Source organism: Streptomyces sp. NPDC059861 (assembly GCF_042731435.1).
Lineage (GTDB): Bacteria > Actinomycetota > Actinomycetes > Streptomycetales > Streptomycetaceae > Streptomyces.
Genome location: NZ_JBHWJQ010000045.1, coordinates 1 through 56,090, shown reverse-complemented (window position 1 = coordinate 56,090; position 56,090 = coordinate 1). Strand labels below are relative to the sequence as shown.

Sequence of the window (56,090 nt, the reverse complement as noted above, 5' to 3'; positions counted from 1 at the left end):
CCTCTGGGCGGAGATCGCCCGCACGGACGAGGCCCCATGGAAAACCGCCATGGCCCGCCATGCCGCCGCCTTCGATACCTATATGCGCGATGCGCCGGAAACCAGACGAGAGGTGTAACAGAACACGGCCGTTAACATTCGGGCAGCAAAGGGGGTTGCGCTTTACGCCGACCTTGCAGCGCCGGCGCCAGCGCGGGCTGCTACCCGCGCCCGCAGAGGGGTTGCCCAGCCTTTCTGACTTGGCCGCGAGCTCGTGCTCCTGCCCCCGCATCGGCGGGGCCCGGTCCGCTTGAGCAAGGGCTTCTTCGCAGTTCATTCCGGCACCGTGGTCGCGTGCTCCCTTGGGGCCCGCTCTGTCGTCGGTTCCTGAGGTGAGGGCTTTTGGTGACACGCTGCACAAGGCGATCAGTGCGTGATCCGCATCGCCTTGTCGGTGCCGCGCCGTAGGGTGCCGGGCATGGCCGCGAGGTCGGCCAGGGGTCGTCGTCGTGGACGGCTTCACTGACTTCCCTCTTACGTCCGCCACTCGGACGCGACCGCACGACAGAGAGCAGACCCCGCCGTGTTCCAGGAGACGCCCATCTTCAGCCGCCTGGTTGCCGAGCGCGGCGATGTCCCCGCCCAGGTACGCGGCGAAGCCGAACGCATACGCCGCGACCTGGCCCGGGTACTTCGCCACGCGCCCGCGCCCCACCTGAGCACAGCGCGGAACGCCGGTGGACTGACGGCTCCTCCCGCCCTCCCGTAAGGCAAGGACCGGTGAACGGCCGTCCGGCGCGGGCGGCCCGGCCGTTCAGATGCGCCAGGAGCGGAGTGTGTCAGCGATCTCGTAGATGCTCAGCCGGGTCTCGCGGGCTTTTCTGATCAGGTCGGGCAGGGCCCCGTAGGGTGGGTCGATGCCTTCCCCGGACTGGTCCAGGTACTGGCTGGTGACGAAGGCAGCGAAGAGGCTGTTGCGGTGGGGGAGCGGTTCGAGCCGCACGATGGTGTGCAGGAGCGCGGCCGCGCGCCACGCGGCGTCGGGGTTGGATGAGGCGAGGGTTGGCATGCGGGTCTTGTGGCGGGCGACAGCCGCGACGAGGGCCGAGTAGTCGGTGACGGACACGTCGTCGTGGCCGAGGGCGATGTCCTGGACGTCCAGGAGCCAGGAGACATCGACGTGCAGGATCTCGCTCATCAGGCGGCAGAGACTCCCCGGTCGCGCTCGGAGGGGGGAATCTCGTCCGGGAACGCCTCGTCGAACTCCTCGCGCAGCCTGTCCGACCATGACGCGGCGCCGGCCACGAACCGCTTGCGCTGCATCTCGCGGACTCCCAGGTCGTGCAGGTACTGCTTGAGGCTCTTGCCCTCGGCGGCGGCAGCAGCACGCACGCCTTCCATCTCTTCCTCGGTGAAGGGCACATTCAGTGACGGCATACCGGCATGGTACCTACTTGGTACCTGCCGTGGAAGCTGGATAAAGAGATGTGAGCCGGGCTGCTCCCGGGCCCGACCCAGGACCGGCCCTGGCGCCCGGCGGCCCCGCCAGCCTGCGCTGCTTCAATGCTGCGTTGTTGCCGCCGGTATGCAGCAGCCCGGTGAGCGGCGCCATGGCAGTCAGAGATGCCCTGGGCTGTGACGCCGGCCTGCAAGTAGGCGACGCGCAGGAAGGTGGAACGCTTCGTGGTCGGGTTGAAGGAGTGCGACGTGCAGGGGGTGCGGGTGGCGGCTTGGACGCGGGCGAGCCAGGTTGGCTGTGCACCAGGATCGTCAGGTCGGACGGCCACTGGGCGAGTGCTTGGGGGTCGGGACACACCACACCGGCGAGCCTGAACTCACAGCCCTCGCGGGGCCGGCTGTAGATGAGCAGTCCGTTGCGGACTGCCCAGTTTCTGCATGCTGGACGTGTGCGGCCGCTGTGGCTTCGCTCTCAACAAAGCTGTTCCCCGCACCCGCGGGGATGGTCCCCCTTCGAGACCGGCGGCGCCGACGATGAGTACTGCTCCCCGCACCCGCGGGGATGGTCTTACGCCGGGCACCGTGGAGATCATCACCGACGTCTGCTCCCCCGTTTCCGCGGGGATGTTCCTCACGTCCCTGCCGGCCGACCGCGCTGGGTTCGGCCTCGTGGCAGTGTTTCGGCGGAAAGTGTCAAACGTGAGATGGGATACGGGTACGTACCCGTATCCTGATGGGGTGGGAAGGAGGATGACGATGACTGATGCCAACGTTCGTATCCCTGAGGAAGCCAAAGAGAGGCTCGCTGCGATTGCGGCTGCGGAGGGTTTGTCGCTACGCGCCTATCTGGCGCGTCTCGCGCAGACCCTGCTGACGCCGGCCGAGCGGGCCGAGCGGGCCGAGCGCGCGCGGGCAGCACTGAAGGCGTGGAATGGTTACGCTCCCACTGCGTCCGAGGAGTACGACCTCGACAGTGAGCTGGACCACCGCCTGGCCCGGGTGACCGCCCGGTGAGTGACGCCATGCACATCGTCCTGGACGACAGCGCGATGGCCGCGGCCGGCCAGGGCCACGTCCTTGCCTCCCGCCTCATCCACCGCGCCCACGCCGAGGCCGACTGGTTTCTTTATGCCCCGGCGTGCGCACTGGTGGAAGCCGACCGGGCCCGGCCCGGCACCGCGGGGCATCTGGCCTCCCTGCCCGGCGTCACCGTCCTCGACCTGGACCTCGCCGCAGTCCTGGCCGTGGCCCGGCAGGAGACCTGGGCGGCCGCGCACAGTCTGCACGCCTCACAGCCCACGCCGGACCGGCCCGACGGGGCAATCATCGCCACCACAAACCCGGACACGTGGAGGGGCGAAGCGGTCCGCGTCCTGGACCTCACCTGACCGGCAATGCAGCGTCGCCCCCCGGCCAGCTGCTCCCTGCACCCGCGGGGATGGTCCCGACGCTTGCTGAAGGCACCAGCGATTCCGTGGCCATTGGGATCGACCCGTTCCTGCCGGTCGACCGATGGACTGGGCGGAGCGGTCCGATGCCGTGTTCTGGCGCGCTCAGGTAGTCGCGTTCCTGCCGAAAGTCGAGGCAGGGTGAGCTGGTCCTCCTACCGGGGGCACGGCTTTGTTCAGTCACCCCGATCCAGCGCCCCCGCGATCTCAACGTCAGCAGGCCACGGGCGGTTGAATCAGAGCGGGGGGATCACCGCCGGGTATCTGCTGTACACCTGGCGGGTGAAGCTACTGACTTCGGCTCGTCAAGGTGAGACTGTTTCGTCGAGGGTCAGGCCGGTGCCCGCTATGAAGCCGTCGAGGGTCTGGGGCCGGTACTGAAGGCGCTTGAGCCGGTTGCGTACGAGGGCTTCGAGCCGGTCGAGCGCGACCACGGCGAGGTTGGCCAGGCTGCGCTTGACGTGCGCCCACACCCACTCGACGGGGTTGAGGTCAGGTGAGTAGGCGGGCAGCAGGAACACCGTCAGCCACTCGCGCTCGTTGATCAGCTCACACATGACGCGGGAGACGTGGGTGTTCAGGCGGTCCCAGACCAGCACGATCGGTGCCTTCAGGAGCTGGTGGACGCCGTCGACGAGTGCGATGAAGTCCCGCTCGCCCATGCTGCGGCGCGCGCCTTTGACCGCTCGGTGGGTGCGCAGGCGGTGGCACAGCCGGGTCCTCGAGCCGGGCCGCATCGCGATCAGCCCCGCCACGGACAGGCGTCCCGAACGTCGCCCGCTGACGGTCACTACCGGGGTGTGCCCGCGCCGGCCCCAGGTTCGTCCTCGGGGCGGCTTTCGGGTGAAGCCTGCTTCGTCTTGGAAGCAGATGTAACCCCCGCAGGCCGCCCGGGCTCTTTTACCTCGGCCCAGGTCGCCACCTTCCACGCGGTCACGGCCCGCTCGTCGCGCTCGGCGACCCTGCGTGCGGGGACCTGCGGACTGAAGCCGAGCCGGTGCATCAGCCTCGTCGCACCGGAGACGCTGTAGGAGACGTGGAACTTCCTGCCGATCAGCGTGGCCACCCTCGCCGCGGTCCACACCTGGTCCTCCACCCAGCCGTGCGCGGCCGGACCCTGCTCCAGATACGCGGCAAGTTTCTCCAGACTGCGCGGGGACAGCCGACAGCGCGATCCACTCGGGCCGCGGGACGCCAGAGCCTCAACGCCACCGTCCCGCCACAAGTGATGCCAGTGGTAGGCCGACTTCCGGCTCACCCGCAGGCGCCGCGCGACCTCCAATGCCTTGATCTTCTGCTCGAACAGCTCGGCCGCCTGCATCCGCACCGACTCCCGGCGCCGACGTCCCGAAGCGGTCAGCCCGCCCCCATCGCCATATCTCACACACCACGGGATACAGCCACCGCTCTGAACCCATCGAGCACCTCGCCAAGATTCACCCTAACGAGCCGAAGATGCTCCTATGACTGTCAAGCCGCTGGAGGCAGGTCGGTTTGGGTGATTTGCCCCGTCGGTGTCCTGGTCAGAGCGCGGTAGACCTCGCGGGCGACGAATCGCTTGAGGCAGCGCATGATGTCCTTCTTGTTCAGCCCCTCTTTGGTTCGGCGGTCGACGTAGTCGCGGGTGCGTGCGTCGAAGCGCATGCGGGTGAGCACGATGGTGTGCAGTGCGTTGTTCGCGGCCCGGTCGCCGCCTCGGTTGAGGCGGTGGCGGTGGGTGCGGCCGGACGATGCCGGGATCGGAGCGACCCCGGCCAGGTGCGCGAACGCTCCCTCGGAACGCATGCGTTCGGGGTTGTCCCCGGCCGAGGCCAGCAGTTGGCCGGCGGTCTCGGGCCCGACACCGAACAGCTCAAGCAGCGCGGGAGCGGCCTGCCTGACCAACGGGCCGATCTCAGCGTCCAGCTCGGCGATCTCAGCGTCGAGTGTCTGGTGGCGTCGGGCGAGCCGCCGCAGCGAGGCTCTGGTCGCCGCCAGCGGGCGCGACAGGTCCTCGCCGGGCCGCAGCCGGGCGAGGGTCCGTATCAACATGGCCCGGTCCAGTACAGCGACCTGCTCACGCAGCAACGCGGGCGCCGAGACCAGCAGGGCTCGGATCTGGTTCATCGCCTGGGTACGGGCCTTGACCGCGCTGCGGCGGGCGACCCTCAGCACGCGGACCGCCTCGACCAGGCCGTCCCGGCTTTTGGGGATGCCAGTGGCGCGTCCGGACAGCACGGCTGTCGCGGCTGCATAGGCATCGATCGAGTCGGACTTGCCCTTCGTGCGCCGTGTCTTACGGTCGGGGCGGTCCACGTCGACGACGGCAATGCCAGCTGCGGTCAGCACCCGGGCGAGTTCGGCTCCGTAGGCGCCGGTGCCCTCCACTCCCACCGCGACGAGCGCGCCGTGTGAGCGCATCCACTCCAGCAGATCCCGGTAGCCGCGGATGGTGGCCGGGAACTCCCGGTCGGCCAGGTGCCGACCGACTGTGTCGATCACTGCGGCATGGTGGGTGAGGCCGTGAGTGTCGACTCCTCCGGTGATCTGCGGGCTGTCGTGCGTCATGCTGGTCATGTCCGTCCTTGTGGCGTGTCCGTTTCCGAGGGCGGCACGCGCCGGTCGGGCGGGTGGACAAGACAGTGACGGGGCTTCTGGACCAAGCTCCTATAAGGTCACAAACGCCCGTCCGGCCGCGTGCGCGGCGGCCCTGCCGACGAGCCGACAAATCTTAAACAGGACAGTCGATGACCTCAGTCCAGTAAGTGAGTCAGACCCACCGGCAGAACCACCAGTCACATTCTCACTGTCAGTAAGTGACCTCAGCCCGCTGATGGCGCGCCGCGAAGACGGCGGCCTCAGCTATGGCCGTTTCCGCGTCGACCCCGCGTTGGCCTTGCTGCGGTGGCCGGACGACGTCGTGGAACAGTTCCTGTTCGACCACGGCGACAATCTTGCCTTCGTGTACGACTACAGCGGCATCGACTTGCGCGACGTCACGTGGCGGCTGGAGACGATCCCGGCCGCGGACTTCAGCCGGATGCCGACGGGAGCGTCCGATGCCGGCTGTATCGAGAGCTTCGCCGAGAACCCGGTGCACTGGGTCATGGTTCGCCCTCCAGAGGTCGGTCGGCACTGGGAGGAGCAGGGGACGTGGCTGCGACCGCCGATCTTGATCGACCGCCGCTTCCTGGACCCGTCAGCCAGCGGGCTGCAGGTCATGGAGGGCAGAACGCGCGTTGGTGTCCTGCGCGGACGCTTGCGTGAGGGACTGCGCGTCGCGTCCCACCATCAGGCCTGGGTCGGACACCCGTGAGAACACTTCGTGCACCACCGTGCGTACCTTGCCGGTGGCGCAGCTGATCTCCGCGGTGGTCGACCTCGGCTACGCCGTTTACCGGCACCCGGTGCTGGCTCAGCCGGTCGGCAATCCTCCGGGTGCGGTGCTCTCCGTGATGGAGCAACCGACCCCCGCACCGCCCGGCGCCGGCTGTGGAGGGCGAGACTCTGACGACGGAGGGGGGTACTCCGAAAGTGCTCTAAGAAACCATGATCGTTATTACTGCTGAGGCGATGGCTACCAGAAGACCCAGGACAGCGCATACGGCTCCGATCGCCCCGGACCGGCCAGGGTCCGCCGTCAGCCTCTGCCACCACTGACCGTCGGTCGGCACGACACGCACGCGTGTTCTGGCAAGCCACTCCGCGAACATTTGCCAGCCGATCATCATGGCCGCACCCATGACCACGCCGCTGAACAGTGACCTAGGGTCACCCTCCCGATACAGGCCCTCGAATGCTACGGCGACAGAGGCCCACAAGAAGAGGGTCTGCGCAAGCAGATGGACCGCAAACGGCAAGAAACCACCGCCAAAACGACGCAGTCCCTGCGACCGAACGAGCACCTTCTCCATCGCGCTCATCCGGTCGCGGACTGCTGACAAGTCACCAGATACACGCAACTCAGTGATCCATGACGAGTCGCCGATGACCAGCACGACCATAAACAGAGGCAGCAACTTCCCCTTGGGACGTTCAAGATCACCCATCGTGACTTCCACACGCGGCTCATCAGGAGCGCTGCTGAGACACACAGTCAGCTTCAACGCTGCCAACGTCCTGAGCCCTACATCTGCCTCAAGCGCTTGCAAGGAACTCGCTCTGACGTGGAAGTGATCGCGGCTAGAGAACCACGATTCGTCAGAGGACCATCCAACGCCCTCCCAAGAGACAACGACAGGCTCCGCGAAACCGGTTGTCGCCCGGTCCTGTAGATCCTCCAAAAGTGTCCGCTTTAGGCGGCAGCCAGTGAACTGCTTGCGTCGAGACCACATCAGCATGGCCGTTACCGTAGCGACTACGTGCCAGACACGTGACGACCTCAAGCCCGCCTGATACGCAATCAGTTGCGCCTAGCATGATCTGAGTGAGTCTCTTCAGCATGGTGGCAAGATCTGCTGCGATGTCCTGCCTGTCAATCTCGGCGGACGGGATCGAGCTGTTCCGGACCGTATCGGTCACGGTCAGCCGTTACCGATACCGAGCCAGTCGGCCGTGCGTCGTCTCAGATAGCGGCCGATGCCGGCGCCGGTGCCCGGTCGGCGAGGTGTACGAGCCCGCCCCCGTTTGACGATACTCCCGCCGCCCGATGCAGCGTCCGCCGGAAAATACCTGGTCAGAACGGTCATAGTCCGTCGAACAGGCGTACAGTGAAAGCACCGGAGGTACTTCGCACACCGGCTTTCACGCGGGTGTCATTTCCGGCGACCACGAAAAACCGGGCTGTCGACGGACAGCCCGGGGGCAGGTCCGCATCATGACCACGACCCTCGACCGGACCACGCCCCGCGACCTCGCCGCAGAGCTTCCGGCACGCTTGTCCCTCACCCCGAAGACCATGCTCGCCGGCCAGCTGGACGGGGCCTGGTGGCCCTACTCCCGCGACCTCGAAGCCGAGCTCCCACCGCTCGCCGCCGCCCTGGAGGAACACTGGGGGCGCATCACACGCGTCACTGTGAACCCCACCCGCTGGCCCGTCGTCCCGCACACGGTTGCCGTGGACGGGCGCAGGCTGCACGTGGGCTGGTTCACCGAACAGGACCCCGACAAGCTCATCCTGCTCTCCTACACCGTCGGGCGCTGGGACCTCCTCGTCATCCCGCCCGAGACCGCACCCACCGCCGCGGCCCGCCTGATGGACGCCGCAGCGATCCCCGGCAGCATCCTCACCGCGGGCGCCCTGATGACCAACGAAGCCGTCATCGGGCGCGGTATCCGTGACGCCGTGCGCCAGGAAGCCACCTGGGAGGGCGAAGGCGGCGCCTGCATGTCCCCCTTCGGGAACCCGGTGAGGCGAAGTGCCCTCCCGCTGCCCGGAAACAGCTGGAGGTGAGTTCCGTGGAGACCCTCGTCACCATCGCGGTGATCGTCCTCGCGATCGGCATCGGAATGCGCCTGATCCACCTGCTCAACGCCCAGCACGACGCACGGATCGCGGCCTACCACTTCAGCGCCCCCCTGCCGAGACCTCCCGGCCTGCCGGCCGACAACAGTCGTCGAGCCCACCGCACGGATACCGACCGGTGAAGAACGGACCTTCCTCCGACCGGGGGCAGCGGTCGGGGCGCCACGGCGCCCCGACCCGCCGACTGCTCGCCCACCCCGAAGGGAGCACGCCCACGTGAAGTACATCGAGGCCCAGACACTGGCCTCGCACGGGCACGCCGAGGTACGGATCATCGCGCACACGCCCGAAGCCGCCCGAGCGGTCGCGGAGGCGCTTCGCCACTGCTTCGCCGGAGCGGAACAGCGCAGCTATCCCAGTCTCGACGGCGACACCCGCCTCCACCTCACCGTGGACACGGCAACACCCGCCGGCCCCGCCCGCTCCTGGCTGGCCGTCAGCCGGAGCCCCGTCGGCACCGGCGCCCACTCCGACGAGACCTCAGAGCCCCCGCGGGCCCCGGAACCCACCCCTGCACACGGAAGGACGCGGTCATGGCCACACTGCGCGAACGCAAGACCTACCGCGAACAGGTGCTCCGGGTCCTGTACGAAGCCGTCGAAGGCAACCGCCTCCTCGGCATCACCGGAGCACAGCTGCGACGCGACCTCCACATACCGGAACAAGACCTCGCCGCCGCCTGCACCTACCTGGCGGGCGAAAGCCTGATCACCGTCGACTGGGAACCGGGCAACACCCCCGCAATGGTCACCCTCACCCACGAGGGAATCCGGCGCATGGAGTCCGAAGAAGAAGAGCACAGCTGAATCCCCTTGCACACGCGAAGGGCCTGGCACACGGGTAGCCAATGCTTCAGTTCCGCCTTCGGTCCGGTGTCGGCAGCAAACCTGCCGGGGCCGTGGTGCGGCGAAGGCGAACGATCTGCGGCGTCATGGTCTGTCCGTCGACGGCGCCCGTACGCGCCGCGCCGAAGAGGTTCGGCTGCTCACCAAGGAAGGGCTGGCCGTCGCCGCGATCGATGTGGACCGTGAGCCGGAGGAGATGGGTGGCATGCCCAAGAGCGGGGGCCGTTCCGAGGCCTCGCTCCCGATGACGGTGAATGAGACGGTCATCGGGTTGATCCACCCGAAGCCAGACCTGGACCTGGTCGCGGGGGAGCCGGCCGAAGCGGTCGCGGCCGCGCAGGCCGCAGTCGACGCACCCGATGGGATCGGAACCTCACCTCCTACGCCACCAAGGTCGCCCTCCCGGTGAAGGGCACCTGGAAGAACCTCGCGATCGGCAGCGCCCGCGCCGACGTCGTCCTGACCGCGGCGGAGGCCGGGGTGCCGCTGCTGTTCATCGAGGCCGACAACTGCACCGAGGAAGCCGTCCTCATCACCCGGAAGTACGGCCGGTTCTTCCAGCGGCAGGAGAAAGGACACTGATGTCATCGAGAAGCCGCTGCGATGCACCCGATGGTTCGCACCCTCGTCTGAGGAGTACGAGCGGGTGCACCCGCCAGTTAGGCTCGTCTTCCACCTGGTCGGCAAGCGCTCCGCCAGGAAGCAGATGCAAGGGTCCCTGACCTCCCGCCACCACTGGCAGGGCGTCTGGCACCGTGAGGGGGCTTTCACTCCTACGACGGCTGCATCCCGATCGTGGCGACCACGCTGGAGCACATCGCCGCTCACGGCCACGCGCCGACGATCCAGCAGATCGGCACGGCCGTCGGCATGCGCAGCAGAGCCTCGGTGCACTACCAACTGGCCGAGCTGGAAGCGAAGTCCGCGATCGTGCGCGAACCGGGCCGGTGGAGAGGAATCCGCCTCGCATGACCAGCCCCGGCCGCTATTACCTGGTGCTTGCCGCCGGTAGCCCGCCGGTGCAGCACGGCTGCATGACCGGCGCTCGAACCCTCGCCGACGACACCGACCACGTGCTGGTCGCCTGGCCATAAGTGGTCTTCACCTGTTCCGGGTGAGGCTCGAAGGGGCGGATAACGCCATGGTGGCAAGGGTCAGGACAGGTCCGGGGTGGCGTACCCGGACGCGGTGGGAACGGGCAAGCTGATGCGATTTGAGATGCGTATCGACGGTGGAACGTCGCAGACTCTCGCGAAGGCATTCCCCGAGCTGGATCATGTGGTCATGGGTGGGCAGAGCGTGCTGTTCGGCTCGGTGGGGGAGCCGTTCGAGCTGTACCGGCTGATGCTGCGCTGTCAGTCGCTCGGGCTGCACGTGATCGAGATGCGGCACCTGCCGGATGCGGGAGTGTGAGCTGGCCTGGTAAGGGCGACTTGTCGGGGGAGAGGTTGGGGAGACAGCCTCTCGGGTTCTTCGCCGGCCATGGCCGGCGAAGAACCTTTCCCCAGCGTGTGATCTTCGCGTCGCACGCGGGGTGTCTTGCGGCTCTGGTATCGGGCAGGCGTACTGCAAATGTCACCTGGAGGGAGAGCCGGTCATGTCGACATCCCGTGTGCAGCCGTCCCTGCCCGAGGACAGCCAGGACGGCACTACGGCCCGCCTGGAGAGGGAGAACGCCCAGCTGCGGCACGCGGTCGGCTCTCACGCGATGGTCGACCAGGCCATCGGGGTTTTGATCGCGATCCACGGGATCCCGCCGGCGGCCGGGTTCGAGGTGCTGCGCGAGGTCTCCCGGCACACCAACGTAAAGCTGCACACGGTTGCCGAGTCGTTGATCGGCTGGGCTGTGGGCGAGCAGCTGCCAGAACACGTGGGCCGCGCGCTTCAGGAGGCCGTGCTCCGTCGTTCGGGCCCGACCGGCGCTGAGCGGGCTGGCTGACGAGGTCAGTCGGCCAGGGCCTGCTGGACGGTGGGACGGCAGGGGATGATGGCGTCGATGCCGACCAGCTGCAGTACCCGCAGTACGGATTCGTGAGCGCCGGCGATGCGCACCCGGCCGCCCGCGGCATTCGCCTGCTGGTGAGTGGCGCCGAAGACGTTGATGCCGCTGGAGTCCAGGAAGGTGACGTCGCTGAGGTCCGCCACGATCCGCGGCCGCTGAGTGTCGTTCCCGACTTGCAGGGCTTCGCTGAGCACGGCCTTGACGTCGTGGTCTCTTTCGCCCTGCAGAGCCACGACATGGATGCCGTCGACCATGCGGTGCTCGGCAAAAAGCCGGGCCGGCTGGCTGGCGTTCTCGATGTCGGTCACCGTCCCCTCGGCTGCGCTTACTGGCCCTAGCAAAGCCTCTGTACGTGGCGATGGGTGATCAGGCAGACGGCGAGTCCGAGGAAGGCCTCGTGGATGTCGTCGCGTCGTTCCCGCCGGATGCGAAGGCGTCGGAAGCCGTGCAGCCAGGAGATCGTGCGCTCGACGACCCATCGGAAGGTGCCCAGGCCGGTGCCGTGGGGCTGGCCACGTTCGGCGATCACCGGTCGGATCCCGCGCTGCCGCAGGAGCCGGCGGTACTTGTCGTGGTCGTAGCCGCGGTCTGCGAAGAGCATGTCGGGCCGCCTGCGTGGCCGGCCGACGAGCCCGGCCACGGCCGGGATCTTGTCCAGCAGGGGCAGGAGTTGGGTGACGTCGTTGCGGTTGCCGCCGGTCAGCGGGACCGCGAGCGGGATGCCCTGGCCGTCGGTGATGACGTGGTGCTGGCTGCCCGGGCGTGCGCGGTCGACCGGGCAGCGCCCGCTTTTGGGCCTCGCCGGGCCGCGCGGACGTGCGAGGAGTCGATCACCGCCCGCGACCAGTCCAGCCGGTTCTTCGACCGCAGCTTCTCCAGTAGCAGCGCGTGCAGCTGGTCCCAGACACCGGCCTCGTTCCAGGCCGCCAGGCGCCGCCAGCAGGTCATCCCTGAGCCGAAGCCCAACTCTTGGGGCAAGTACTCCCACTGGATCCCGGTATGCAGGACGAACAGAATCCCGCACAGGGCCTGCCGGTCCGGCACTCGAGGTCTGCCCTCGACCAGCTTCGGACCCGGCTCGGGCAGCAACGGCTCGATAAGTGACCAGAGTTCATCCGACACGATCCACGGTCGCGACTGACGTTTCCCCACGACGAGACCAACGAGCAGACAAGCTAACAGTCACATGATCAACAGCTTTTGTTAGAGCCAGTAAGCGACGGCGCGGTTGATTCATCACCCCCAGTCAGGGTGTCATATCATCTGCGTCGCCGCTCCCGGTGTGGTTCACGAGCTCTGCATGCACTTGCGTCGGACCGTCACCAGCGGGGGTAGTCGTCGAACCCGCGGCACGCCGCGACATCCACCGACGCCGCGAAGTGGGCTGCCACTTGCGCTCAATAGGAGCAGGTGGCAGCCCACCTTGGGTATGTATGCGCCGCCGGACGGATCACTGGACCGGCATATTCCGACACCATACCTGCGCAGCCTGACCGGCCGCGGGATCGGCCGTGTTCCACGTCAACCGTTCTCATGGGAGACTCATCACCCAGGTACAGGTTGACGCATCATCTTCGTTGGCTATCCTTAGGACGTGCCCGCGCACTGCGGGACACATGACCTACCGCTATAACCGACCCCCCGATACTGCCTGATTCCATCCAACGCCCTTCCCCATACCACCTGTTATTGCATGGAGGTGCAAATCGTGCGTTTTCGCAAGGCAGGAATCTCTGCAGCCGTTGTGGTGACGGCGACCGCGGCCCTGGCTGTCGGCCTGTTCGCGAGCCCAGCGTCGGCCACCACGGAGACCGGGCCCAGCGTACGCAACCCGGGTGACGCCTACTGCGCGGCGGACACGATCTGCTTCTATGAGATGACCTGGCCACCTACCGGTGGTGGGGACATCCGGGACAGCGCCTTCTCCGGCAGGACGGCTTGGTACACAGATCTCAGCAAGGGGGAGTGCACCACTCTTCCGTTCGGGGCCCACGGATTGTTCGCCCAGACACAGCGCTTTGCGATGTACACGGGCGAGGGCTGCTCGGGTACATCCCAGCTGTCAGTGGGCGGTATGGTTCTCGGCTGGTCGTGGATCGGCAGTGACGCGGTACACAGCTTCAGGGTCCTGTAACAGGGTTGCCCGGCGCGGAGTCGTCCCAGCGGGACAAACAAGAGCGAACTTCGCAGATTGATCAATGCCGCGAAGTCAAGGACCCGATGACGGTGTCAAGGCGGTCATGAGATGTGGAAGGGCCTCTGCTATCCAGGGGATCGACTCAGATCTTCCTGAGACGCTGTTGCCATACCGAATTCAGGCGTCGCTGATCGAACGGGAGTCCTGATCGGGTGATCTCGGGCTGTGGGTGCATGAGGGCAGGGCCTCCTCTGCAGCTCGTGGGTGTCGAATCCAGCCGAGCAACGGGAGGCCCTGTTGTCTTGGTCTTGCGTGCCGGAGCCCGTGGGGTCCAACTCGGTTTCTCTGTCGCGGGATCAAGTGGCGGCCGATGCCGGCCGACTTCCCCGTCTACCCTGCGAGTATCGATTGTGCGCCGAGGGCATCCCTACAGTGCAGGTACGTCCCCTGACAGCTACGGGCTCCACCCAGCACCAGGGCGATCGTGTGTCCACGTTGTCGCGTAAGACCCACAGCAAGGGCCGGTACCCGCACAGCGGGGAGCCGGCCTCTTTGCTGTACGCCCGCGCTCCCTCGGACCAGCTTCTCCCTCATGCCCCCTCCGGCCTCGGGACTGCGGAACAGCCATTGGCGCCGAGAACGATCATGTCCGATCGGCGCGAGCGTGTTGACCGGGTTCTCGTATTCGCGGCGGGCCTTGCGCTGGGCCGGACCACAGGAGCGCTGTGACCGCCGTCGAGGGGCTGGCAGCGGGCGAGGAGTCCGAGGTGCACGGCTCACTCGCCGTCGGCCACAGCCCGCCAGAGCCGACTCATCCGGCTGACTCGTTGAGGTAACTGGCCCGTTCCTCCTGGGTCAGTTCACGGGTGATGCCGTCCCGGGAACGCCGCAGGACCTCGTCAATCGGTTCGCAGGGCAGGCATGTCCAGACGCGTACGGTGCCGTCGTCGTGCGAGCTGACGAACCGATTGCCGGGCAGGACGTTCGTGTTCTCTACAGAGGCACCGAATCCGTGCAGGACCACGGGCGGGCTGTTGTCAGTGGTGCTCCAGATCCGGGTGGTCGCGTCGTTGCCGCTGGTCACCGCCCGACGGCCGTCGGAACCGAACGACACACTCCACACAACTCCCTGATGTCCGTTCAGTACCCGCGGTCGGCCGGGCTTGGTGAGATCCCACAGCCTGGCCGATCCATCGTTGCCGCCGCTGACGAGGTGCCGTCCGTCGGGGCTGAACGCCACCGTCCATACCAGGCCTTTGTGACCACGGAGGACCTTCAGATCCTTGCCGGTGGCGGGGTCCAGGACGTGGATGGTGCCGTCCAGGCCGGCCGCGGCCACGCGTCGCCCGTCGGGGCTATAGGCGACGTACCGCACTTTGTCCTGGCCGGTGTCGACCACCAAGGGTTCCGCGCCCGGAGTGGTGTGCCAGATCCGTACGGTGCCGTCGCTGCCGCCGGTGACCAGTCGGCGTCCGTCGGGGCTGAACTCCGCGGTCCACACCGGCCCGTCGTGGCCGCGCAGTACGACGGGTTTCGTCGCGTTGTCCACCGGCCAGACCCGTGTGGTCCCGTCGTCGCCGGTTCCGGCCACCCGGCGGCCGTCCGGGCTGAATGCCACCCCGAGGACCTCGCCGTCGTGCCCGCGCAGCACGGTCGGCGGGGCGGTGCTCCCGGTCCGCCAGACGCGCACGGTCCCGTCGGCGCCGGCGCTGGCGAGCCGATGGCCGTCCCGGCTGGGCACCGTCGCCCACACCGGCCCGTCGTGACCGGTCAGGACGCTGTCGCTGCCCGTCGGGGCCGCCTCCCAGATCCGTACGGTGCCGTCCTCGCTGGCGCTCACCAGGCGCCGTCCGTCGGCGGCGAACGCGACCGCGGTCACGGTGCCGCGATGCCCGCGCAGGATCAGCGGTGCGGCGCGGTGATGCACGTTCCAGATCCGTACGGTGCCGTCGTTGCCCGTGCTCGCGACCCGGGCGCCGTCCCGGCTGAAGCCGATGCCCTCTGCCGTGCCGTCGTGGCTGCCGAGCACGACCGACTCGGCGGGGGCGTCGGGGTCCCACAGGCGCGCGGTCCCATCGGTGCTCGCGGTGGCTATGCGCTGTCCGTCGGGGCTGAAGGCGACCGCCTCCACGGAATTGCTGTGCCCGCGCAGGACCACGGTCGTCCGCCGACTCCTGACGTCCCAGACGCGTACCGTTCCGTCTCCGCCGCTGCTGGCGAGGCGGCGTCCGTCGGGGCTGAACGAGACGCCGAGCGCCCGCCCCTCGTGGCCGCGCAGCACGACCGGTTCGCCTCTCCCTGTGGCGTTCCAGATCCGTACGGTGCCATCGTCACCGGCGCCGGCGACGCTGCGGCCGTCCGGGCTGAACGTGGCGCTCCACACCTGTGCCGTGTGCCCTCGCAGGATCACCGGCTCGGCGCCGCTTGCCCACTTCCATACCGAGACTGTGCCGTCCTCGCCGGCTGCCGTGATCCGGGTGCCGTCCGGGCTGAACACCGGCGTCCACACCTCGCCGTCGCGGCCGCGCAGCACCACTGGGTCTCGCAGCGTCGTGCCGTACCGCCACACCCGTATCGCGCCGTCGCCGCCGCTGGTGGCGAGGTACCGGCCGTCCGGACTGAACGAGACCCCGAGAACCTGCCCGTCGTGGCAGGCGAGCACAGCCCTCACCCGTGACTCGAACACGGCTTGGCGCAGTGCCGCCTCGGTCTCGTCGGTCGCACTGGTCCGGTAGGCACTGGTAGCCAGTAACAGGCCCAGCTCAGGGTCGAGCTCGGCCTGGCCACGCGCGCTCGCCACGAGTTGCCGCGAGAACGCGAGCGCCTGCCCGGCCTCCGCCCGCCGGGCCTGTACGAACGCGACGCCCGCGAGGACGGCCAGTGCGACCACCGCCGCCATGAGCCCACTCACGGTCAGCCGCACACGGCGCCTCACCGCCGCCCGCTCGGCCTGTGCGCGGTCGCGGCTCGCCGCCAGGAACTCGCGTTCGAGATCATTGAGCCGGCCGGTGTCCCGGTCGTCCCATTCGGCCAGCCGTACTCCGCGGTAGAGCACCCCGTCGTCCCTGCCGTGCTCCGCCCACTCCCCGGCCGTATGGGTCAGCCGCCGGTGTGCGCGCAATTGTTCGCGGCCGGTCTCGATCCACATACGCAGTCGCGGCCATGCAGTGATCAGGGCTTCGTGGGCGAGGTCAACGGTGTCGTCATCGAGGGTGACCAGGCGGGCGCGGGCCAGTCGCTCCAGAACCAGCGCAGCATCACCGCGGGTGCGTGCGGCCAGTTCGGTGCGCAGAGCCGGGCGACGGGTGTCCTGGGCTCCTTCACCGGGGGTGATGAGCCGCAGCAGCAGATCGCGGGCGACAGCGGCCTGTTCAGGAGAAAGCTGAGTGTAGAGACGCTCTGCGGTTCGGGCGATGGCACCGCTCACCCCGCCGACGGCCTCGTAGGCGGCCTCGGTGAGTGCTCTGCCCCTGCGTCTTCGCCAGGTCTCCAGCAGCGCGTGCGACATCAGCGGCAGGCCCCCGGACTCATCGGCGACGTCCCCGATGATACGGGCGGTCAGGGCGCGTTCCAGGATCAGTCCGGTGGCTGCGGCCGGTTTGACGATGGCGTCGCGCAGTTCGTCCCGGGTCATCGCAGTGACCAGCAGGTTGGCGTCGCGCAGTGCGCCGGCCAGGGCGTGGTGTTCGGCGCAGCGGCCGTAGAAGTCGGCGCGGACCGCGATCAGCACCTTCAATCGGCTTGCCGGTAGGAGGGCGGCGAGCAGGAGGTCGATGAAGCGGGTACGTTCCGCTGGATCCTGGCAGAGGGTGTAGACCTCCTCGAACTGGTCGACGATCACCAACGTTTCCGTGCCGCCGTCGCCGGGTCTGCTTGCGTCGAGGAGAGAGGCGTGGGCGCGTGCGGGGTGGTCGCCGGGCGTCAGGATCTGGATCACGGCCGGCCGCAAGCCGGGCTCCTGGGAGTGCTGGAGGGTGGGGATCAGGCCCGCACGCAGCAGGGAGGACTTGCCGCTGCCGGACGGGCCGAACACCGCGGCGAACCGCCGGCGCCGCAGCAGATCCAGGAGGTCGCCAGTGAGCCGGTCCCGGCCGAAGAAAAGTTCGCTGTCGCCCGGCTCGAACCGGGCCAGCCCCCGATAGGGCGCATCCGCACCCTCGCCGCCCTCCTCCTCCGCGCCGACCGCGGCGGCGTCGTCCACGGCCTGTTTCCACCGGGCTTCCCACTCGACCGCATCGCCCCCGCATGCCGACACGTAGGCCAAGGTCACCGCCAGCGTGGGCAGTTGCCCGCCCGCCGCCGCCTGCGACAGGGTCGTGCCCGAGTAGCCGGCCCGCTCGGCCATCGCCCGATACGTCATCCCGCCCACCTCCGTCCGCAGCTTGCGCAACTCGAACGCGAACCGCTGCACCGGACCCGCCCCTGGATCCACCGGCACCTCACGACGTCCCGCCATACCCGCCCCCTCGCCACCCATCCACACCGGACACCTCACCTTTGCACCCCCCAACCCGGCCCGAAACGTCACCCCCGGCCATTGATTGGCTGCCGGAACAGCCCTGCCAACCAATGAGCCAGCCGCTGAGATCGGTTGGTGAGCGGTACCGAGGGATGGGGCTGCTGCTGGGGAGGCGGTCATGCCTACGGCTCCCCAGCGGAACAAACAGATCCGGCCCTGACTGCATGCACCTGGCCGCGCCCCACGCGGCCTTGCGAACCCTGCTGTCTCGCCGGACAGCCCAGGGCAGTCAGGGCCCGGCCGCATCAGTCGCCGGAGGCTGTCTGCCGGCGCCCGGAGCTGCTCATGAAGCGAAACCAACCGACGGAGGAAACCCCATGAAGTTCCGATCCCGGATCACGAAGCCCCTCTCAGCCGTGCTGTGTGTCATGGCGCTGGCAGTCGGAGCCGGCAGCACGGCTGCGGCCGCCACGGACCGGACCGCGCAGTCGGCCGAGTCGAAGTACGCGGCGCAGGCGAAAGCGGTGGGCCTTTCGAGCAGGCAGGCAGCCCAGCTGCAGGACCGGGTGGACGCCAAGCTGGCGGACATCAAGGTTCCGGCGGAACAGGTGGGCTACAACGAGATCCGGGCGAAGGACGGCAGCGCGATCGTCACGGTGTCCGTGCCCGGCGTGGCCAACACCAGCTGTTCCTACGAGTGGCTGTGCCTGTGGACCGGTCCCAACTGGACCGACAGCAAGGTGTCGTTTACCGAGTGTCGGGACTACGACCTGAACAACTACAGCTTCAACAACGACACCCTCACCTCGTACAAGAACAATCAGACCACCGGCACGGTGGCTCGGTTCTACAACTGGGAGGGCCGCAAGGTGTACAAGTTCGGCAGCACGGCGTACCACACGGAGGACAGCCTCGCGAACACCCCCTGGGACAACATGATCGACATAGTCGACGTCTGCTGAGCTCTTGCCGGTAGCCCGATCATCTGAGCAGCCGCTGCTGTATCGCCCGTGGTGGGCGTGAGTTCGAGGGTGTCGGCTCGGTCGGGTGATCTTCGGGTCGGCCGCGCATGGGAGGGGGCCTCCTGCACAGCTCGTGGGTGTCGAATCCATATAGAGCAACAGGAGGCCCCTGGTGCTGCAGTTTTCCGTGCTGGTGCCGATGGAGTCCAACTCGGCGCCTCTGGAGTGTGACTGTCTCGCTCACCGGTTCGGGAACGCCGCGGACCGTCCGTACAGGCGCCCGGGTTACCCCTCGGACATGTCGGACGCCGAGTGGGGTGTGGTCCGGGATGCGATGCCGGTCCCGCCCTGGCTGGAGGGCCGCGGCGGGCGGCCGGAGGGGTTCTGCCACCGGGAGATGCTCGACGCGGTGCGCTACCTCGTCGCGGGCGGGATCGCCTGGCGGGCGATGCCTGCGGACTTCCCCGCCTGGGACCGCGTCTACGCGATCTTCCGCCGCTGGCGTGACACCGGTGTGCTCGCCGAGTTCCACGACCGGCTGCGCGACCGGGTCCGCCAGGCGGCCGGCCGGGACACGGAGCCGAGTGCCGGTGTCATCGACGCGCAGTCGGTGAAGGGGGCCGCGTCGGTGCCGGCGGCAAGCCGGGGCTTCGACGGCGGGAGGAATACATCCGATGCGGAGAACGCGTCAAGCGGCAAGGGCCAGGTGAGGTTCCCGTGTGGTCGGGAAGGCCACGGCCTCGTTGAAGGGAACGCGGTGCGCCAGGCAGTGGTGAAGGCAGCCGATCATCCGGTTGAAGAGGTTCCTCTGGGCCGCTGTGTGGCGGTCTCCGGCTTCACGTCGGCGGTCGTAGTGGGCTCTCGCTCCGACCGAGTGGGCCATCGCTGAGAACGCCCACATGTAGCCGACGCCGGCCAATCTCTGGTTCTTGACCCTTCGAGCGCCGACGGCCACGTTCTTGCCGGAGGCTCTGGTGACGGGAGCGGATCCCGCGTACGCCTTGAGACCTCTGGCGTCGGCGAACCGGGTCCGGTCGTCCCCAATCTCGGCCAGGACGCGGGCTCCGCTGAGCGGGCCCAGGCCAGGAAAGCTGGTGATGATCTCCGCATCGGCATGGGCCTCAAACGCCTGCACTGTGGCTTCGGCGAGGTCATCGGCGCTTGCGCACGCGGCCTCCAGCTGGCGAAGCAGCGCAAGTGTCTGCCGTCCCATGGCTTCCTCGACCAGCGGGAGATGGCGCATTTGCGGCAAGCGGAGCGCGTGGTGCAGACGCGCGACTTCCGTGTCGATGGTGTTCTTGCGGCCGGCCTTCTTCAGCAGGGCCCGCAGCTGGGCTCGAGTGAGCTTGGCTGCCTGCCGCGGGGTCGGTGCAGCGGCCAGGAGAGTGCGAGCTATGGGATGAAAGATGCCTTCGCGCCGGTTGCTGACGGTGGCCAGGTAGCCGGGGAAGTACTCGCGCAGGTGGGAGGTCAGCTTGTTGCCGGCCTGGGTTCGGTCCCAGACGGCGTCCTGCTGGGCGCGGGCGAGAACCGCGACGGCCTGGACAAGTTCAGAGTCGGCGGGGAGCTTGCGGTGAGCTGCGGCATCGGTGCGGAGGATGTTCGCCAGCACCATGGCGTCCAGGTGGTCGGACTTCTTGCGGGAGACCGTGTGTCGGTCGCGGTAGCGGGCGGCGGCCATCGGGTTGATGGCGTAGACGGCACGACCCGTCGCTCGCAGGCAGGCGACCAGCAGTCCGCGGGAGGTCTCGATGGCCACCGGGACGGGCGCTTGCGGGGTATCGCCGTGCTCGGCGAGCATCCGCAGCAGCTGGTCGAGCCCTTCCGGGGTGTCATCGATACGTGCCCTGGCGAGCAGCGAACCCGATTCGTCTACGACGGCTATGTCGTGGTGATCGCTGGCCCAGTCGATGCCGCAGAACGCTCTCACTCGCCTCACGCTTTCTCATCGGACCTGTGTTGTGGCTGGTCACAGCCGTGCAGGGCATGCGTCTCTCTAATGGAGGGGCTCAGTGGCCCGACATCCGATTAGCCGTTCATGACCCCAGCGACCTGCGGGGCCCTCGGTCTTGATCGGAGCTAGTGGCTCCCGAGCACGTAAGAGGTAGTCCCCGCGGGGGGCTTGGACCACGATCATCATCGGTGATCAAGTGATCGTTCTCGACGCCGACCGCGAGCGTCAGCACACGTCAGTCTTCTTGGAGGGCTCAAGGCCCGGATCAACGGAGGACGTCGTGCTGGCGCCGGCGGACGGCGTCGAGGAGGTACGTTCAGCGACCTCAGCTATCGCCCATTAGATCAACGGCCGCAAGAGGCACATCGTCGTCGACACCCTCGGACTCCTGCTGACGGTGATGGTCACCGCCGCCTCGGTCACCGACCGGGACGCGGCGAAGATCCTCCTGGCCCGGCTACGGGAACGGCACTGGCGGATCACCCTGGTCTGGGCGGACGGCGGCTACACCGGCCGGCTGGTCGACATCGCCCGCGACCTGTTCGCCCTCACCCTGCAGGTCGTCAGACGCAGCGACCGGGCCGCGGGCTTCGTGGTGCTGCCGAAACGGTGGCTGGTGGAGCGGACGTTCGCCTGGCTGATGCACTCACGCCGTCTGGCCCGCGACTACGAGAGGCGCACCGACACCGCCGAAGCGATGATCCACTGGTCGATGACCATGGTCATGAGCCGCCGCCTCGCCCGGCGGGCAGGCTGAACATCCCCGGACGGTACTCGGCCAGCCACCCCCGCGCGGCCAGCCGCTTCGCCTTCGACCGCACTCCCTCGACCTTCGCGGGGACCGTCTCCAGGCCGAGCGCCGCGGCGAGTTGCCGGCAGTCCATCGCTCCCGCACGCGGCCCCCTCCCGCCGGCCACCACGTCCATGTTCCGCTGATAGTCCGGCGCCAGCACGGTCGGGGCGAGGCCGTCGTTCCAGTGCGGCACCACCGATCCTGGCACGGACGCCGCGTTCCGAACCGGTCCGTCACCGGCGGACGCGGCTGCCGTCGGCGCGATTCCCTCACCTCCGTCGGGTTCCTGAAGGACCGCAGCCACCGTTTCCCGGGCGATCACGAACCGTTCCCACACAGCCTCCGCCTCGCGCAGCTCGCCCTCGAGGACCTCCACCCGCTGCCGGGCAGCACGCTCACGTTCCTCCAACAGCCCCAACACCGACGGCATCCGCAACCTCCATCACGGAGATGACACGACACCCCGACCCTGCCGCAGAAACACCAACCCTACGCCTGACCAGCAGAAACACACCCCCACGCTCGGAAAGACAACAGCTACTGAGAACGGAGGCCCTGTGGCCCAGTTTGTCACGGGCGGGACAATTGACGTGTTCGCGCCCGCTAGCATCGGTGAGTTAACGTAGGTCATCCCACCTGGACTGGTGGATGCGGTGGTGGAAGAGGCCGGAGCCCGCGAGCAACGATTGCGGAGTGTCCCTTCTCGAGTCGGGGTCCACTTCGCTCTGGCTCTCGGGTTGTTCGAGCATCGTGAGGATGCAGAACTCGCCAAGGCACCGGGGGTCCTCTCCCTGACTGGTCGAAGCGTGTCCACCATCTCGGGGGAAGGCCAGGGGAAGGCCCCTGGACCGTCACCTGATCGGTGGCCAGCTCGAAGAAGCTCAATGATCCAGCTCGTGCTCCACGTCCTGCTCAGTCCAGATGGTTTTGCCGCTGTCGCTGAACCTAGTGCCCCAGCGTTGAGTGAGTTCGGCGATGAGGAACAGCCCTCGGCCCCCTTCGTCACCGGAGCGCGCGTACCGCAGGTGAGGAGCGGTTGTGCTCCTGTCGGACACTTCACATATCAAGACGTGATGGTCTCGAATGACACGTAGGTGGACAGGGCCTTCCGCATGACGAATCGCATTGGTGACCAGTTCGCTGACCACCAACTCGGTGACGAATGCCGTCGCTTGGAGTCCCCACACGGTGAGCTGCCGTTGGACCAGACTGCGTGCGGTGGCGACGACCGCCGGGTCACTGGGCAGGTCCCAAGTACTCATATGGTCCTCGTCAAGGCGGTGCGTGCGGGCCAGCAGCAGGACCGTCCCCCGGGGCGAGGACACCGCATCGGGCAATGCTGCCAGGATCTGGTCACGCAGCTCCTCAAGGGGGACATCAGCCGTCGAAGCCATGGCTCTGGTGAGTAGATCCGGCCCTTGATCCGTCCGTGGGCCATCGGACGGATGTGTCGGTGTGTAGAGCGCGAGCGTACTGCCGGCGGGCAAGTCGAACTCGGTGGTGGTGGAGTGGCGTTCAGGTGCACCCAGGGGAGCATCCATGGGAATCGTGAGAACTTTCGCACGGGCATCGGGTTCTGCCACGACCGGAGGAGGGTGTCCGGCGCTGGCCAGGGACAGACGGCCCGACGCCGGGTCGTAGACCGCATACAGGCACGTGATCTCGAATCCCGTGTCATGGGGCTGAGGCGCGGAGCCGGAGGAAAGCTTTCCTGCGATCCGCGCAATCAGCGTATCCAGGCGACTGAGAACCTCCTCTGGATTGAGGTCCAAGTCTGTCAGTGCGTGGACCGCGGTCCCCAGCCGGCCAAGGGCAGCAGCGCCGGACAGGCCCGTTTCGTTCGACGTTGCGACCGCGAGTACGACGCGGGCCCCCGACACTGGGATGACATCGAACCAGTTCGCGCCCGATGTGGCGGGAGCGAAGTAATGGGCGGTCTCCACCGCCGTCTGCTCGGCGAAGTGGTGGGGGAGAAGTTGATGCTGCAGAGCACGTGCAGCGCTGTGTTCTTGGGTATAGCGGCGCGCGTTGTCGATGCTCAGGGCCGCCCTGGAGGCGAGGTCACGCGCCGTGAGGACATCGAAGTCGGAGAACGGGCTGCCCTGCCCGAGACGGTAGAACGTCACCAAGCCTGCGACAGCGCCGCGGGCCCTCATCGGTACTACGAGGGAGTGGGCAGGCTGCTTCCCACAGGTTCCACGATACAGCGGCTCTCCGTCGTCACTGGGAAGCAGGGTGTCCACTCGGTAGGGCTCGTCAGCGACGGGTTCTCCCGTGGACGCGGAGTAAGGGAATCTGGGTTTGAGTGGGTTCGCTGTGCCCCCCGAAGAGTCTGTGTCGCCGGCGTACCGCAGACCCACTCTGCGGAGATCGGCCCGGTCCGGATCCGGTTCTTCCCCGGAGATGACAGGCGTGAAAACGTCGACCGTGGCAGCATCGGCGAACCGGGGAACCGCGACGTCGGCAAGCTGTTGGCCCGTCTCCACGACATCCAGGGACGTACCGATCACGGCGCTTGCGTCAGCGAGCAGCGTGATGCGCTCCTCCGCGATTCGCTGTTCTGTGATCTCGACAGCGGTCGTAGCGAGACCTATTACGCGGCCTGTTGGGTCTTCGAGTCTGAAGACCGAATTCGCGAAGACGTGGTCATGTTCGGGGTCGTCCGGGGGGCGGCCACGCTTCTCGAAGCCGACGTGGGGAACCCCCGATTTCAGGACCTCTCGCATGCGCAACTCGAACTCTGCCGAGTTGGAGTCCGGCCACAGCTCGTGTGGCATGAGGCCGATCGACTTGTCGCCGAAGATTCCCTGCATTCCCTTAGCCGCTGGATTGAACCGGCTAAGACGCAGGTCGGTCCCGTAAACACACAGGCTGGTGGGCGACTGCTTGAACAGAGTGTCGAGCACCGCCTCACCGACGACCTGACTCTCCGCCCCTTCGGGCACAGGGGACACGATCACAATCCATCGATCCGGAGGGTGCTCAGCGGGGCGTATCCACACCCGGCACGCTTCTGTGTGCTTGTCCCGGCAGCGCAACACAACCGGCGCCGCCAGTCCCCGCTCGGCGCTCCCTCCGTCGATGGGGATGGACTGCTCCGAGGCGATGAGGCTTCCTACTGACCTTCCGCGCATCTCGGATGCCGTGAAGCCCAGCAGAGCATGGGCCGCCGTGCTCCAACCGACGACTGCTCCCTGCTGGTCGATCACGATTTCCGCATCTTCGCGAAGTTTCTGGGTGAACGATCGCCGATCCGTCGCCCGGGAGGTGCTCACAGCAACCAGCCCCTCTTCGTCCTCTTGAGCCAGCATCGCTCAGTTCGACACAAAGGGCATCTGGGGCGTACTACTCATTAGCCACCGGCACTGGCATCGAAATCGATCAGGCAGAGCGCGCAGGGGTAAGATCGTTCGATACCTGCTAACGATCTTACCCCTGCCATTGGCGATCAGCCAGGAGCTGTCCGGGCGATCATGGGACTGCCCCGTGCCTGGGTCGTTGTCGCGGGCATGGAACGGAGCGATCTGACAGATGTCGAGTGGGAACGGTGCGGCCGTTCCTGCCGGTGAGCAACGGGCGTTGTGGCCGATGGCGGGATCACCGACAGGTGATCGTTGGGTCCTGCACCGGGTGCGGACCGGAGCGCAATGGTGGGCTGAGTGCCACCGCCAGTGGTCGGCCGACGGATCTGAGCGTCAGTTGCAACAGGTGTAGGTCGCTGCCGACATCGCTGGCGGGATCAATTGGGACATCTCGGTGGGCTTCACCATCCCGCGGGCCCATCAGTACGTGGTCGGCGCCCGGACGGAACCGCCGTTGGCGCCCACCCCCCTCGGACCCTGCCCTCCCCATGGTCACGGTAATCCTCGCGGAGATCGTCCTGCTGGCCCTGGCCCTGGCCCTGGCCGTGCTGGTGGTCTGGCGCATGTCACGGCCCGCTCTGGGCTGGCCGGCGCCACCGCCTTCGTTATGTTCACCGCTGCCACAGCTCCGTATCGATCTCCCCCGCCCCACTCCCGGTCGTCTCCGTAGTGCGGGCAGGTGTGCGTGAGGGCCCGGGGTCAGCTGGGTGGTCTGACTTTCATCAGTGCAGGCATCGCGGTCGAGCGACCGGCGGAAGCCGGCGCCGCGATGAACGTCGAGGGATAGGTGCCCGCCGGACTACTGCCCGTGGTCACCGGCTTCCTCAGCGAAGCCATCAGCCTGTCCGCGGCCACACTGCCTCACCGCCACTGTGGCCGTCGCAGCCGCGCTTGGCGCCCTCTACGTGGCGACCCGCCTCCGCACCCCCGTCTGACCGGCACGCCTCGCGCGGTCGGCAAGCCCCCAGCACCCTGGGGTCAGCCCCAAATGGAGACAGTCATGTACAAGAACATCCTGCTGGCCGCCGGGGGCACACCCGTTTCCGACGTGGTCGTGGACGCAGCGATGTCCCTGGCCAACGTCACACCTGCCGCGGTGCACGTCCTCACATCAAACCCTCTGACTTCCTTTGCGGCCCCGTTGCCGTCGTCGTCGACCTCGAAGACGACGAACAGGCCCAGAACGTCGTCCACGCAGTCCTCGCCCGCCTGCGCCGGGCGGGCATCACCGCCGAGGGGAGGGTACTTCTCGGTCGACAACAGCTGCGGACCGACGCCACACGGCAATACGCACACCGACTGGGCTGTGACCTCATCGTTCTCGGCCCCGGCGACCACGCCGGTCTGGGAGCGGTCCTGCATCCTCCGTCTCCGTTCTCCTCGTCCACGCCGGCACAACCACCACCTGACGAAAGGCAGCGTCATGTCCCTGTCCGAACACGCCAGAAAGCTTCTCGACGGTGGCAACATCCCTCACCGTCGCCACCGTGAGCCCTGACGGCTCCCCGCAGACGACCGCGGTGTGGTGTCGCACAGATGGCGACGACGTGGTGTTCTCCACGGTCGAAGGACGCCGCAAACACCACAACTTCCAGCGTGACCCACGTGTCAGCGTCAGCGTCTTCGATCCTGCCTCACCCTTTGATCGGGTGGAGATCCGCGGACGTGTCACGATCACCGAGGACCCTGACGGTGCCCTCATCGACGAACTATCCCACCGGTACACGGGCCAGCCCTGGCACGAGCCGGACCCGTCTGCGAAGCGTGTTGTCGTACGAGTCATCGCGCACAAGGTGGTGGAGCGGCGAGCCTCCCCGTCGTGACCTGCCGGCGCTCCACAGCCGTCCAGCGGGCATGGTCATCCATCGCCCTTCGCTGATCATGATGCGGGCGATGCCCACTGGCCGGAGTCGCCCCAGGGCCTCGACGGCTCCTTCGAGGATGTCTGGGGAGGGATGCGAAGTTGAGCCACGGGCTGAAGGCGGCTCCCGGGCCGAACCGTTGCCTCGGTGGCCGAGGTTGTGGTGACGGTTCGTGCCGCCGCGTCCGTGGAGAACCTTGCGAGGTTGCTCATAGCCGCGGCCGAGGCGGGCCATGGTCCCCGGCGTGAAGTTGTTGACCACCATGCCGCCGGCGCGATCAGGTCGAAGGCGAGCGTACGACCGCGGCCGGTCTGCAGGTCAAGGCAGATCGACCGCTTTCTGGAGTTGCACTCGGCGAAGTAGCCGCTGCGGTTGACCCCGGGCTTCTCGCCGCGGAAGGAGTTCATGCTGCGGATGACGTCCGTACGGAGCGGGATTCGACGTTGATCACCTCTGCTCCGTGCTCGGCGAGCCTTTGCTCATGAGGGGGTTGACACCGACTCACGAGAAGTCGGTTCCCCTGCCCACGGTCAGCGGTAGCCGCTCATCGATTCCCACTCTCGGAGTCACCACCGCATTCTCGATGGAAGCCATATGCCTTGAAGCGTTGTCGAAGCGTGAGCTGCAACGACAGGATGCCGACTTTCCTGTACATGGGAGGGGAAGAGGTACTTCCGAGGTGAAGCCGGATTAGCGGGTCCTACCCCCTATTCCGCGCCGATAGTGACCACAGGACGTGCAGCCGGGCTGGGCGCTGCCGATCGAGCAGGTCTGCGAGTCAAGCCCGAACGGCGTCGGTGCCGCTCACTCAACCGACCCGGTGACGTGTCATCCTCGTCGGTTAGGCTTGGCACTATGGCTGATCCCGAGTGGCTGACAGAGCGCGAGCAACGAGCATGGCAAGGCTTCCTCACCATGCGGGAGGAAGTAACGCGCCGCCTAAACCGCCGGCTGCTCCTCGACTCCGGCCTCTCAGAGCCGGAGTACGCCATCCTGGCCACGCTGTCCGAGGATGCGGAGGGCCATCTGCGCATCTTCGAACTGCGGGAGCGTCTCATGTGGGAGAAGACCCGTCTCACCCACCAGCTCTCACGCATGATCAAGCGTGGGCTGGTCGAACGCCAGCCCTGCACGGATGATCCCCGCGGGGCCTACGTCGCCCTCACGGCCAAGGGTCGCGAAAACATCCAGGGGGCCGCCCCGCTCCATGTCGCCTACGTGCGCCGCTCGTTCATCGATGCGCTCAGCCCGGTTCAGCTCGATGCCTTGGCCACCATCTCCGAGACGGTGCTGAAGCACCAGCGGGACAACCCCGAGGAATGAGCGAGGCGCGAGCGCAGCGCCGCCGACGTTTCGGGGGTCAGGGGACGCAGTGCGGATACCGCCCACCTCATGCTCACCGAGCTACATGTGGGTGTTCCGTCTCCTCAACTCAGGATGTCGCATCACCTTTTTGTTTGCCGCTCTTGGTGCGGTTCGCGAGGCCTGCGGCGCGCGCGTCGGCCCGCCCTGACGGGGGGGAGTCGTCGAACCTACGGCCCGCCCGGAAAAGCCGCGGACGCCACGAAGCGGGCTGTCGCCGACGCCTGTTGGGCCCAGGTGGCAGCCCGCCCTTGGGATGTGCACGTGGCGGCGGACGGATTGCGGACCTGGCACATTCCGGCACCATCCCAGTGGCACCCAGCCGGGCGTCGCGTCGGCTGTGGCCTACGCCAACCGTTCTCATGGATGACACATCACCCAATTCATGGTTGATGTGTCATCCAAGTGGGGCTAGCATTGAGACGCGCCCGCGTGCTGCGGGACACATGACCCCACCGCTGTGCACTGTCCGCACGCACCGGCGGTCACTGAGCGAAGGACCTGTGATGCACGATCCCGTCAAGCTCGCCATCGTCTACTACTCTTCGACCGGAACCGGCACCGAAATCGCCAGGGCGGTCGCTGCTGGCGCCGAAAAGGCGGGCGCCGAGGTGCGCATCCTCAAGGTCGCCGAACTGGCCCCACAGGCAGCCATCGACAGCAACCCGGTCTGGGCTGCCCACCATGTCGAGACCGCCCACCTGCCGACTCCCACGCTCGACGACGTGGAGTGGGCGGACGCGGTGATCTTTGGATCTCCGACCCGGTTCGGCAACGTCGCGGCACAGCTGAAGCAATTCATCGACACCCTCTCCCCTTTGTGGGGTGCGGGTAAGCTGGCCGACAAGGTCTACAGCGGCTTCACTTCCACCGCCACCCTGCACGGCGGACAGGAGTCCACGCTGCTGGCTCTCTACAACACCATCCACCACTTCGGCGGCGTCATCGTCCCGCCTGGCTACACGGATGCGGTCAAGTTCGCCGACGGCAACCCCTATGGCACCTCGCACTTCGACGCGCAGGGCACCATTCCGGTCGGCGAGGAGACCCGCGCCTCCGCCCGCTACCAGGGCGAACGAGTGGTTCGGTTCGCGAAGGCGCTCAAGCTGGGTCTCGACGCCTGATCTCCTCCGAGCGCCGCCGGTCCCGGACCTCACCGGCGGCGCGAAGGGCCGACGGCTTGATTGCATGCCAACCGCTGTCGAGTCCGTGAACGCCCGCATGGGCGCTGATGTGCATCTACACGGCCTCGTGAGCCTGGACCCCACCGTCGGGGGACGCAGACACATGGACCAGCCGCTGGAAGCCCCCGACTCCAGGCTTGCGGCATCGCCTTCGCCGCCCGGCTGTCCATCGGCCACCGCTCACTCGCGCCACACGAGATATAGGGTCACATGCCCGACTATTTGCACTCACTCAGCTTCGGTACGAGCATCACCCCGGCGAACGGTTCGCCCGGCGGCGCTCCGGCACTCGCCCAGCTCAGCGAGCAACTCGGCTACGACCTGGTGACGTTCCAGGACCATCCGTACCAACCGGCCTTCCACGACACCTGGACCCTGCTCTCCTGGGTTGCGGCCGTGACCGAGCGGATTCATGTCGCACCTAACGTCCTCAGTATCCCCCTGCGGCCGCCGGCCGTGACCGCCCGCGCGGCCGCGAGTCTGGATCTGCTGTCCGGCGGACGCTTCGACCTCGCCCTCGGCTCCGGCGCCTTCTGGGACGCCATCGAGGCAATGGGTGCCCAGCGCCTGACCCCTGGTCAGGCCGTCGACGCACTCGGCGAGGCAATCGACGTAATGCGAGGCATCTGGGCAGCCGGGGAGCGGACCCCGCTGCGGGTGCCGGGTACGTACCACCACGTCGACGGCGCCAAGCGCGGCCCCGCGCCGGCCCACGACATCCCCCTCTGGATCGGTGCCTACAAGCCGAAGATGCAAAGGCTCATCGGTCGCAAGGCGGATGGCTGGCTGCCATCCACCGCCTACCTCAAGCCCGGCGAACTCCGCACCGGCATGCGGCTCATCGACGAGGCCGCTGCGGAGGCGGGCCGGGACCCGCGGGAGATCCGGAGGCTGCTGAACGTCTCCGGCACCTTCACACGCGACGGGCGCGGCTTCCTCGACGGTCCCGACACCCAGTGGGTCGAGGACCTGCTGCCCTATGCCCTCGAAGAGGGCGTGAGTACGTTCATCCTTGCCTCCGACGATCCCGCCTCCCTCCAGCGGTTCGCCGAGGAGGTCGCGCCTGCCCTGCGCGAGGCCGTGGCCCGCGAGCGTGGCGGCGACAGCGGAGGCCCGACGCCGCGCAGCACGGCCGTCCGAGCCGCGCGGCGCCCCGGCATCGCATACGACGACGTGCCCGCCACGCTCGCCTCGACGGCGGTCGAACCGGGGGACGCCTGGTACAGCCGGGTGAGGTCCACGTACCTACGCGGCGGCTCACCCGGCCTCGTGCTGCGAGCACGGGACGCGGCGCAGGTCGCGGACGCGCTGGCGTTCGCGCGCAAGCACCCGGACGTGCCCCTGGGCATACGCAGCGGCGGACACGGCATCAGCGGACGGTCCACCAACGACGGCGGCATCGTCATCGACGTCTCCGCGCTGAACACCATCGAGGTGATGGACGAGCGGACCAGGAGGGTCCGCATCGGCCCCGGCGCCCGGTGGGCCGACGTCGCACAGACCCTGGCCCCGCGCGGCTGGGCGCTGAGCTCGGGCGACTACGGCGGGGTCGGTGTGGGCGGGCTCGCCACAGCGGGCGGTGTCGGATGGCTGGCGCGCGAACACGGCCTGACCATCGACCACCTCAGGGCGGCTGACATCGTGCTCGCCGACGGACGCACGGTCCACGCGAGCGCCCAGGAGAACCCAGACCTTTTCTGGGCATTGCGGGGCGCCGGCGCGAACTTCGGCATCGTGGTGTCCTTCGAGTTCGAGGTCGACATCGTCGGTGAGGTCGCCTGGGCGCAGCTGGTGTTCGACGTGAGCGACACCGCCCAGTTCCTCGAGTCCTGGAGCGCGGCGGTCGAAGCGGCCCCCCGCGACCTCACCAGCAACCTGGTCGTAGGCGGCCGACGGCGCGGGCGGCCGGAGTACGCGCAGGTCCTCGCAGTGGTCGATTCCGATGACCCGGACATCGTGCTGGACCGGTTGAAGCCGCTCGCGGGGATCGCCCCGCTGCTGGACCACTCGATCCAGATAGTGCCGTACGCGGCGGTCATGGCGAACGTCAGGGAAGGGGAGCACCACGGTCGGGGCGAACCGCACGCGCACTCGGGGCTGGTCGAGCACATCACCCCGGAGTTCGCGGCGGAGGCGGCCGAGCTCATCGACAGCGGCGCGGCGTACTTCTTCCAGATCCGCTCAGTGGGCGGCGCGGTCTCCGACGTGCCGCCGGACGCAACCGCGTACGCGAACCGGTCGGCCAACTTCTCCGTGGTGGCCTTCGGCACGAATGCGTCGAGGCTCGACCAGCGATGGGAGCGGCTGCGCCGCCACTTCACCGGGATGTACCTCAGCTTCGAGACGAGCCTCGACCCGGAGCGCATCGACATCGCCTTCCCCGACCACACCCTGACGCGGCTGCGCGCGCTCAAGGAGCGGTACGACCCCGACAACGTCTTCCGCGACAACTTCAACGTGTTCGGCACAACTCCTTGACCCACCGCCGCAGACCGGCGCACAGCCGGAGAGCCCTACGTTTGGCCCGCACCCCGCGCCGCGCCGCCCGCCATGGCAGCGGCGGGTCCGCAGTGCGGGTCGATCGGCAGAACGCGGAGCCTTTTTCCACGGCTGCTACTCCGTCGGCGACGACCGGCTGTGGGGCGTCAACCACCGCCTGCAAGGGCACCACCAACACCCTGGCCGCGCTGAAGTCGATCCGAGCCGCCCGACCCGACGCTGCCCCGATCTACATCATCCTGGACAACTTCTCGGCCCATACCGGCGCCGGCATCCGCCGCCGGGCGAAGAAGAACAAGGTCGAGCTGTGCTTCACCTCGACCTACGCCTCCTGGGCCAACCCGACGAGGGCCACTTCGGCCCCTGCGCCAGTTCACCCTTGCCAACTCCCAACCACCGCAGCCACGCCGCGCAGACCCAGGCGCTGCACCGCGCTGGCGCAACCCCAATGCCCGCCACCCGACGTGGGGGGGTGTTTCAGGGTTGTTTGTGGTGGGTGGGTTGGGTGGCTGGTGGTTGTGTTGTCGGGTTTTTGTTTTCGGTGGTGGCTGTGGTTGTGGCGGCGGTGGTGGTTGTGGCGGCGGTGGTGGTGGTTGTGGGGGTGGTGGTTGTGGGGGTGTGGTGGGGTGCGGGGGAGGGGTGGATGGTGGTGGGGGTGGGTTGGGGTGTGGGTGGGAAGTGCCACAGGGCGAGGAGGCCTGCGAGGGCGAGGAGGGTGGCTTGGATGTTGAGGGTGAGGGGGAGGCCGAGTGGGGTGGTGAGTGTGCCGGCGCAGATCATGCCGAGGGCCTGGAATCCGTCGAAGATGCTTTGGAAGCTGGCCAGGACTCGTCCGCGGGTGGTGTCGGTGGTGTGGGTCTGGATGATGGTCATGCGGCCGGCGAAGACGCCGATGCCGGGTGCTCCCAGGACGGCGAACAGGATGATGTACCAGCCGAGGGTGGTGGTCAGGTAGGTGGTGTTCCAGGTGAGGGCGGTCATGGCGGAGAAGAGGAGCAGGGCCTGGCCGAGGAGCCGGCTGGGGTCGGTGCGCCGGGCGAGGGTGGCGATCAGGGCGCCGCCCGCGATGCCGCCTACTGCTTGGATGCCGCGTAGCAGGCCGGTTTCGCTTTCGCCGCCGCCGAGGCGTTCGGTGACGAAGATGACGAAGAGGACGGCGAACAGTCCCTGGGCGAGTCCGATCAGGCCCACTGGCAGCACCATCAGGCGCAGTCCGCGCCGGTTTTTGATTTCGTGCAGGCCGTCGGCCCAGGCCCGCCAGATCTGTTCTTTGGCGGCGGGGGGTTGTTGTATGGCGAAGGGGCGGGAAAGCAGCAGGACGGCCAGGAGGAAGGTGGCTGCGTCGATGAGGAGGATGCCGGGCAGGCCTCCTGCGGCGAGGACGAAGCCGCCGAGTGAGGCGCCCAGCAGCCGGGCCAGGTTGCCGTTGAGGCTGGTCAGTCCGTTGGCGGCGGCGATGTCGGCGGGCTGTACGAGGGAGGGCAGCAGCGCGTATTTGGCGGGCTGGAAGATGGTGGTGAGGGCGGCTTGGGCGCAGGTGACCAGGTTGACCAGGTAGAGCTGGTCGGGACCGTCGACGGCGAGCAGCGGCAGCAGTGCGAGGATCTGGAGCAGGCTGACGCCGGCCATGAGGCGGCGCCGGTCCCAGCGGTCGGCGAGGATGCCGGCCACGGGGGAGAGTGCCAGGCCGGGCAGCAGTTCCAGGAGGAAGTTGGTCGCGGTGGCGGTGACCGAGCCGGTGAGCTGGTAGACGTACACCGGCATGGCGATCATGAACATCCAGTCGCCGGTTTCCGAGATGAATCCGGCGGTCCATAGCCGCCGGAAATCCGGATTCGCCAGGGGGCCATTCGTTGGGAACCTCACCGGGATCCTCACCCTTTTCGCTGTTTTCGCAGCCGCTCGTATGGCTCGCGTTGCCGGAGCGTTTGATGGTGCCGGTGCCCCGGCCGGCTTTCAACTGCTGTGTTCAACCGGCCGTGTTGGACAGTTGAGCAGAGCAGTTGAACGCAGCTTGTTCTGACGGGAATTCGGCTTCTACCTTTCTGTGCATGCTCCCTACGGATATCGATCTGCTGCGAATTCTGGGACGGCCCACGCTGTCCGGCGATGGACGTCTGGCTGCCGTCAGCGTGACGGCACCCGATCTGGCCGCGGACGCCAACGCGAGCGAGCTGTGGGTGGCTGCGACCGACGGGTCCGCGCCGGCCCGCCGGCTGACCAGGGGCCCGTTCGACAGTGCCCCGGCTTTTTCCCCGGACGGGCGCTGGCTTGCCTTCCTGCGGCCGCTGTCCGGCGGCGGGCCCGCCCAGGTGCACCTGCTGCCGATGGACGGCGGTGACCCCTTCCCGGTGACGGATCTCCCGCTCGGTGCCGGCCGGCCGGTGTGGAGCCCGGACTCGGCCCGGCTGGCGTATACGGCACGAGTGCCCGAACCGGGCCGCTATCTGCCCGGCGTACCTGCGGGGAAGGAGCGGCCGCGCCGGATCACCGACCTGCGCTACATGGCCGACGGCCTCGGCTTCACCTTCGACCGGCCGCGCCATGTCTTCGTCACCGACCCGTTCGTTTCGCTGCCGTTCACCCGCGTCCCGGGCGCCGTCCAGGTCACCAGCGGCTCCTTCGACCACGACGAGGTGTCCTGGAGCCCGGACGGCTCCCTGCTCACCTTCGTCTCCGGCCGGCATGACACGCACGCCGATGATCTGCGGCGGGATGTATGGGTCTGCGCCCCGGACGGCGGGGGTCTGCGTCCGCTCACGAAGGGCGGCCTGGAGATGAGCTGTCCGCTGTTCTCTCCCGACGGAACACTGGTGTGTTTCGCCGCGGAAACCCTCACCGAGGACAACCGGGCCCGGGGCGCCAGCAGCTACGGGCTGTGGTCGGTTCCCGCGGACGGCTCTGCCGGGCCGGTACGGCTGACCGACCCGGAGCCGTACCATCTGAGCTTTGCGTCGCTGATGATTCAGCCGGCCCAAGGCGGCGTGTACTTCGCCAATGACTGGCACGGTGAGGTGCACCTGATCCTGGTGCCCTATGACGGCGGCGCACCGGAACCGGTGATCACCGGCCGCCGCCAGGTCAATGGTTTCGCGGTGGCAGAAGGCACCGACGGCGTGACCGTGGCCGCCGTGATGTCCGGCGCCGGCAGCGCCGGCGATCTCATGGTGCTGCGCGAGGGCAGGGAACGGGAACTCACCTCCTTCGGAGCTGACCTGCGGGCCCGCGCGAACCTGCGGCCGGTCAAGGAGTTCACCGCGTACGCCTCGGACGGCTACGGGCTCCAGGGCTGGCTGGTCCGCCCGGCCGGGCCCGGCCCGCACCCGGTGCTGCTTCAGATCAAGGGCGGCCCGTACACGCAGTGGGGCTATACGCTCAACGGCCCGGCCTCCTTCGAAGAGGCGCAGGTGTACGCGGCGGCCGGCTACGCGGTGGTGCTCGGCAATCCGCGCGGCACCTCCGGCTACGGGCAGGCGCACGGCCGGTGGGCTGCCGACGACCTGGCCTTCAAGACCGCCCCCGACCTGCTGGCTCTGCTGGATGCCGCGTTGCAGGACCCGGAGTTGGACTCCGGGCGGGTGGGGGTGCAGGGCGGCTCCTTCGGTGGCTACATGTCCGCCTGGCTGGCGGCCCACCACGGCGAGCGGTTCCGGGCAGCGATGGGCGAGCGTGGCTGCTACGCCATCGACAGCCACTTCGGTTCGGCGGATGACGGGGTCAACAACTCGATCGCACTGTACGGAGCGGATCCGAAGCGGTGGGCGGAGATCAGCCCGATCACCTACGTCGACCAGATCGAGATCCCGATGCTGTTCATCCAGTCCGAGGAGGACCGGCACACACCGATGGAACAGGCGCAGCGGATGTTCGTGGCGCTGAAGATGCGGGGTGTCCCCGTCGAAATGCTGCTTTTCTCCGGCGAGGGGCACGACATGTCCCGCACCGGTCTGCCCAGCCACCGCGTCGCCCGCTACGAGGCGATTCTCGGCTGGTGGTCCCGCCACATGACTGAGGAGGACGACCGTGCCGCACTCTGAACCGCATCCACATCCGCATCCGGGTCCGCACGCGGAACGGCATCCGGGTCCGCACGCGGAACGGCATCCGGGTCCGCACGCGGAACGGCATCCGGGTCCGCACGCGGAACGGCATCCGGGTCCGCACGCAAAACCGGATTCGGCCGTCGAGTACATTCTCTCCACCTACCTGACGCCGCCCGGCGAACGGGCCGTCATCTCCCCGCGCCACGACCACAACGTGTCCCTGTGGCGGCGCGGCCCCGATTCCGTGGAACTGGTTCGGCACTGGGAGCTGGAGCGGATCAGCGGGCAGAAGCACCACTCGTGGCCCCTGTACACGCCCGAGCGGGCCGAGGCTTTCCTCAGTCATCTGCTGGCCGGCGAGGGGCTGACTCTCGCCGACGTCTCGGTGAGCTGGGGCACTCCGGGTCTGCCCGGGTACGCACCGCTGCCGGTGCCCCAGGGCGCGAAGGCACTGCCGGTGCACAGCCTGGCGCACCTGTTCAGCGGACTGCTGCTGGACACCCGCTTGTTCAAGGAGGCGAACATCATCGCGATGGCGGTGGACGCCGCTCCCGACCTGGTTCTGGAGCGGGAACTGCCGTCCGCCTACTATGCCGGCTGCGTATCCGTGCGCGGCGCGCTGCAGTTCACCTCGGTCGAGTCGCCTGCCCCGCTGTATCACGCGGCTGACCGGCTGCTGGGCAAGGAGCCGGGCACCTTGATGGCCCTGGCCTCGGCCTGCGACACGGCGATCGTCTTCGACGCGGCGGCCGAGGTCGCGCAGGTCAGCCTTCCAGGCGGCCATGTGCAGCCCTGGGCGGCGGCTTTCGGCCTGGTGAAGCGGGTGCTGGCCGAGGCGGGGCGGCAGCTCGCAGGGTCGGCACCCGACGCCCGGTTCACCGCCGAGGAGAACCTGCACAGCGCCGTGATGAAGGTGGTGCAGCAGGCTTGCGAGCTGATCACCGTCCGCACCATCGACAAGCTGTGCGCGCTGGGCGGGGTACGGCCCGAGGACTGCTACCTGTCCATCAGCGGCGGTTTCGCGCTCAACGTGCAGACCAACACGCAGGTGCTCGACCGGTTCGGCTTCCGCGGCCTGCTGACCCCGCCCTGCGCCAACGACTCCGGGGTGGCGCTCGGCCTCGGCCTGCTCGGCCTGTACGGCACGGGCGCCTTCAACGAGGCCGACCTGCGTATCCCCACCGCCTACCAGGGCAACGAACTGCGCGCAGCCGAAGTCGACGCGGCTCTTGCGGCATTCGCCCCCTACATCGAGGAGGTGTCCGCCTTCACGCCGGAGCAGTTCGCCGAAGACCTCGCCGACGACGTGCTGGTCTGGGCCGACGGGGCGGCCGAGATGGGGCCGAGGGCCCTGGGCCACCGCAGCCTGCTCGGCGATCCGCGTTCGGAGAAGACCAAGGACCGGCTCAACGAGTACAAGCAGCGTCAGTGGTGGCGGCCGGTCGCCCCGATCGTGCTGGCCGAGTACGCGCACGAGTGGTTCGAGCAGGACCGGCCCTCCCCCTACATGCTGGAGGCCGCCCGGGTCCGCACCGAGGTCAAAGAGCAGGTGCCGGCCGTGCTGCACCTGGATGGGACAGCCCGCCACCAGACCCTCACCGCCGAGGACAATCCGCTGCTGCACCGGGCGATCGAGGCCTTCCGGGCAGCCACCGGAGTGCCCATCGTGTGCAACACCTCCCTCAACGACAAGGGGGAGCCCATCGTGGACACCGCCGCCGAGGCGTTGAACTTCGCGGTCCGCAAGGGCATCCGGATCGCCTACCTGACCGGGCGGCGTGTGGTGCTGCGCACGGCGGACCGGCCCGGCACTGTGCGGCCCGCCGGGCCGCACCCCAGGGCCACGGCCTTCTTCGCCGGGCAGGAGGCCGACCGCGACGCGATCTGGGATTCCTGGCTGGAGCGGGGCCACACCGAGGCCGGCCTGCTGCTGCTGACCGGCACCCCGCAGCTCCTGGCCGACCCGCAGACCTGGACGCCCAACCGGGTCCGGCTGCTGGCCGAGCGTCTGGCGGCCAAGGATCCCGCCTTCGAACAGAACCTGGACCAGTTCCGCCGCGACCACGGCCCCGGGACAACCTTCGGCGACGCGCCCGCCCTCCGTCACTGACCCCTGCTCCCGGACGACCCGGGCCACCTGGAATGGAACTTAGGCATGACGAGCCACACATTCACCGACCTGGTCGGTGACGAGAAGGAATTCTTCGCCGAGTACTTCAACAAGAAGCCGCTGCTGCGCAAGGGCGCACTGAAGGACCCCCAGGGGATCCTCTCGCTGCGCCGGCTGGACGAGCTCGTTCAGCTGGAGGTCATCCGCCCGCCCTATCTGCGGGCCAACCTCAAGGGCGCCGGAGTCCCCGACCAGGGATTCACCCAGACCGTCACCGTCCAGGGCACCGACCTCACCGACGCGATCGTGCCGGAGAAGGTGTATGAGCTGTTCAGGGCCGGCGCCACCATCGTGTGGAGCTCCCTCAACCACCTGGACTCCTCGCTGCGCTCCTTCACACGGGTGATCAGCGACCGGTTCGGCGCCAGGACCGACTGCGTGGCCTTCCTGACCCCGGCGGGCAAACAGGGCTTCTCCCCGCACCACGACCCGGTGGACCTGTTCATCGTGCAGACGGAGGGCACCAAGCGGTGGCGGCTGTGGAACCCGGCCGAGGTCCGCAAGGGCGAGGCCGCCTCGTACACCGCCGAGCAGCTCGGCGAGCCGGTGATCGACGTACTCCTGGAACCGGGCGACGTGCTCTACCTGCCCTACGACACGCCGCACGCGGCGGCGGCCGAGGAACTGGCCTCGGTGCACTTGTCCATCATGGTCCGCCCGCGGATGTGGAAGGACCTTCTCCAGCAGACCTTCGAGGAACTGGTCCGCGAACCGCAGTTCAACGAGTTCCCCTTCATCGGCGCCAACCCCCAGGACGCCGGCACCGAGGCCCTGTTCGCACAGAAGCTGCGGGCGGTGGCCGAGCGGCTGACCGCGGTGGAGCCGGGCTCGGAGCTTGACCGGCTGGCGGAGCTGGGCCGGCGGATGCCGGGCAACTCGGCCGGGCACACCTTCCAGAGCACCGCGCGGCTTGACGCCTTGGAGCCGGACGCCCCGATGCGGCGCACGGATGCGGTGGTGGAGTTCGGCACGCCTGACGACGGGCGGGTCCAGCTCACCGTCAACGGGCACCGGATCGCCGTACCGGCACCGGTGGCCGAGATCCTGGCGGGCATGGCAGCGGGCCAGGAGACGGCCGCCGCCGGTGTCTTCCCCGGGGTGCCCGCCGAGCGTGCGACCCGGATGGCGCAGGGCCTGGCCCGGATCGGGCTGCTCGAGGCCGCTGCGTGAGCCGCCTGACAGGGTGAGGCGGTGACCGTCGAACGGATCTTCCCGCCCACCCTTGCCGACGAGCGCACGATGCTCCGCTCGCACCTGGACTTCCACCGCCGGACGCTGGAGCTGACATGCGCCGGCCTGAACGATGTCCCCTCGCGCATTCGGTCCGTGGCACCGTCCACCCTGTCCCTGCCGGGCCTGGCCCGGCACCCGGCCGGGGTGGAACGGGCCTGGTCTTGCCGGGTCGTCGACGCGGAGCACGACCTGCCCCTGGTGTGGTCCGAGAACGCCGGCTTCAAGGCGGCGTACGAGACCCAGGGACGCAAAGGTGTCCGGGGCTTTCACCGCCCTGGCGGGCCGGGGCCGAGCACGCTCGGCGTAGCGAAAGGGCCGCCGGCTCCCTCGAGCCGGCGGTGCGCTGAGCACCGGCGCGGCGTCGACGTCCCGCTCCGACGGGTGATGCTGCACATGATCCACGAATACGCACGACACAACGGGCACGCCGGCTTCCTGCGCGAGAGCATCGACGGCACCACCGGCGTCTGAATTCCCGTCCGGGCAGAAAAAACCCGGGACCGGCCGCGTCCCACCACGTCAGTGGTGGAACGCGGCCCTTTTTACGTTCCCGCCCGGAATTCCGGCCTGTTCAACTGCCTGCACAATCCCGGTTGAACACCGCAGCAACTCATTGACCGAACTCCCGCCCACGCGGCACTATTTCATCAACGCCGAGAACAACTCGGCCAAAAGAAAAAGGGAGTTGATTGTCATGGAGAACACCTTCGACGACATCGAGTTCATCGAGACCTCCGCTGAGCTGCTGGCCACTGCGTACCACGTCAACATCCAGTAATTGCCGGTATCGGCAGAGGGGCGGCTCCGGCTGCCCCTCTGGCCGCATCTTTCATCCGCCGGGAGGGCGAGAGTCGTGAAGGACTGGACCTTCGAAGAGCTGGTCGGCGACACCGCAGGCTTCTTCTCCCAGCACTTCGGCGAGCGGCCGCTGCTGCGCCGCGGGGCGCTCGACGCCGAACGCGCCCGGGAGCTGGCGTCAGTGCGCCGGCTCGATGATCTCGTCGCCATGGAAGCCGTCCGGCCCGCCTACCTGCGGGTGGCCAGGAACGGCCAGGGCGTGTCCAGCAAGGCCTACACCCGCGTCGTGAGCGAGCCAGGAGCCGCGCTCACCGAGACGGTCGTGCCCGAGCAGGTCTACGAACTGTTCCGCTCCGGCGCCACGGTGACCTGGAACTGCCTGCACCACTTCCTGCCGTCCGCTCGCCACCTGGTGGCAGCCTTCACCCAGGCCTTCGCCGCCCCCGTGGACGCGGTGGCCTTCCTGACCCCGGCCGGCCGCGACGGGTACGCCGCGCACCACGACCCGGTGGACGTGTTCGTCGTCCAGACCGAGGGCACCAAGGACTGGCGGATCTGGCAGGCGCCGGCCGGGCGGCGCAGTGACAGCGTCACCTACAGCGCCGAGCAGCTCGGCGAGCCCGCACTCCAGACCACCTTGTACCCCGGTGACGTGCTGTACCTGCCCTACGGCACCCCGCACGCGGCCGCCGCGGGTGAGCAGGTCTCCCTGCACGTGTCGGTCACCGTCGCGCTCCGCGGCTGGCGCGACCTGCTCCGCGAGACGGTGGACACGCTGGTGGCCGACGAGGCCTTCGACGGATTCCCCCCTCTGGGGGGCGACAACCCACAACAGGCCGCTCCCGCGCTCACCGAGATGATCGCTCTGCTGCGCGACCGGCTGGCCGCGCTCGCCCCCGCCGCAGAGACGGTACGGCTGGCCGGAGCCGGCCGGAACCACGGTGGCGCCGGACGGACCCGCGAGTTCCAACGGCTGGCCGAGCTCGCCCACCTCACCCCCGGGGCCCCGCTGCGGCGCACCTCGGTGCCCGTCGAGATCGGCCCGAGCGACGGCGGCCGGACCCGTCTGTCGGTCAACGGCCACACGCTGGCCGTACCGGAGGGGATAGCCCATACCCTGCGCCGGCTGGAGAGCGGCGGCTCGGTCGCGGCGGGCGAACTTTTGAAGGACGCCGCCGTCGCACGCTCGCTCCGCGCGGCCGAGTCCCTGACCCGCCTCGGCGTCCTGGAACCGGCCGCCCCCGCGAAGAGCACGGCCCGATGACCACCTCCGCCGTGCACACAGCCGTCGACGCCGCACTCGACACCGAACCCGACCGGTCCGTACGGCCCCAGGACGACTTCTACCGGTACACCACGAGACGCTGGACGGACGGATTCGTACTGCCCGGGCACCGGGCCGAGGCGACCATGCTGTCGCTGCTGGCCGAGCAGGTTGAGGACGAGGTCGCCGCCATGATCTCCAGCCCCGGCCAGGACACCGACGGCCGTCGCATCGCCGGCCTGTACACGAGCTTCATGGACGAGCGGCGGATCGAAGAGCTGGGCGCGTCGGCCCTGACCGCGGACCTGGAACAGATCCGCTGCGCCCCCGACCGCCACGCGCTCGCCCGGGTGCTGGGCCGGCTGCAGGCACAGGGCATGACCGGCGCCGTCGACCTGAGCATCGCCGCCGACACGCGGGGATACCTGCTGGACCTCTCCCCATCCGGCCTCGGCCTGCCTTCCGCCTCGCTGTACCGCGAGGCGCGCAGCGAGCACCTGCGCGAGCGGTACTTCGTCCATGTGGCGACGATGCTCTCCCTCGCCGGGCTGCCCGACGCCGAAACGGCCGCGGCCCGCGTCCTGCGGGCCGAGACGGCGCTGTCCGGCGGGCACGCACCGCCGGACAGCACCTCTCGCGCCGCGGCGCGGACACACCCGGCCACCGCCGCCGAACTGGCCGGGCGCAACCACCGATTCGCCTGGGCCGCCTGGCTGGGGGAACTCGGCCAGGTGCCGGGCGCGGCCCGGGTACGGCTGCGCCCGAACGGCTTCCTGCCTGCCCTGGAGCACTGGTGGGCCACCACCTCGCTCGACTCGCTGCGGCTCTGGCTCGCCTGGCGGTACATCCACGAGATGGCCCCGTTCGGGTCGCGCAGGGTCTTCGCCGAGCACTTCAACTTCTACTGGCGGGACCTGACCGGTGCCCGCTGGCCCTGGCCACGCCGGCTGCGGGCCACCGCGTTCGTCCAGACCGTGGCGGGCGACCTGGTGGGCGAGCGGTACCTGCGCGCCCACCTGGACCCGCACACCCGCGACCGTGCCGCCGACCTGGTGACCCGCATGGCCGGCACCTACCGTGACTGTCTGAAGCAGGCCGGGTGGATGCGGCCGGACACCCGCCGGGCGGCTCTGGCCCTGCTGGACTCCATGCGGTTCGAGATCGGCGCTCCGAGCGGTCCGGCCGACCCCGTGCCGCTGGTCACCGACCCCGGCGACCTCATCGGCAACGTCAAACGAGGCCGGGCGCGGCAGCTGGCCCGTCAGCTCGGCCGGCTCACGGGCCCGCTGGACCACTCGGAGTGGCGGGTGCTGCCGCAGGCGGTCACGGCGTACTACCGGCACGGGCTGAACCAGGTGGTGGTCCCGGCCGGGCTGCTGCGGCCGCCGGTGTTCACTGCGGGCGGTGATCCAGCCCGTGACCACGCGGTGCTCGGCTCGATCGTCTGCCACGAGATGTCGCACGCCTTCGTGCGCGCCTGGAGGACGGGCGCGGACCAGGCCGAGTTCGACCGCCTCACCGCGCCGCTGGTGGCCCAGTACGACCGGTACGCACCCGAGGGATCACACGGGCGGCACGTCAGCGGGGCGCGCACGCTGGGCGAGAACATCGCCGACATCACCGGACTGGCCGTGGCACAGACCGCGTTCGCCGACCACCTGGCGGCGTGCGGCACCACCGGTGCCCAGCGGCAGCACCAGATGCGCCGGTTCTTTCTCCTGTGGGCGTCGATGTGGCGGGGCAAACGCACCCCGGAGCGGATACGCGAACGCCTGGACAACGACACCCACGCCCCGCCCGAGTTCCGCTGCAACGGCGTCCTCGGTCACATCCCCGCCTTCTACGAGGCCTTCGGGGTGCGGGAGGGCGACGGCATGCACCTGCCGCAGGCGGACCGGTTCACGCTGATGCCCGTGAGGGGGAACTGACGTGAGTGCGGTGGGCCGCCCATTGCGCCGCCTCGAACCCGGCAGCTTCACCGGCTGGGCCCCTCGCCCGGTTCACGGCGAAGCCGCAGCAGGTGCCACCGCTCCACCGCGGACACGGCCAGGCACCCCCTGCGGCCGACAGGCCGCCACCGGGACCACAAGGACTGCAGAAGGGATTCTCCCGTGATGAGCGACCAGGTCCTGGAGCGCGACGGGCAGCTCACGCTGGACATCGACCCGGACCGGCTGCTGCGGCGCATCGCCGAGCTGGCACGGATCGGCGCGGAGGGGACAACGGGCGGGATCACCCGAGAGGGATTCGGTGCCGCCGACCGCCAGGCACGGGCGTACCTGACGCAGCAGGCCCGGGCAGCCGGGCTCGTTTCGACGGTGGACGCGGCCGGGAACATCGTGATCCGCTCCGGTGCCGCCGGTGAGGGCGGCGACCAGGTGCTGATGATGGGCTCGCACCTGGATACCGTCGTCAACGGCGGCCGCCTGGACGGCGCCTACGGGGTGCTGGCCGCCCTGGAGGTGCTGCAGACGTTCACCGAGTCCGGGCTGAAGCCGGTGCACGAGCCGGTCGCGGTGGCCTTCGCCAACGAGGAGGGGGCACTGTTCCCACAGCCGTTCTGGGGCTCGATGGCGGTCGCCGGCAGACTGGCCTCGCTGCCGCAGGATCCGTGCGACCACCACGGGCGGCCGCTGCGTGAGGCACTGCGGCTGGCGGGCGGCGACCTGAACGCGCTGGGCAGCGCCGGCTGGCCGGCCGGCTCGATCGCCGCGTACCTGGAACTCCACGTGGAGCAGGGGCCGGTGCTGGAGCGCAGCGGCAGCCGGATCGGCGTGGTCGAGGCGATCACCGGCCGGACCGTGCTGACTGTGGAGGTGCGCGGCACGGCCGGGCACTCGGGGACCAGCCCGATGGAAGGCCGGCAGGACGCGATGACGGCAGCAGCGCGGATAGTCCTGGCGGCCGAGCACCTGGCACGGGAGCGCCGCCTGTGCCGGGTGATGACGGTCGGCAGAGTGGACCCCTACCCCAACACCCCGAACACCATCGCGGGCACTGTGCGCCTGACGGTGGACCTGCGGGACACGGCCGTGTGGCGGATGGCAGGCGCCGAGGAGGCGCTGCGCGCCATGCTGCGGGCGATCGAGGTCGCCACCGGCGCCGAGATCGAGGTGGTCGCCGCAACCCGGTCGGACCCGGTGTCCACCAGTGCGACGTTGTGCGCGGCGATCGAGCGCAGCGCGGACGGGCTGGGCCTGCCGCACGAGATGCTGCCGAGCGGAGCCGGCCATGACGCCCAGGTCGTCGCAGACATCGCACCGATCGGGATGATCTTCGTTCCGAGTCTGGGCGGGATCAGCCATGTGCCCGAGGAGGACACCGCGCCGGACGACCTGGTCGCCGGGGCACGGGTGCTGCTGCGCACCGCACTGCAGGTGGCCTGCACGGACCACGAACCGCCGGCCGGACACGGCCGGCCAGCCGACTGAGAAATCGAGGAGCCATGCAGACGCTGGTCACCAGCAATGAGCGGATCGCGGTGTTCTGCGGTGCCCGCCCAGGGGTCCGCCAGGACCATGTCGCCTACGCCTACGAGTTCGGGCGGGCGCTCGCGCGTCGCGACCGGGACCTGGTCTACGGAGCCGGCGGAGTGGGCGTGATGGGCGCGGTCGCCGACGGTGTGCTGGCGGGCGGCGGGGCAGTCACCGGGGTGCTGCCGCGCAGCCTGCACGAGCGTGAGCGGGCCGACCAGGCACGCGGCACGATCTTCGTGGTGCGGTCCATGCACGAGCGCAAGGCACTGATGTACAAGCTTTCCGCCGGCTTCGCGGTACTGCCCGGCGGGATCGGCACCCTGGACGAACTGATGGAAGTGGCCACCTGGAACCAGCTCTCCCTGATGGAGAAGCCGGTCGTGGTGGTCAACCACCAGGGCTTTTACGACCCGATGCTCACGATGCTGGATCACCTGGTGACCGAGGGCTTCCTGACCGCGAAAGAGCGGAACCTGGTCCGCAGCGCGGAGACCACAGGACAGGCCCTGGACCTGCTGGGCGCGCCGGAACAGGCCGTACTGGCCTCGACATGAAACCGGCGCCGGGGCCACGGCCGGCCGCCGCCCCGCTACAGCGGGCTGGACGGCAGATAGCCGCGCTGAACGGCGTGCACCCCGGCCTGGAACCGGCTGTCGGCGTCCAGGACGTCCATCAGGCCGGAGGCGATCCTGCGTGCGGTACGCGGCGAAATGCCCAGCCGGTTGGCGATCGCCTCGTCGGTGAGGCCCTGCGCGAGCAGCCGCAGGGCCTCGGCCTGCTGCCGGTTCAACGCGCCGGGAGTCGGCCGGGCCTGACGGACCACCGGTTGTGCGGACTGCCACACGTTCTCGAACAGGGCGTGCAAGGTGGTCACCGCGCCCTGGGACGTGAGCTGCATGGCCCCGGCCGCGGTGTTCTCCGTGTGGGCGGCGATGATGGCGGCCCTGCGGTCATAGATGATCATCCGGTTGGGCAGCGAGGGAACGGTACGGACCTGGCAGCCGTGTTCGGTGAGCCAGTGCACGTACTTCATGGTGTCGGAACAGCTCCGGATGGAGTCGAGGTAGACGGTGCGCATCTGCACGCCGCGCTCAAGGAGTTGCTGGTTGAGCGGCCGGGAAGCATTCATGTTGGCCTGGGTCTGCGGGCCGCCGGGAGCGAAGGTGAGCAGTTCGCGGACGACCTGTTCGCGCAGAACGGCGAGGTGGTCGCGGATGGAGTCGATGCCCTCCAGGTAGCGCACACCCGCCTCGGCGCTGCCGGCGTCGGCACGCCGGTCGTCGTACTCCAGGATGAGCTGAGCGGCGGCGGCCCGGCTGGCCTCCAGCCGCTGCGTCTGCGAGGCGAGTTCGGCCTGCTGGCGGGCGAGCAGTATCTCCATGCCGACGTGCGGACTGACCGCGTGGAGCTGTCCGGGATCCTCCGTGGAGGGACGCACCAGTGCCATCTCGCTGAGCCTGTCGAGTGCGTCGCGGATCTCTTTCTCCGTCAGCTTCAGCAGGTCGCACAAATCGTCGACATCCTGCGGTCTGTCCAGAATTCCGCGATACACGGATTCAGCCACCGCATCGAGGCCGAGTAAGTTAAGCATCCAAGCCTCTCCGGATCATGAAACGTATGCAGATTCACCTGACGATACGGCCGGACCGGGACGGGATCAATACGGCTTCCGAAAGCGTGTCCGAAACCAGGCGACGCAGATCCTCTCTGCGGATTCACAAAGGTTCTCCCCATGTATCTTGTCCACGTCCATCTCCGCGCACCACTCTCCGGAGGCCGGCTGCCGCAGAGCACAGCGGCGGACATCACCCGCCATGTGTCAGGGCGCGAGGGCCTGATCCATGTCAGCGTGCACCCCGACCCGGAGAACCGCCCGGTCGTCGGGCTGTACCTGCGGGCCGCCTCCCTGGCAGAGGCCGAGACCGCCGCCGAACGGCTGTGGCAGCTGGTGCAGGCGGCACTTTGGCCGCTGTCGGCGTGGGAGCTGGTGCGTGCAGAAGTCCCGCTGCTGTCCGACGATCCGTGGCGCACGAATCCGCCACCGCCATAGACCACTTGGCAGATTATTGACCAACGGCACACCCAGACTTGAACGGACCTGGACTGAGTATGCCACGGCCGGTTTGCCTACCGCAGAACCCCTTTTCCGCAGGTCGCAGCGTTGCGCAGACTCTTGGGCATCACCGAACCCGACGGGCGGAAAGGCAGGAACAACATGTCTTTGGAGTTCTCTCGCAGCATGATCCGTGGAGCGGCCATGGCCGGAGTCCTCGTATTCACCACCGTGCTGGGACAGACCGCCGCGTACGCCGACACGGACACCGGGACCACTCCCGCGCCGCCCGCCGCCGAACAGACCACCGACGACCTCGGCTGGCAGTGACCCCCATGGACCCGGAGACCGCCGACCACCTGATCCGACTCCGTGACCGCGGAATCCGCGAACTCCCCGTCGAACAGGTCCCCACACACGAAATCTCCGTCGGCTTCTCCCCCCGCGTGGACGGCGAAGACGCGGAATACGTACGCACCCTCCTGGAGGCCGAGGGCGAACTGCCACCGATCCTCGTCCACCGCCCCACCATGACCGTAGTGGACGGCACCCACCGGCTGCGCGCCGCTACCACCCAGGGACAGACCCACATCCCCGTACGGTTCTTCGACGGACCCCTGACCGAGGCACGGCTCCTGGCGGTCGCCACCAACGTGACCCACGGCCGCCCCCTGACCACAGCAGACCGAGCCGCCGCAGCCGCATACATCTTCACCGCCCACCCACGCTGGTCCAACCGCGCCGTGGCAGCGCTCACCGGGCTCTCCGCCGGCAAAGTGGCCCAGCTCCGCAAAGGCACCGCCGCCGACAGTCCCGAACACCGGATCGGGCGCGACGGGCGGGCCCGGCCGGTGGACTCCTCGCACAGCCGAGAACGCGCCGGAGAACTCCTGCGCGCCAACCCCCGCGCCTCACTGCGGCAGATCGCCGCCGAAGCCGGACTGGCACCAGCCACCGTCGCCGACGTACGCAACCGGATCAGCCGCGGCGAGGACCCCGTGCCAGGCCGCACCCCCCGCCCCACCAACACCCCCCTTCCCCCCACCACCTCCACCCACCGGCCCCCGATCCAACTGGCGACCCGCCGTCAGCCCGCGTCCACCGCCCCGCCGCCCGACCGGCTGCTGCACATCCTGGACACACTGCGCCGCGACCCCTCCCTGCGGCTGAGCGAATCGGGCCGCCACATCCTGCGCATGCTCAGCGCCTGCACGATGGTGGCTCAGGACCGGGAGCAGATCACGGCCGCCCTCCCCGCGCACTGCAAGCAACCGATGGCCCAGCTCGCCCAGGGCTACGCCCGGCTGTGGACCCAGCTCGCACACGAACTGGCCGCCGGGGACGACCCGGCCGTGATGGGCATCTGAAAGACAAGAAGAAGGGAAGGCCGACCATGCAGACCCCACCCCACCGACCGATCTCCGGAATCGTGGACGCGGTGGTGACCACGTCCCTGGACGCCGACGGCGCACTGGCCTTCCACCTGGTGGTAGGCCCTCCCCGCCGGCCGCAGGAGTGCGACCGCATCGAATTCACCCTCGACCTCGAGCATGCCCGCGCGCTGGTCGGAGACGCTGAACGAGCCCCCACCGCCCAGGTGCCGTGCCGGATCGGTGTCGAGTTCAACGAGGCACCGCCGGCCCGGCATCCTTGAGGCGGGGCCATCGGCTTCCTCCACGAGCCCACAGCCGGCTTCGTGCACCTTCGGTGGTTCCGGCTCGCTTTCCGTGAACCGGTCACGGTGGGTCATGCGACGTAGGTCAAAGGCTGTGGTTCCGGCGCGCTTCTGTGGCGAGAAAGTCTCGCGCCGCGGAGGTGCCCCGGTCGCGAATGTGCTGCGGGTCCGGAGGTTGATCGTTCGGCAGGTCGAGCGCTCTCGCCAGATCAACGATGGGTTGCAGCGCGTCGGGGTAGTCGAGTTCGGCTGCAGCTTCTTCATAGATCAGCTTCGCCCCGTGCACGGGATCGAGTTGGCACGCCACGATCTGGCCGGCCCACCACTGGGCCGCGGTCCATCGCGCCTTGGCAAGATCGTCCGAGGCCGGCGGCAGCAGACTCAACTCTTCCAGCACAAGGTCGAACAGCTCGCGGGCCTGGGGATGCTCACCACGCGCGAGGCCAGCCAGCAAGGGAAGCGACGGAGCCTCGATGTCGGCCATCAGGGCGTCCAGGCCCAACTGGACCAGGTAAGCGTCCGAGGGGCGCTGCCAGGGTTCCATGGCCAAGTCTGCAGCGGCCATGCGGATCAGGCTGATCGCTACTCCTGCGTCCATGCTGTCGCCCCCCTCATCATCTTTCCGTTGCGGCAAGTCCTATCACCGAGAGCCGGGCGGTTGATCAGGTGGCCAGCAATACGCGCTTGCGTAGCAGGCTGAAACCGGCTCGGCCGAACATCTGCCGCTTGAGCATCTTGACCCTGTTGACGTGGCCTTCAACAACACCGGAGTTCCAGGGCAGGGTCAGGCCGGCGATGACGGCGTCGCGGTCTCGATCGATGCCGGCCGCGAGAGTGTGGAGACTGGGAAGGTCGTCCTGGCGGACGGCGTCGAGCCACTGCGGAAGTCGTTCCCCCTGCCGCTCGGTGAGCATTTGGGCGAAGGATCGGACGTGACCGGTCAGGGCGTCGAGTTCGAGGCAGTTGTCCAGGACGGCCTTGAGCCGGAGCTGTTCGATCTCGGTAAGCGTCTCGGGTCGGCTGAGGATCCATCTCGTCACCACGCGGGGTGCCGGCGGTTGGGCGGTGACCGGCTGTGGCGAGGTGCGCTTGTCTCGCAGGTAGTCGCTGACCCGGCCGTAGCTGCCTCGACAGCCCAAGGGAACGATCTCCTCCCAAAGCTTCCAGGCGTTGGTGCAGCCCTCGTCCCAGCGTTCGTCCAGGTAGGGCTTGTACTCATCGAGGATGGAGGTCCTGAATGACTCCCGTTCTCGTGTCCACAGCCAGCAGCGAGCTGGAATCGCTCGGAGCAGGCGCTGTGCTGCTTCCTGAAAAGCTCCCAGAGCACGTGCCTGGTGGGCGCGATGCCGGTGCGTGTGCGGTTCTCCTGTGGTGCGAGGGGAACGAGTGCTGCGCGCAGGTCGTCGGAGGCCAGGATGCGATCGGTGATCTGAAGGACGCCCCCGGATGCCCGGGCGTCGAGGGGTGGCTTGGTGGAGTGGTAGGGAAGGGCGCCGGTTTCGTCGCGGCCGGTCAGGTATTCCTCGATGACGGAGGGGCTTCTCTGCCGCCTGGAGGCGAGGGCCGACGGCGGCTGGCTACCCATCTCTGGGTGCGGCCAAGCCGGGTCCGATCCGTCCCGCTCACCGGGCTTACGCCCTCTGGCAGGTCGGGCGGATCCCGACTTGGTCAGGGCTGCTCCCACCCTCCCCTGCACCGCCCGGCTCAGGCTGTCCTCAGCTCCGGTGACGCGCTGCGACAGGACACAAGCGGCGGTCTCTCACCTTCGCTCGAGCCACAGCGCCTTACGGCGCAAGGCGTCGATCAGAATGGATCAACGAGCACATTGAAGAAAAGTTCGAGAAGTACCTGAGGGCTCGCAAGGAACTGCCCGAGTACTACGCGAACGCGCCAATCGGATTCCGGTTCACCCGGCCAAACCAGGACCCACGATTTATAGAAGCAGTCGAGGCCCGGTTCCAAAAGCTCAGAGAAAAATATCCGGACGTGCACATCTTGACCAGGTGGTTCTAATGAGTTATCCATTCCAATCTACCGACAGGTCCAAAACTCTCTGGGACCCCGCACTCCGGGTAGGGCAAGCCTATACGGCCCTTTCTCGGGAAGCCGGTGAACTGATCGGCATGTCAACGGGCTTGACGGAAAACGAGCGACTCGGCGGTAGCGACGTAGACCTGTTCGCGTTTCAGCAGTTCACTCAAGGCCTGTACGACAGGTACTGCTCCACCAGCAATTTCGTCTTGCATGGTCTCCTCCGTGGGCTGTTGCTGACCTCGATCGTGATGCTCGAAAAAGGCGGCGGCTCGATCGATCGGAATCCCGAAAGGGAAGACGGTCTGCTGGAAGGCCTAGACGCTTACGCGCGGGCCATGTGGGAGGGCTGAGGTTCCCTTCCGTAAGCCGGTGCCGTCACGCCGCCTTCGCGAGCGTCGGTCTTCTCAGCGGCGCATACCCGCAAAGCCGGGCAATGCGGCGGTGACTACAATGTGAAACGCCCTGCCTCCGGAAGCCGCAATGCCGGGGGCAGGGCGTTGTTGCGGGTGGCTGTCCGAGCCGGACAATGTCCAGTAATTTCAGCGTTGGGGGGATCTTTGAACGACGGGAACTTCTTTCAATTGGTGAGGGGCAGGCCAGGGCTATACGGTCTTGACGGTTCATACAGCAATGCGGTCACCTTCCTCATCGGCTTCGACATGGCTCGCTCTGGCGGTCTCCTCCGTGGATTCACCGAGTGGCTGGTCGTGCGTAAGAGTGAAAGCTCCAGTTTCGGATGGCAAGCGCTACTCCTGGAGGAGGCTCTGCCAGATGTTCAGGGGTACGGCTGGAACAAACTGAAACATCTGACACCGAGACAAGAGCAGGAGGCTGTCGACCTACTTCTCACTCTTCTGCTCGAATTCATAGCAGTGCGCGAGGACGTCCTGGCGCTAGCGCGCGTCTATGCGCGATACGAAGCGCTACACATCGACCAACACGCTCGGAGTGCAGGAGAATGAACCAAGAGGGTTGCCGGATCCATCGGCGGACCCGCTTGCAGCGGTCAGTGAGCTCTGTGGGAGCAGTTGTTGTGGGGCGGGGCCGGGTCTACGGCGCGGAGCACTACGCCCCCCACCCTGATCCGCTCCCGCACCGGACCTACGCCGAACAGGTCGGCGCACGGCTTGCTCTCGGAACATCCATGGCTGGCCTGGCCGAGGAAGTCGGCGGCGGCGTCGCCCTGCTTACCGAGCTTGGCAGCCCGGCGGCCGAGCCCTGTACGGCCCGCGCCCCGGTGAATTCCGCACGCCTGGCCCGGGCCTGAGTTGCCGATTCTACTGCTCCGGTGGCACCCCCTGACCACAGACCGGCTGGGGCGCGGGCCGCCACGACCAGGGGCCCGCCCACGGCAGGTTCAGGGGTCGGTTTCGTCGAACAGCGGCACCTGCGCCAGGTCGAGGTCGGTGCGGACGCGGTGGGGGCGGCCGGGGTGCCGCCATCGTCCTGAGGCGTCGCGGGCGATGTCGACAGCGACTTCCGTTACGACCTCGGGCTGTACGAGGGTGACGTCCAGCGTGCGTTGCGTTCCCCAGCCTGCCGAGAACGCCCAGCAGCCCTCGCAAGGGTGGACACCCGTGGGTGAGGCCAGGACGTCGGCCAGTGCACGGCCGGCGGCTTGGGACAGGGTGGGGCTGACGTGAGGGTCAGTGGATGAAGGTGAATTCCTGGCCGGGTTCGCCGGCGTCGGTCAGCACGACCGGGGCGAGGAGCCCGGGGTGCCCGTTCTCGACGCCCCAGAGCAGGGTGTTGTCAGCCTCGATCCTGACTGTGCCGTCGCCCATGTCGTGGATGAAGAACTCCTGGAAGGTGTAGCGGCTGTCGCAGTCCCCCTGCACGATCGGGTCGTTGGGGCTCGGATCACTGCGCAGGGTTTCCAGGCACTTGCCGGCGAACGTCCTGATCCTGACGAGGCCGTCGCCGGCGTCTTCCATGGTGAAGCGTTGGTTGTCCGTGCCGAGGCATCGGTACTGCTGGAGGGGGGCGTCGTTGTGCGTACTGGCGTCCGCGATTTCCAGGCACCCCCCGGCAACGGTCTCGATCCGAAAGGAGTCCTGTGCGGCGGCGGGACGCGCGGTGACGACAGGGAACACGGCCGCAGCGACGAGGGCGGCCGTGCCGGCGAGGAAATGACCGGCACGCGTGTGGGCGAAGTTCATGAGGGTCCTTCCCATTCACAATCCAATAACAATTAGCAAGTAATTGGATACGCAAAGTTACTACGCGTGTGACTGGGCACCCTGCACGCGACATCAACTCCGTCGACCAGACGGCTGTCGACCGCCTGGGTCGCCGTGCACAGCACCTCCGTGCTGGGTGAGCGGATGCTTTGTCGGAGTGCTTGAAGTCGCACGGCTGGATCACGCGCCAGGGCGGGTCAACCGGTCGCCGTCGGCGAGGGGTAAGGGACCACGGAAGTTGAGCCAGAGCCCGTTCTCATGAACAAAGCCAATCGGCGTACCCGAAGGCACCAGGCGCCGGGCGTACAGAGCTGAGAGCTCGGCCCGACTCAATCCAGCGACCTGGCCGACCTTCCAGACCTTCCGCTGGTCGGTGAAGAACAACTGCACGTGATCCCACAGGCATGCGTCACGACTCTGGCAACGTGCAGTCTTTCGGTGCCGGTCGGAGGCGTGCTGGGAGATGCCGCGATATCACTCGGATGAGACAACTTCAAGTGTCTGGAGAACCGTCCCACTTCGGCTCGGCCGCCCACCCCGCGGGCAGGACGGGGCTGTCCACGGGGACGGTGAGCATCGGCTCGGGCAAGGACCACGTCGTCATGCCGCGATGCCTTCCACCCCGGCCAGCGACAGCCCAGCAGGCAGCGGCACCGTTCACCCGGCCTGTGCTGCCGGGCTGCCCCGGCCGCCAATCTCCCTACCGTTTCCCCCTGCCTTTCCCCCTACCAATTCCCCTACCGGGGTGTGCGATAGCCTGCGCAGTGTTTGCGCAGTTCAACCCCCTTGACAGCCCTGACCACGGATCCCGACAACCCCTCTTCTCTCTCCATCTGCACTCTGCTGGGGAAGGGATTGTCTGTTGTAGGTGGCAGGGTGAGTGACGGTGAGAGCCGAGGGGCCCGGGTGCGTGTGTCGTTGCGGCCCGGCGGGCGCCGGTCCGCCGCTCCCGCGCGGGGCTGGCCCCCGCAAGTGGGGCGGGTCAGGGAAGCGGGGGTGGGTGCTGGTGGGTGGTTCGAAGGCGTATCCGTACGGGTCCACGAGTGCGGTGCGCGCGCATGTGCTGGCGGCGCTCGGCGTGTTGAAGGTGGCGACGGCGGATCAGATGCATCGCCTGATGGCCCCCGGCCACAAGGACAACAAGGGCTTCCGCAACGCCTGTCTCGACCTCGCCCGCCACGGGCTGACGCTGTCGGAGGGCGCGGCCCGGGACGGCAACAAGCTCTGGGGGCTGACGTCTCTGGGCTTGGACGCGGCTGCGGAGGTGTGGGCCGGGGGTCGGGGGAGATGGGTGGTATCGCGCGGGGTGCTGCCCGTTCCGGTGCCCGGCACGCGATGGCGGTGAATGAGACGGTCATTGCCATCGCCCGCACTCCGCCGGTCGCCACTCGCCCGATCTCCAGCACACGCAACCCCGCAACCGCCCCGCCGACCGAGACCACTCCGACCGTGCCAGCCGCGCCAGAGGGGATCGGCAGCATCTTCGCTTGGTCGACAGAGGTGGCGCTGAACCTGCCCAGCACGGGCCGCAACCGTTCCGGTGTCCGTGCGGACGCGGTGCTGCAGGCACCGGAGGCGGGGGCGCCGGTGCTGCTGGTGGAGGTCGACAACTGCACGGAGGCGGCCGACGTCGTGGCCGCGAAGTTCGACAAGTACCTGCGCTTCTTCCGCCTGCAGGCCAAGGACCACCGCGGCCGGGACGTTCCCGCGTGGCGGAACCTCTACCCGCCGACCGGCCGCGAAGGACATCCCCCGGTCGTCGTGGTCTTCAACCCGGGCACCCGGATGGGAGCGCAGGCGCTGAAGAACCGCATGAACGCGGTCATGAACGCAACCCGCGCCATCTGGTCCGGCAGCTACGAACGGATGGACGGCTACGGCGACACCGATCCGGACGGCTACTACAACTACGCCGACGCCATCCCGATCCTGTTCTCCACCCTCGAACGACTTCAGGCGCACGGTCCGCGGGCGGCGGTGTGGTGGCGCTGCGGACACGGTCAGTGGGAAATCCTCGACGCCGCCCTGTCCAACCCCAACGACGCCGACGCCTGGCACCAGCGAGACGACGAACGCAGCCGCAGTCGCGACGAAGAACGCGAGCGTGAACGGCAGGAGCAGGCAGCAGGCTGGGGTGAGCCGGCCGCCGCGCGGCAGCCGGTGCCGATGCAGGAGCGCCCCGAGCAGCTGGACGCCGCACGGCACCCCGAGCCGCCCGCTCCGGGGTTGTGCGAGCGGTGCGGGCAGCCGGGCCGGGCAGCCCGGCATCCGCTACGACGATGCGCCTGCAGAAGATGGCCGGCACTGCCCCGACTGCCGGACCGACCTGTCCCGGCAGCACCCCGGTCTGCTCACGGCGCTGTTCAAGCGCCGCAACTGACCACGAGACACCCCACGGCCCGGGCCGAAAAGGGGCCGTGGGGTGTCCGGGCCTCGGGGGGGTGAGGAGTCCCCAGCACCGGTCAGGATGCGGGACCCGGGCAGATTCACGAGGCACGCCCGGGTCCCCCACACGCGCACAACGGGGAGATGCGCGATGTCCTCAACGAGAACGCGCCCGGGAAGGTCACCCGCTGCGTGCCGAGCTGCGACCTCGCCGTGGATCCGACCATGGCACCGCTCACCCTGACCACAGCAGGTCGGAATCGGTGATGTGGTCGAAGCCGCGCAGCATCGGCGTCAGCTCCTGCGCGCACCCGCACAGCGTGCACAGACGCGTCCCCGGGTTCTCCGCGACGTTCAGCGCAGGCTCCACATCGAGCAGCGGTGCGTCCTGCGGAACCTCTGCGCAGTCTGGCACGTGCAGCACACCCCGGGCAGGCCCCCGGTCCTCGCGTACCTCCGCCACACCCACCCCGACGGCCGGCGCTCCCCGAGCGCCTCGCGGACCACCGACTGCGGCGAGGGCTCGACCAGCTCGGTGGCGACCTGGTCGTAGTCGACGCCGTCGACCGGCCGCACATGGTTCGGGGCGCGGACCCACACGCGGTACTCCGCCGCCTCCACACCGCCGTTTTCAAGGTTCCGGTACGACGGCAGTCCTACGAGGTACAGCCAGCCCGTCTCTGTCTGGCGTCGCCGCCACAGCCGCGCGAGGACTTCCTGCTCCGGATGACCGAGCACCGGATCGGCAGGCAGTACGACCCGCACCGGCACCGGTGCGGCTTCGTCGTCGGAGGGAGTGGTCACGGCCCCACGGTAAGCGCCCGCTGCCCCTCGAAGGCCCGGCTACGTGTCCGGTCAGTCGGTCGTGAGTGACTGCATCGCAGCATTTGCATGGCCACCGACGGAGGCGACGGGTACGAGAACGGTGCCCGCCTGGGGGGGTGTCTCTATGTCCTTCGTCAAGGACGTGGTGCCTGGTATGCGGGTGTTTGCGATAGTCAGGCGGCGAGAGTGATGGTGGGGGTTCTGG

The 56,090-nt window shown here is 68.3% G+C and carries 54 protein-coding genes and 4 pseudogenes (1 of these 58 running past the window's edge); 38 read left to right on the top strand and 20 right to left on the bottom strand.

Annotated elements, in window-relative coordinates; translation table 11 throughout:
* Both ACFV6X_RS30735 and ACFV6X_RS30730 read left to right on the top strand, forming a co-directional pair.
* Positions 1 to 118, top strand: the 3' portion of a protein-coding gene (locus ACFV6X_RS30735; protein WP_385389103.1) for an aminoglycoside phosphotransferase. The gene continues 698 nt to the left of window position 1, outside the view; only the last 118 of its 816 coding nucleotides appear in the window; its start codon lies beyond the left edge, outside the window; its stop codon occupies positions 116 to 118.
* Positions 119 to 562: 444 nt separating this feature from the next.
* Positions 563 to 748, top strand: coding sequence for a hypothetical protein (locus ACFV6X_RS30730; RefSeq protein WP_385389063.1), 186 nt, complete (start codon positions 563 to 565; stop codon positions 746 to 748).
* A gap of 45 nt (positions 749 to 793) precedes the next feature.
* Here ACFV6X_RS30730 and ACFV6X_RS30725 read toward each other — a convergent pair whose 3' ends face one another.
* Together ACFV6X_RS30725 and ACFV6X_RS30720 are read right to left on the bottom strand one after the other, a co-directional pair.
* Positions 794 to 1,177, bottom strand: coding sequence for a toxin Doc (locus tag ACFV6X_RS30725; RefSeq protein ID WP_385389060.1), 384 nt, complete (start codon positions 1,175 to 1,177; stop codon positions 794 to 796).
* On the bottom strand, positions 1,177 to 1,416 hold the full coding sequence (locus ACFV6X_RS30720; RefSeq protein WP_385389057.1) for a hypothetical protein: 240 nt from the start codon (positions 1,414 to 1,416) through the stop codon (positions 1,177 to 1,179). The genes ACFV6X_RS30725 and ACFV6X_RS30720 overlap by 1 nt, the downstream gene beginning before the upstream one ends.
* A 777-nt stretch (positions 1,417 to 2,193) precedes the next feature.
* Here ACFV6X_RS30720 and ACFV6X_RS30715 point away from each other — a divergent pair.
* Both ACFV6X_RS30715 and ACFV6X_RS30710 read left to right on the top strand, forming a co-directional pair.
* On the top strand, positions 2,194 to 2,451 hold the full coding sequence (locus tag ACFV6X_RS30715) for a hypothetical protein (RefSeq protein ID WP_385389054.1): 258 nt from the start codon (positions 2,194 to 2,196) through the stop codon (positions 2,449 to 2,451).
* An 8-nt stretch (positions 2,452 to 2,459) separates the two neighbouring features.
* Positions 2,460 to 2,825: a hypothetical protein gene (locus ACFV6X_RS30710; RefSeq protein ID WP_385389102.1), complete on the top strand. Its 366-nt coding sequence runs from the start codon at positions 2,460 to 2,462 to the stop codon at positions 2,823 to 2,825.
* 365 nt (positions 2,826 to 3,190) lie between these two features.
* Here ACFV6X_RS30710 and ACFV6X_RS30705 read toward each other — a convergent pair whose 3' ends face one another.
* The 3 genes from ACFV6X_RS30705 to ACFV6X_RS30695 all read right to left on the bottom strand — a co-directional run bounded on the left by ACFV6X_RS30705 (position 3,191) and on the right by ACFV6X_RS30695 (position 5,441).
* Positions 3,191 to 3,757: a transposase gene (locus tag ACFV6X_RS30705; RefSeq protein WP_385389100.1), complete on the bottom strand. Its 567-nt coding sequence runs from the start codon at positions 3,755 to 3,757 to the stop codon at positions 3,191 to 3,193.
* Positions 3,676 to 4,212 (bottom strand): winged helix-turn-helix domain-containing protein, encoded by a 537-nt coding sequence (locus tag ACFV6X_RS30700; protein ID WP_385389097.1) that lies wholly within the window; start codon positions 4,210 to 4,212, stop codon positions 3,676 to 3,678. Before ACFV6X_RS30700 ends, ACFV6X_RS30705 begins: the two co-directional genes overlap by 82 nt.
* Positions 4,213 to 4,355: 143 nt before the next feature.
* Positions 4,356 to 5,441, bottom strand: a complete 1,086-nt coding sequence (locus tag ACFV6X_RS30695; RefSeq protein ID WP_385389052.1) for an IS110 family transposase — start codon at positions 5,439 to 5,441, stop codon at positions 4,356 to 4,358.
* 256 nt (positions 5,442 to 5,697) lie between these two features.
* Here ACFV6X_RS30695 and ACFV6X_RS30690 point away from each other — a divergent pair, with 256 nt between their 5' ends.
* Complete coding sequence (locus tag ACFV6X_RS30690; protein ID WP_385389050.1) at positions 5,698 to 6,180, top strand: hypothetical protein; 483 nt, start codon at positions 5,698 to 5,700, stop codon at positions 6,178 to 6,180.
* 223 nt (positions 6,181 to 6,403) lie between these two features.
* Here ACFV6X_RS30690 and ACFV6X_RS30685 read toward each other — a convergent pair whose 3' ends face one another.
* Complete coding sequence (locus ACFV6X_RS30685) at positions 6,404 to 6,925, bottom strand: hypothetical protein (RefSeq protein ID WP_385389047.1); 522 nt, start codon at positions 6,923 to 6,925, stop codon at positions 6,404 to 6,406.
* A 755-nt stretch (positions 6,926 to 7,680) separates the two neighbouring features.
* Between ACFV6X_RS30685 and ACFV6X_RS30680 the strand changes: the two genes are divergently transcribed.
* From ACFV6X_RS30680 to ACFV6X_RS30640, 9 genes and pseudogenes are all read left to right on the top strand, one after another.
* Positions 7,681 to 8,256 (top strand): DUF5994 family protein, encoded by a 576-nt coding sequence (locus tag ACFV6X_RS30680; protein WP_385389045.1) that lies wholly within the window; start codon positions 7,681 to 7,683, stop codon positions 8,254 to 8,256.
* 5 nt (positions 8,257 to 8,261) lie between these two features.
* Positions 8,262 to 8,450 (top strand): hypothetical protein, encoded by a 189-nt coding sequence (locus ACFV6X_RS30675; protein WP_385389042.1) that lies wholly within the window; start codon positions 8,262 to 8,264, stop codon positions 8,448 to 8,450.
* A gap of 94 nt (positions 8,451 to 8,544) precedes the next feature.
* A pseudogene (locus tag ACFV6X_RS30670) lies at positions 8,545 to 8,805 on the top strand (hypothetical protein); the annotation flags it as partial.
* A gap of 56 nt (positions 8,806 to 8,861) precedes the next feature.
* Positions 8,862 to 9,134 carry a hypothetical protein gene (locus tag ACFV6X_RS30665; RefSeq protein ID WP_385389039.1) on the top strand — a complete coding sequence of 91 codons (273 nt, stop codon included), beginning with the start codon at positions 8,862 to 8,864 and terminating at the stop codon, positions 9,132 to 9,134.
* A 444-nt stretch (positions 9,135 to 9,578) separates the two neighbouring features.
* Positions 9,579 to 9,755 (top strand): hypothetical protein, encoded by a 177-nt coding sequence (locus ACFV6X_RS30660; protein WP_385389036.1) that lies wholly within the window; start codon positions 9,579 to 9,581, stop codon positions 9,753 to 9,755.
* 213 nt (positions 9,756 to 9,968) lie between these two features.
* Positions 9,969 to 10,145 (top strand): LexA family protein, encoded by a 177-nt coding sequence (locus ACFV6X_RS30655; protein WP_385389033.1) that lies wholly within the window; start codon positions 9,969 to 9,971, stop codon positions 10,143 to 10,145.
* Entirely contained in the window at positions 10,142 to 10,267 is a 126-nt protein-coding gene (locus ACFV6X_RS30650; protein WP_385389031.1) for a hypothetical protein, read from the top strand. The genes ACFV6X_RS30655 and ACFV6X_RS30650 overlap by 4 nt, the downstream gene beginning before the upstream one ends.
* Positions 10,268 to 10,379: 112 nt before the next feature.
* On the top strand, positions 10,380 to 10,586 hold the full coding sequence (locus tag ACFV6X_RS30645) for a hypothetical protein (RefSeq protein WP_385389094.1): 207 nt from the start codon (positions 10,380 to 10,382) through the stop codon (positions 10,584 to 10,586).
* A gap of 184 nt (positions 10,587 to 10,770) precedes the next feature.
* Positions 10,771 to 11,112: an ANTAR domain-containing protein gene (locus ACFV6X_RS30640; RefSeq protein ID WP_385389028.1), complete on the top strand. Its 342-nt coding sequence runs from the start codon at positions 10,771 to 10,773 to the stop codon at positions 11,110 to 11,112.
* Between the two features lie 5 nt (positions 11,113 to 11,117).
* On the opposite strand, the gene ACFV6X_RS30635 is transcribed toward ACFV6X_RS30640, so the two are convergent.
* The 3 genes from ACFV6X_RS30635 to ACFV6X_RS30625 form a co-directional block, all read right to left on the bottom strand.
* Positions 11,118 to 11,483: an STAS domain-containing protein gene (locus ACFV6X_RS30635; RefSeq protein ID WP_385389025.1), complete on the bottom strand. Its 366-nt coding sequence runs from the start codon at positions 11,481 to 11,483 to the stop codon at positions 11,118 to 11,120.
* Between the two features lie 26 nt (positions 11,484 to 11,509).
* Positions 11,510 to 12,327, bottom strand: a protein-coding gene (locus ACFV6X_RS30630; RefSeq protein WP_385389023.1) for an IS5 family transposase whose coding sequence is annotated in 2 segments (ribosomal slippage) — positions 11,510 to 11,955 and positions 11,955 to 12,327 — 819 coding nt in all. Because the reading frame shifts where the segments join, the coding sequence is not laid out codon by codon here.
* A 1,796-nt stretch (positions 12,328 to 14,123) separates the two neighbouring features.
* The gene (locus tag ACFV6X_RS30625) at positions 14,124 to 17,768 is read right to left on the bottom strand and encodes a hypothetical protein (protein ID WP_385389020.1); all 3,645 of its coding nucleotides are present in this window, start codon (positions 17,766 to 17,768) and stop codon (positions 14,124 to 14,126) included.
* Positions 17,769 to 18,148: 380 nt separating this feature from the next.
* Here ACFV6X_RS30625 and ACFV6X_RS30620 point away from each other — a divergent pair, with 380 nt between their 5' ends.
* Complete coding sequence (locus tag ACFV6X_RS30620) at positions 18,149 to 18,733, top strand: hypothetical protein (protein WP_385389018.1); 585 nt, start codon at positions 18,149 to 18,151, stop codon at positions 18,731 to 18,733.
* Positions 18,734 to 18,932: 199 nt separating this feature from the next.
* Positions 18,933 to 19,205, top strand: a pseudogene (locus ACFV6X_RS30615) (transposase); the annotation flags it as partial.
* Between the two features lie 216 nt (positions 19,206 to 19,421).
* Here ACFV6X_RS30615 and ACFV6X_RS30610 read toward each other — a convergent pair.
* A complete protein-coding gene (locus ACFV6X_RS30610; protein WP_385389015.1) occupies positions 19,422 to 20,663 on the bottom strand; it encodes an IS110 family transposase in 1,242 nt (413 codons plus the stop codon).
* A gap of 367 nt (positions 20,664 to 21,030) precedes the next feature.
* On the opposite strand from ACFV6X_RS30610, the gene ACFV6X_RS30605 reads away from it, so the two are divergent.
* A complete protein-coding gene (locus ACFV6X_RS30605; protein ID WP_385389091.1) occupies positions 21,031 to 21,444 on the top strand; it encodes a transposase in 414 nt (137 codons plus the stop codon).
* Here the strand turns inward: ACFV6X_RS30605 and ACFV6X_RS30600 are convergent.
* Positions 21,410 to 21,910 carry a hypothetical protein gene (locus ACFV6X_RS30600; protein ID WP_385389013.1) on the bottom strand — a complete coding sequence of 167 codons (501 nt, stop codon included), beginning with the start codon at positions 21,908 to 21,910 and terminating at the stop codon, positions 21,410 to 21,412. The two genes, ACFV6X_RS30605 and ACFV6X_RS30600, sit on opposite strands and share 35 nt — an antisense overlap.
* A gap of 214 nt (positions 21,911 to 22,124) precedes the next feature.
* Here ACFV6X_RS30600 and ACFV6X_RS30595 point away from each other — a divergent pair.
* A pseudogene (locus ACFV6X_RS30595) lies at positions 22,125 to 22,187 on the top strand (hypothetical protein); the annotation flags it as partial.
* Positions 22,188 to 22,361: 174 nt separating this feature from the next.
* Here ACFV6X_RS30595 and ACFV6X_RS30590 read toward each other — a convergent pair.
* The gene (locus ACFV6X_RS30590) at positions 22,362 to 24,791 is read right to left on the bottom strand and encodes a SpoIIE family protein phosphatase (protein WP_385389010.1); all 2,430 of its coding nucleotides are present in this window, start codon (positions 24,789 to 24,791) and stop codon (positions 22,362 to 22,364) included.
* A gap of 1,029 nt (positions 24,792 to 25,820) precedes the next feature.
* Complete coding sequence (locus ACFV6X_RS30585) at positions 25,821 to 26,204, bottom strand: hypothetical protein (RefSeq protein ID WP_385389007.1); 384 nt, start codon at positions 26,202 to 26,204, stop codon at positions 25,821 to 25,823.
* Between the two features lie 98 nt (positions 26,205 to 26,302).
* On the opposite strand from ACFV6X_RS30585, the gene ACFV6X_RS30580 reads away from it, so the two are divergent.
* A complete protein-coding gene (locus ACFV6X_RS30580; RefSeq protein WP_385389004.1) occupies positions 26,303 to 26,665 on the top strand; it encodes a PPOX class F420-dependent oxidoreductase in 363 nt (120 codons plus the stop codon).
* Between the two features lie 56 nt (positions 26,666 to 26,721).
* On the opposite strand, the gene ACFV6X_RS30575 is transcribed toward ACFV6X_RS30580, so the two are convergent.
* Positions 26,722 to 27,120 (bottom strand): hypothetical protein, encoded by a 399-nt coding sequence (locus ACFV6X_RS30575; protein ID WP_385389088.1) that lies wholly within the window; start codon positions 27,118 to 27,120, stop codon positions 26,722 to 26,724.
* 439 nt (positions 27,121 to 27,559) lie between these two features.
* Between ACFV6X_RS30575 and ACFV6X_RS30570 the strand changes: the two genes are divergently transcribed.
* The 3 genes from ACFV6X_RS30570 (at position 27,560) to ACFV6X_RS30560 (ending at position 31,728) form a co-directional block, all read left to right on the top strand.
* Entirely contained in the window at positions 27,560 to 28,027 is a 468-nt protein-coding gene (locus tag ACFV6X_RS30570; RefSeq protein WP_385389002.1) for a MarR family winged helix-turn-helix transcriptional regulator, read from the top strand.
* Positions 28,028 to 28,572: 545 nt separating this feature from the next.
* Positions 28,573 to 29,190, top strand: coding sequence for an NAD(P)H:quinone oxidoreductase (gene wrbA, locus ACFV6X_RS30565; RefSeq protein WP_385388999.1), 618 nt, complete (start codon positions 28,573 to 28,575; stop codon positions 29,188 to 29,190).
* A 270-nt stretch (positions 29,191 to 29,460) separates the two neighbouring features.
* Entirely contained in the window at positions 29,461 to 31,728 is a 2,268-nt protein-coding gene (locus ACFV6X_RS30560) for an LLM class flavin-dependent oxidoreductase (protein ID WP_385388998.1), read from the top strand.
* 498 nt (positions 31,729 to 32,226) lie between these two features.
* Here the strand turns inward: ACFV6X_RS30560 and ACFV6X_RS30555 are convergent, their stop codons facing one another.
* Entirely contained in the window at positions 32,227 to 33,615 is a 1,389-nt protein-coding gene (locus tag ACFV6X_RS30555; protein ID WP_385388995.1) for an MFS transporter, read from the bottom strand.
* A gap of 185 nt (positions 33,616 to 33,800) precedes the next feature.
* Between ACFV6X_RS30555 and ACFV6X_RS30550 the strand changes: the two genes are divergently transcribed.
* The 8 genes from ACFV6X_RS30550 to ACFV6X_RS30515 all read left to right on the top strand — a co-directional run bounded on the left by ACFV6X_RS30550 (position 33,801) and on the right by ACFV6X_RS30515 (position 45,287).
* Positions 33,801 to 35,786, top strand: coding sequence for a S9 family peptidase (locus ACFV6X_RS30550; RefSeq protein ID WP_385388993.1), 1,986 nt, complete (start codon positions 33,801 to 33,803; stop codon positions 35,784 to 35,786).
* The gene (locus ACFV6X_RS30545) at positions 35,773 to 37,902 is read left to right on the top strand and encodes a carbamoyltransferase C-terminal domain-containing protein (protein WP_385388990.1); all 2,130 of its coding nucleotides are present in this window, start codon (positions 35,773 to 35,775) and stop codon (positions 37,900 to 37,902) included. Before ACFV6X_RS30550 ends, ACFV6X_RS30545 begins: the two co-directional genes overlap by 14 nt.
* Positions 37,903 to 37,947: 45 nt before the next feature.
* Positions 37,948 to 39,132 carry a cupin domain-containing protein gene (locus tag ACFV6X_RS30540; RefSeq protein ID WP_385388988.1) on the top strand — a complete coding sequence of 395 codons (1,185 nt, stop codon included), beginning with the start codon at positions 37,948 to 37,950 and terminating at the stop codon, positions 39,130 to 39,132.
* A gap of 21 nt (positions 39,133 to 39,153) precedes the next feature.
* Positions 39,154 to 39,666, top strand: coding sequence for a DUF664 domain-containing protein (locus ACFV6X_RS30535; protein WP_385388986.1), 513 nt, complete (start codon positions 39,154 to 39,156; stop codon positions 39,664 to 39,666).
* 382 nt (positions 39,667 to 40,048) lie between these two features.
* Complete coding sequence (locus ACFV6X_RS30530) at positions 40,049 to 41,257, top strand: JmjC domain-containing protein (protein ID WP_385388983.1); 1,209 nt, start codon at positions 40,049 to 40,051, stop codon at positions 41,255 to 41,257.
* Positions 41,254 to 43,185: a M13-type metalloendopeptidase gene (locus ACFV6X_RS30525; protein WP_385388980.1), complete on the top strand. Its 1,932-nt coding sequence runs from the start codon at positions 41,254 to 41,256 to the stop codon at positions 43,183 to 43,185. The genes ACFV6X_RS30530 and ACFV6X_RS30525 overlap by 4 nt, the downstream gene beginning before the upstream one ends.
* A gap of 186 nt (positions 43,186 to 43,371) precedes the next feature.
* Positions 43,372 to 44,688 carry a Zn-dependent hydrolase gene (locus tag ACFV6X_RS30520; protein ID WP_385388977.1) on the top strand — a complete coding sequence of 439 codons (1,317 nt, stop codon included), beginning with the start codon at positions 43,372 to 43,374 and terminating at the stop codon, positions 44,686 to 44,688.
* A 14-nt stretch (positions 44,689 to 44,702) separates the two neighbouring features.
* The gene (locus ACFV6X_RS30515; protein WP_385388975.1) at positions 44,703 to 45,287 is read left to right on the top strand and encodes a TIGR00730 family Rossman fold protein; all 585 of its coding nucleotides are present in this window, start codon (positions 44,703 to 44,705) and stop codon (positions 45,285 to 45,287) included.
* Between the two features lie 35 nt (positions 45,288 to 45,322).
* On the opposite strand, the gene ACFV6X_RS30510 is transcribed toward ACFV6X_RS30515, so the two are convergent.
* Positions 45,323 to 46,297 (bottom strand): helix-turn-helix domain-containing protein, encoded by a 975-nt coding sequence (locus tag ACFV6X_RS30510; protein ID WP_385388972.1) that lies wholly within the window; start codon positions 46,295 to 46,297, stop codon positions 45,323 to 45,325.
* Between the two features lie 168 nt (positions 46,298 to 46,465).
* Here ACFV6X_RS30510 and ACFV6X_RS30505 point away from each other — a divergent pair, with 168 nt between their 5' ends.
* From ACFV6X_RS30505 to ACFV6X_RS30490, 4 genes are all read left to right on the top strand, one after another.
* Positions 46,466 to 46,783: a hypothetical protein gene (locus tag ACFV6X_RS30505; protein WP_385388969.1), complete on the top strand. Its 318-nt coding sequence runs from the start codon at positions 46,466 to 46,468 to the stop codon at positions 46,781 to 46,783.
* A gap of 189 nt (positions 46,784 to 46,972) precedes the next feature.
* Positions 46,973 to 47,116, top strand: a complete 144-nt coding sequence (locus tag ACFV6X_RS30500) for a hypothetical protein (protein WP_385388966.1) — start codon at positions 46,973 to 46,975, stop codon at positions 47,114 to 47,116.
* A gap of 5 nt (positions 47,117 to 47,121) precedes the next feature.
* Positions 47,122 to 48,153 (top strand): ParB N-terminal domain-containing protein, encoded by a 1,032-nt coding sequence (locus tag ACFV6X_RS30495; protein WP_385388965.1) that lies wholly within the window; start codon positions 47,122 to 47,124, stop codon positions 48,151 to 48,153.
* A gap of 26 nt (positions 48,154 to 48,179) precedes the next feature.
* Positions 48,180 to 48,440, top strand: a complete 261-nt coding sequence (locus tag ACFV6X_RS30490) for a hypothetical protein (RefSeq protein WP_385388962.1) — start codon at positions 48,180 to 48,182, stop codon at positions 48,438 to 48,440.
* Positions 48,441 to 48,546: 106 nt separating this feature from the next.
* On the opposite strand, the gene ACFV6X_RS30485 is transcribed toward ACFV6X_RS30490, so the two are convergent.
* A complete protein-coding gene (locus ACFV6X_RS30485; protein WP_385388960.1) occupies positions 48,547 to 49,059 on the bottom strand; it encodes a hypothetical protein in 513 nt (170 codons plus the stop codon).
* A 64-nt stretch (positions 49,060 to 49,123) separates the two neighbouring features.
* Positions 49,124 to 49,600: a transposase gene (locus ACFV6X_RS30480; protein ID WP_385388958.1), complete on the bottom strand. Its 477-nt coding sequence runs from the start codon at positions 49,598 to 49,600 to the stop codon at positions 49,124 to 49,126.
* 873 nt (positions 49,601 to 50,473) lie between these two features.
* On the opposite strand from ACFV6X_RS30480, the gene ACFV6X_RS30475 reads away from it, so the two are divergent.
* Both ACFV6X_RS30475 and ACFV6X_RS30470 read left to right on the top strand, forming a co-directional pair.
* Positions 50,474 to 50,845 carry a DUF6086 family protein gene (locus ACFV6X_RS30475; RefSeq protein ID WP_385388956.1) on the top strand — a complete coding sequence of 124 codons (372 nt, stop codon included), beginning with the start codon at positions 50,474 to 50,476 and terminating at the stop codon, positions 50,843 to 50,845.
* 207 nt (positions 50,846 to 51,052) lie between these two features.
* Entirely contained in the window at positions 51,053 to 51,457 is a 405-nt protein-coding gene (locus ACFV6X_RS30470) for a hypothetical protein (protein ID WP_385388954.1), read from the top strand.
* 684 nt (positions 51,458 to 52,141) lie between these two features.
* Here the strand turns inward: ACFV6X_RS30470 and ACFV6X_RS30465 are convergent.
* Positions 52,142 to 52,654 carry an RICIN domain-containing protein gene (locus ACFV6X_RS30465; protein ID WP_385388952.1) on the bottom strand — a complete coding sequence of 171 codons (513 nt, stop codon included), beginning with the start codon at positions 52,652 to 52,654 and terminating at the stop codon, positions 52,142 to 52,144.
* 1,027 nt (positions 52,655 to 53,681) lie between these two features.
* On the opposite strand from ACFV6X_RS30465, the gene ACFV6X_RS30460 reads away from it, so the two are divergent.
* Positions 53,682 to 54,020, top strand: a complete 339-nt coding sequence (locus ACFV6X_RS30460) for a hypothetical protein (protein WP_385388950.1) — start codon at positions 53,682 to 53,684, stop codon at positions 54,018 to 54,020.
* The gene (locus ACFV6X_RS30455) at positions 53,963 to 55,120 is read left to right on the top strand and encodes a replication-relaxation family protein (protein WP_385388948.1); all 1,158 of its coding nucleotides are present in this window, start codon (positions 53,963 to 53,965) and stop codon (positions 55,118 to 55,120) included. The genes ACFV6X_RS30460 and ACFV6X_RS30455 overlap by 58 nt, the downstream gene beginning before the upstream one ends.
* Before the next feature lie 175 nt (positions 55,121 to 55,295).
* On the opposite strand, the pseudogene ACFV6X_RS30450 reads toward ACFV6X_RS30455, so the two are convergent.
* Positions 55,296 to 55,831 (bottom strand): annotated as a pseudogene (locus tag ACFV6X_RS30450) (DUF6233 domain-containing protein).
* Between the last annotated feature and the right edge of the window lie 259 nt (positions 55,832 to 56,090).

Coding starts and splice junctions, on each gene's coding strand:
- ACFV6X_RS30725 (WP_385389060.1), bottom strand. CDS start 1,177: ATGAGCGAGATCCTGCACGTCGATGTCTCCTGGCTCCTGGACGTCCAG.
- ACFV6X_RS30720 (WP_385389057.1), bottom strand. CDS start 1,416: ATGCCGTCACTGAATGTGCCCTTCACCGAGGAAGAGATGGAAGGCGTG.
- ACFV6X_RS30715 (WP_385389054.1), top strand. CDS start 2,194: ATGACTGATGCCAACGTTCGTATCCCTGAGGAAGCCAAAGAGAGGCTC.
- ACFV6X_RS30710 (WP_385389102.1), top strand. CDS start 2,460: ATGCACATCGTCCTGGACGACAGCGCGATGGCCGCGGCCGGCCAGGGC.
- ACFV6X_RS30695 (WP_385389052.1), bottom strand. CDS start 5,441: ATGACCAGCATGACGCACGACAGCCCGCAGATCACCGGAGGAGTCGAC.
- ACFV6X_RS30690 (WP_385389050.1), top strand. CDS start 5,698: ATGGCGCGCCGCGAAGACGGCGGCCTCAGCTATGGCCGTTTCCGCGTC.
- ACFV6X_RS30680 (WP_385389045.1), top strand. CDS start 7,681: ATGACCACGACCCTCGACCGGACCACGCCCCGCGACCTCGCCGCAGAG.
- ACFV6X_RS30665 (WP_385389039.1), top strand. CDS start 8,862: ATGGCCACACTGCGCGAACGCAAGACCTACCGCGAACAGGTGCTCCGG.
- ACFV6X_RS30650 (WP_385389031.1), top strand. CDS start 10,142: ATGACCAGCCCCGGCCGCTATTACCTGGTGCTTGCCGCCGGTAGCCCG.
- ACFV6X_RS30645 (WP_385389094.1), top strand. CDS start 10,380: ATGCGATTTGAGATGCGTATCGACGGTGGAACGTCGCAGACTCTCGCG.
- ACFV6X_RS30640 (WP_385389028.1), top strand. CDS start 10,771: ATGTCGACATCCCGTGTGCAGCCGTCCCTGCCCGAGGACAGCCAGGAC.
- ACFV6X_RS30625 (WP_385389020.1), bottom strand. CDS start 17,768: ATGGCGGGACGTCGTGAGGTGCCGGTGGATCCAGGGGCGGGTCCGGTG.
- ACFV6X_RS30620 (WP_385389018.1), top strand. CDS start 18,149: ATGAAGTTCCGATCCCGGATCACGAAGCCCCTCTCAGCCGTGCTGTGT.
- ACFV6X_RS30600 (WP_385389013.1), bottom strand. CDS start 21,910: ATGCCGTCGGTGTTGGGGCTGTTGGAGGAACGTGAGCGTGCTGCCCGG.
- ACFV6X_RS30590 (WP_385389010.1), bottom strand. CDS start 24,791: ATGCTGGCTCAAGAGGACGAAGAGGGGCTGGTTGCTGTGAGCACCTCC.
- ACFV6X_RS30585 (WP_385389007.1), bottom strand. CDS start 26,204: ATGCAGGACCGCTCCCAGACCGGCGTGGTCGCCGGGGCCGAGAACGAT.
- ACFV6X_RS30570 (WP_385389002.1), top strand. CDS start 27,560: ATGGCTGATCCCGAGTGGCTGACAGAGCGCGAGCAACGAGCATGGCAA.
- wrbA (WP_385388999.1), top strand. CDS start 28,573: ATGCACGATCCCGTCAAGCTCGCCATCGTCTACTACTCTTCGACCGGA.
- ACFV6X_RS30560 (WP_385388998.1), top strand. CDS start 29,461: ATGCCCGACTATTTGCACTCACTCAGCTTCGGTACGAGCATCACCCCG.
- ACFV6X_RS30550 (WP_385388993.1), top strand. CDS start 33,801: ATGCTCCCTACGGATATCGATCTGCTGCGAATTCTGGGACGGCCCACG.
- ACFV6X_RS30540 (WP_385388988.1), top strand. CDS start 37,948: ATGACGAGCCACACATTCACCGACCTGGTCGGTGACGAGAAGGAATTC.
- ACFV6X_RS30525 (WP_385388980.1), top strand. CDS start 41,254: ATGACCACCTCCGCCGTGCACACAGCCGTCGACGCCGCACTCGACACC.
- ACFV6X_RS30520 (WP_385388977.1), top strand. CDS start 43,372: ATGAGCGACCAGGTCCTGGAGCGCGACGGGCAGCTCACGCTGGACATC.
- ACFV6X_RS30515 (WP_385388975.1), top strand. CDS start 44,703: ATGCAGACGCTGGTCACCAGCAATGAGCGGATCGCGGTGTTCTGCGGT.
- ACFV6X_RS30505 (WP_385388969.1), top strand. CDS start 46,466: ATGTATCTTGTCCACGTCCATCTCCGCGCACCACTCTCCGGAGGCCGG.
- ACFV6X_RS30500 (WP_385388966.1), top strand. CDS start 46,973: ATGATCCGTGGAGCGGCCATGGCCGGAGTCCTCGTATTCACCACCGTG.
- ACFV6X_RS30495 (WP_385388965.1), top strand. CDS start 47,122: ATGGACCCGGAGACCGCCGACCACCTGATCCGACTCCGTGACCGCGGA.
- ACFV6X_RS30490 (WP_385388962.1), top strand. CDS start 48,180: ATGCAGACCCCACCCCACCGACCGATCTCCGGAATCGTGGACGCGGTG.
- ACFV6X_RS30485 (WP_385388960.1), bottom strand. CDS start 49,059: ATGGACGCAGGAGTAGCGATCAGCCTGATCCGCATGGCCGCTGCAGAC.
- ACFV6X_RS30475 (WP_385388956.1), top strand. CDS start 50,474: ATGAGTTATCCATTCCAATCTACCGACAGGTCCAAAACTCTCTGGGAC.
- ACFV6X_RS30465 (WP_385388952.1), bottom strand. CDS start 52,654: ATGAACTTCGCCCACACGCGTGCCGGTCATTTCCTCGCCGGCACGGCC.
- ACFV6X_RS30455 (WP_385388948.1), top strand. CDS start 53,963: ATGGGTGGTATCGCGCGGGGTGCTGCCCGTTCCGGTGCCCGGCACGCG.